Source organism: Micromonospora purpureochromogenes, assembly GCF_900091515.1.
GTDB classification, from domain to species: Bacteria; Actinomycetota; Actinomycetes; order Mycobacteriales; family Micromonosporaceae; genus Micromonospora; species Micromonospora purpureochromogenes.
The window spans coordinates 6,222,939-6,280,609 of record NZ_LT607410.1 but is presented as its reverse complement, the minus strand read 5'-3'; the positions used below and the strand labels follow the sequence as shown (position 1 = coordinate 6,280,609).

Annotated in this window: 49 protein-coding genes and 1 tRNA gene (2 of these 50 cut by a window edge); 29 read left to right on the top strand and 21 right to left on the bottom strand. The window is 73.9% G+C overall.

Going from position 1 to position 57,671, the window contains the following annotated elements; genetic code table 11:
- The 3 genes from GA0074696_RS28595 to GA0074696_RS28585 all read right to left on the bottom strand — a co-directional run.
- Window positions 1-429: the beginning of a S8 family serine peptidase gene (locus GA0074696_RS28595; RefSeq protein ID WP_088963956.1), read on the bottom strand. Its footprint begins 2,889 nt before the window's first position; only the first 429 of its 3,318 coding nucleotides appear in the window; the start codon lies at window positions 427-429; the stop codon falls past the left edge of the window.
- Between the two features lie 338 nt (window positions 430-767).
- On the bottom strand, window positions 768-4,010 hold the full coding sequence (locus GA0074696_RS28590) for a S8 family serine peptidase (protein WP_197700791.1): 3,243 nt from the start codon (window positions 4,008-4,010) through the stop codon (window positions 768-770).
- A gap of 407 nt (window positions 4,011-4,417) precedes the next feature.
- Window positions 4,418-5,581, bottom strand: coding sequence for a DNA recombination protein RmuC (locus GA0074696_RS28585; protein WP_088963955.1), 1,164 nt, complete (start codon window positions 5,579-5,581; stop codon window positions 4,418-4,420).
- A gap of 98 nt (window positions 5,582-5,679) precedes the next feature.
- On the opposite strand from GA0074696_RS28585, the gene GA0074696_RS28580 reads away from it, so the two are divergent.
- Both GA0074696_RS28580 and GA0074696_RS28575 read left to right on the top strand, forming a co-directional pair.
- Complete coding sequence (locus tag GA0074696_RS28580) at window positions 5,680-6,912, top strand: RNA-guided endonuclease InsQ/TnpB family protein (RefSeq protein ID WP_088963954.1); 1,233 nt, start codon at window positions 5,680-5,682, stop codon at window positions 6,910-6,912.
- Between the two features lie 68 nt (window positions 6,913-6,980).
- The gene (locus tag GA0074696_RS28575) at window positions 6,981-7,835 is read left to right on the top strand and encodes a hypothetical protein (RefSeq protein WP_088963953.1); all 855 of its coding nucleotides are present in this window, start codon (window positions 6,981-6,983) and stop codon (window positions 7,833-7,835) included.
- 65 nt (window positions 7,836-7,900) lie between these two features.
- Here GA0074696_RS28575 and ppc read toward each other — a convergent pair whose 3' ends face one another.
- Both ppc and GA0074696_RS28565 read right to left on the bottom strand, forming a co-directional pair.
- Entirely contained in the window at window positions 7,901-10,687 is a 2,787-nt protein-coding gene (ppc, locus tag GA0074696_RS28570) for a phosphoenolpyruvate carboxylase (RefSeq protein ID WP_088964867.1), read from the bottom strand.
- 120 nt (window positions 10,688-10,807) lie between these two features.
- On the bottom strand, window positions 10,808-11,845 hold the full coding sequence (locus GA0074696_RS28565; protein WP_088963952.1) for a hypothetical protein: 1,038 nt from the start codon (window positions 11,843-11,845) through the stop codon (window positions 10,808-10,810).
- Between the two features lie 130 nt (window positions 11,846-11,975).
- Between GA0074696_RS28565 and GA0074696_RS28560 the strand changes: the two genes are divergently transcribed.
- Complete coding sequence (locus tag GA0074696_RS28560; RefSeq protein ID WP_088963951.1) at window positions 11,976-13,016, top strand: S66 family peptidase; 1,041 nt, start codon at window positions 11,976-11,978, stop codon at window positions 13,014-13,016.
- Window positions 13,017-13,092: 76 nt separating this feature from the next.
- Here GA0074696_RS28560 and GA0074696_RS28555 read toward each other — a convergent pair whose 3' ends face one another.
- Entirely contained in the window at window positions 13,093-14,004 is a 912-nt protein-coding gene (locus GA0074696_RS28555) for a cyclase family protein (RefSeq protein WP_088963950.1), read from the bottom strand.
- A gap of 382 nt (window positions 14,005-14,386) precedes the next feature.
- A complete protein-coding gene (locus tag GA0074696_RS31545; protein WP_197700790.1) occupies window positions 14,387-15,289 on the bottom strand; it encodes a helix-turn-helix domain-containing protein in 903 nt (300 codons plus the stop codon).
- 163 nt (window positions 15,290-15,452) lie between these two features.
- Between GA0074696_RS31545 and mfd the strand changes: the two genes are divergently transcribed.
- From mfd to GA0074696_RS28530, 4 genes are all read left to right on the top strand, one after another.
- A complete protein-coding gene (mfd, locus tag GA0074696_RS28545; protein ID WP_088963949.1) occupies window positions 15,453-19,097 on the top strand; it encodes a transcription-repair coupling factor in 3,645 nt (1,214 codons plus the stop codon).
- Window positions 19,098-19,158: 61 nt separating this feature from the next.
- Entirely contained in the window at window positions 19,159-19,944 is a 786-nt protein-coding gene (locus tag GA0074696_RS28540) for a DUF4179 domain-containing protein (RefSeq protein ID WP_088964865.1), read from the top strand.
- A gap of 2 nt (window positions 19,945-19,946) precedes the next feature.
- Window positions 19,947-20,927, top strand: a complete 981-nt coding sequence (locus tag GA0074696_RS28535) for a nucleoside triphosphate pyrophosphohydrolase (RefSeq protein WP_088963948.1) — start codon at window positions 19,947-19,949, stop codon at window positions 20,925-20,927.
- Between the two features lie 124 nt (window positions 20,928-21,051).
- Window positions 21,052-22,671, top strand: coding sequence for a DUF885 domain-containing protein (locus tag GA0074696_RS28530; RefSeq protein WP_088963947.1), 1,620 nt, complete (start codon window positions 21,052-21,054; stop codon window positions 22,669-22,671).
- A 6-nt stretch (window positions 22,672-22,677) separates the two neighbouring features.
- Here the strand turns inward: GA0074696_RS28530 and nudC are convergent, their stop codons facing one another.
- Both nudC and GA0074696_RS28520 read right to left on the bottom strand, forming a co-directional pair.
- Complete coding sequence (gene nudC, locus GA0074696_RS28525; protein ID WP_231925182.1) at window positions 22,678-23,616, bottom strand: NAD(+) diphosphatase; 939 nt, start codon at window positions 23,614-23,616, stop codon at window positions 22,678-22,680.
- Complete coding sequence (locus tag GA0074696_RS28520; RefSeq protein ID WP_088963945.1) at window positions 23,613-24,305, bottom strand: hypothetical protein; 693 nt, start codon at window positions 24,303-24,305, stop codon at window positions 23,613-23,615. Before GA0074696_RS28520 ends, nudC begins: the two co-directional genes overlap by 4 nt.
- Window positions 24,306-24,538: 233 nt before the next feature.
- Here GA0074696_RS28520 and eno point away from each other — a divergent pair, with 233 nt between their 5' ends.
- The 5 genes from eno to GA0074696_RS28495 all read left to right on the top strand — a co-directional run bounded on the left by eno (window position 24,539) and on the right by GA0074696_RS28495 (window position 28,709).
- A complete protein-coding gene (gene eno, locus GA0074696_RS28515; protein WP_088963944.1) occupies window positions 24,539-25,822 on the top strand; it encodes a phosphopyruvate hydratase in 1,284 nt (427 codons plus the stop codon).
- Between the two features lie 30 nt (window positions 25,823-25,852).
- Window positions 25,853-26,476 carry an FtsB family cell division protein gene (locus GA0074696_RS28510; RefSeq protein WP_088964864.1) on the top strand — a complete coding sequence of 208 codons (624 nt, stop codon included), beginning with the start codon at window positions 25,853-25,855 and terminating at the stop codon, window positions 26,474-26,476.
- A gap of 34 nt (window positions 26,477-26,510) precedes the next feature.
- Complete coding sequence (locus GA0074696_RS28505; protein ID WP_088964863.1) at window positions 26,511-27,065, top strand: DUF501 domain-containing protein; 555 nt, start codon at window positions 26,511-26,513, stop codon at window positions 27,063-27,065.
- Between the two features lies 1 nt (window position 27,066).
- A complete protein-coding gene (locus tag GA0074696_RS28500) occupies window positions 27,067-27,579 on the top strand; it encodes an amino-acid N-acetyltransferase (RefSeq protein WP_088963943.1) in 513 nt (170 codons plus the stop codon).
- A 182-nt stretch (window positions 27,580-27,761) separates the two neighbouring features.
- Window positions 27,762-28,709 (top strand): Ppx/GppA phosphatase family protein, encoded by a 948-nt coding sequence (locus tag GA0074696_RS28495; RefSeq protein WP_088963942.1) that lies wholly within the window; start codon window positions 27,762-27,764, stop codon window positions 28,707-28,709.
- A gap of 1 nt (window position 28,710) precedes the next feature.
- Here GA0074696_RS28495 and GA0074696_RS28490 read toward each other — a convergent pair whose 3' ends face one another.
- Window positions 28,711-29,364, bottom strand: coding sequence for a hypothetical protein (locus tag GA0074696_RS28490; RefSeq protein WP_088963941.1), 654 nt, complete (start codon window positions 29,362-29,364; stop codon window positions 28,711-28,713).
- A 120-nt stretch (window positions 29,365-29,484) separates the two neighbouring features.
- On the opposite strand from GA0074696_RS28490, the gene GA0074696_RS28485 reads away from it, so the two are divergent.
- From GA0074696_RS28485 to GA0074696_RS28435, 11 genes are all read left to right on the top strand, one after another.
- Complete coding sequence (locus GA0074696_RS28485; RefSeq protein WP_088963940.1) at window positions 29,485-29,817, top strand: PadR family transcriptional regulator; 333 nt, start codon at window positions 29,485-29,487, stop codon at window positions 29,815-29,817.
- Window positions 29,814-30,857 (top strand): HAAS signaling domain-containing protein, encoded by a 1,044-nt coding sequence (locus GA0074696_RS28480; RefSeq protein WP_088963939.1) that lies wholly within the window; start codon window positions 29,814-29,816, stop codon window positions 30,855-30,857. Before GA0074696_RS28485 ends, GA0074696_RS28480 begins: the two co-directional genes overlap by 4 nt.
- A gap of 108 nt (window positions 30,858-30,965) precedes the next feature.
- Complete coding sequence (locus GA0074696_RS28475; RefSeq protein ID WP_088963938.1) at window positions 30,966-31,493, top strand: LppU/SCO3897 family protein; 528 nt, start codon at window positions 30,966-30,968, stop codon at window positions 31,491-31,493.
- A gap of 225 nt (window positions 31,494-31,718) precedes the next feature.
- Window positions 31,719-32,405 carry a dienelactone hydrolase family protein gene (locus GA0074696_RS28470; protein WP_088963937.1) on the top strand — a complete coding sequence of 229 codons (687 nt, stop codon included), beginning with the start codon at window positions 31,719-31,721 and terminating at the stop codon, window positions 32,403-32,405.
- A gap of 19 nt (window positions 32,406-32,424) precedes the next feature.
- Window positions 32,425-33,138 carry a uracil-DNA glycosylase gene (locus tag GA0074696_RS28465; protein WP_088964862.1) on the top strand — a complete coding sequence of 238 codons (714 nt, stop codon included), beginning with the start codon at window positions 32,425-32,427 and terminating at the stop codon, window positions 33,136-33,138.
- Between the two features lie 20 nt (window positions 33,139-33,158).
- The gene (locus GA0074696_RS28460) at window positions 33,159-33,902 is read left to right on the top strand and encodes a DUF4129 domain-containing protein (protein ID WP_088963936.1); all 744 of its coding nucleotides are present in this window, start codon (window positions 33,159-33,161) and stop codon (window positions 33,900-33,902) included.
- A 34-nt stretch (window positions 33,903-33,936) separates the two neighbouring features.
- Window positions 33,937-34,524: a hypothetical protein gene (locus tag GA0074696_RS28455; protein ID WP_088963935.1), complete on the top strand. Its 588-nt coding sequence runs from the start codon at window positions 33,937-33,939 to the stop codon at window positions 34,522-34,524.
- A complete protein-coding gene (locus tag GA0074696_RS28450) occupies window positions 34,524-35,531 on the top strand; it encodes an AAA family ATPase (protein ID WP_088963934.1) in 1,008 nt (335 codons plus the stop codon). Before GA0074696_RS28455 ends, GA0074696_RS28450 begins: the two co-directional genes overlap by 1 nt.
- Complete coding sequence (locus tag GA0074696_RS28445; protein ID WP_088963933.1) at window positions 35,528-36,907, top strand: DUF58 domain-containing protein; 1,380 nt, start codon at window positions 35,528-35,530, stop codon at window positions 36,905-36,907. Before GA0074696_RS28450 ends, GA0074696_RS28445 begins: the two co-directional genes overlap by 4 nt.
- A gap of 115 nt (window positions 36,908-37,022) precedes the next feature.
- Entirely contained in the window at window positions 37,023-37,583 is a 561-nt protein-coding gene (locus tag GA0074696_RS28440) for a hypothetical protein (RefSeq protein WP_088963932.1), read from the top strand.
- Between the two features lie 103 nt (window positions 37,584-37,686).
- Window positions 37,687-39,021, top strand: coding sequence for an NAD(P)/FAD-dependent oxidoreductase (locus tag GA0074696_RS28435; protein WP_088963931.1), 1,335 nt, complete (start codon window positions 37,687-37,689; stop codon window positions 39,019-39,021).
- A 65-nt stretch (window positions 39,022-39,086) separates the two neighbouring features.
- On the opposite strand, the gene GA0074696_RS28430 is transcribed toward GA0074696_RS28435, so the two are convergent.
- On the bottom strand, window positions 39,087-40,922 hold the full coding sequence (locus tag GA0074696_RS28430) for a hypothetical protein (RefSeq protein ID WP_088963930.1): 1,836 nt from the start codon (window positions 40,920-40,922) through the stop codon (window positions 39,087-39,089).
- A 101-nt stretch (window positions 40,923-41,023) separates the two neighbouring features.
- On the opposite strand from GA0074696_RS28430, the gene GA0074696_RS28425 reads away from it, so the two are divergent.
- From GA0074696_RS28425 to GA0074696_RS28410, 4 genes are all read left to right on the top strand, one after another.
- Window positions 41,024-41,104: transfer RNA gene (locus tag GA0074696_RS28425), tRNA-Leu, on the top strand.
- A gap of 108 nt (window positions 41,105-41,212) precedes the next feature.
- A complete protein-coding gene (locus tag GA0074696_RS28420) occupies window positions 41,213-42,034 on the top strand; it encodes a Bax inhibitor-1/YccA family protein (RefSeq protein ID WP_088963929.1) in 822 nt (273 codons plus the stop codon).
- 162 nt (window positions 42,035-42,196) lie between these two features.
- Window positions 42,197-42,952: a Bax inhibitor-1/YccA family protein gene (locus tag GA0074696_RS28415; RefSeq protein ID WP_088963928.1), complete on the top strand. Its 756-nt coding sequence runs from the start codon at window positions 42,197-42,199 to the stop codon at window positions 42,950-42,952.
- Between the two features lie 37 nt (window positions 42,953-42,989).
- On the top strand, window positions 42,990-43,310 hold the full coding sequence (locus GA0074696_RS28410; RefSeq protein WP_088963927.1) for a hypothetical protein: 321 nt from the start codon (window positions 42,990-42,992) through the stop codon (window positions 43,308-43,310).
- 4 nt (window positions 43,311-43,314) lie between these two features.
- Here GA0074696_RS28410 and GA0074696_RS28405 read toward each other — a convergent pair whose 3' ends face one another.
- The 4 genes from GA0074696_RS28405 to GA0074696_RS28390 form a co-directional block, all read right to left on the bottom strand.
- Entirely contained in the window at window positions 43,315-44,796 is a 1,482-nt protein-coding gene (locus GA0074696_RS28405) for a CYTH and CHAD domain-containing protein (protein ID WP_088963926.1), read from the bottom strand.
- A gap of 40 nt (window positions 44,797-44,836) precedes the next feature.
- Window positions 44,837-46,099, bottom strand: a complete 1,263-nt coding sequence (locus GA0074696_RS28400; RefSeq protein ID WP_088963925.1) for an acetyl-CoA C-acetyltransferase — start codon at window positions 46,097-46,099, stop codon at window positions 44,837-44,839.
- Window positions 46,100-46,194: 95 nt separating this feature from the next.
- Window positions 46,195-46,998 (bottom strand): SGNH/GDSL hydrolase family protein, encoded by an 804-nt coding sequence (locus GA0074696_RS28395; RefSeq protein WP_088963924.1) that lies wholly within the window; start codon window positions 46,996-46,998, stop codon window positions 46,195-46,197.
- Between the two features lie 97 nt (window positions 46,999-47,095).
- Window positions 47,096-48,145, bottom strand: a complete 1,050-nt coding sequence (locus tag GA0074696_RS28390; RefSeq protein WP_157746135.1) for an SGNH/GDSL hydrolase family protein — start codon at window positions 48,143-48,145, stop codon at window positions 47,096-47,098.
- Between the two features lie 183 nt (window positions 48,146-48,328).
- Between GA0074696_RS28390 and GA0074696_RS28385 the strand changes: the two genes are divergently transcribed.
- Window positions 48,329-48,685, top strand: coding sequence for a YkvA family protein (locus GA0074696_RS28385; protein WP_088964861.1), 357 nt, complete (start codon window positions 48,329-48,331; stop codon window positions 48,683-48,685).
- 76 nt (window positions 48,686-48,761) lie between these two features.
- Window positions 48,762-50,132: a cystathionine beta-synthase gene (locus tag GA0074696_RS28380; protein WP_088963923.1), complete on the top strand. Its 1,371-nt coding sequence runs from the start codon at window positions 48,762-48,764 to the stop codon at window positions 50,130-50,132.
- Between the two features lie 82 nt (window positions 50,133-50,214).
- Here GA0074696_RS28380 and GA0074696_RS28375 read toward each other — a convergent pair whose 3' ends face one another.
- From GA0074696_RS28375 to GA0074696_RS28350, 6 genes are all read right to left on the bottom strand, one after another.
- The gene (locus GA0074696_RS28375; RefSeq protein ID WP_088963922.1) at window positions 50,215-51,165 is read right to left on the bottom strand and encodes a S1C family serine protease; all 951 of its coding nucleotides are present in this window, start codon (window positions 51,163-51,165) and stop codon (window positions 50,215-50,217) included.
- Window positions 51,166-51,228: 63 nt separating this feature from the next.
- Complete coding sequence (locus tag GA0074696_RS28370; RefSeq protein ID WP_088963921.1) at window positions 51,229-51,738, bottom strand: GNAT family N-acetyltransferase; 510 nt, start codon at window positions 51,736-51,738, stop codon at window positions 51,229-51,231.
- Window positions 51,735-52,664 carry a ribonuclease Z gene (locus tag GA0074696_RS28365; protein WP_088963920.1) on the bottom strand — a complete coding sequence of 310 codons (930 nt, stop codon included), beginning with the start codon at window positions 52,662-52,664 and terminating at the stop codon, window positions 51,735-51,737. The genes GA0074696_RS28370 and GA0074696_RS28365 overlap by 4 nt, the downstream gene beginning before the upstream one ends.
- Before the next feature lie 380 nt (window positions 52,665-53,044).
- Complete coding sequence (locus GA0074696_RS28360) at window positions 53,045-54,229, bottom strand: osmoprotectant NAGGN system M42 family peptidase (RefSeq protein WP_088963919.1); 1,185 nt, start codon at window positions 54,227-54,229, stop codon at window positions 53,045-53,047.
- Window positions 54,226-56,043 carry an N-acetylglutaminylglutamine synthetase gene (ngg, locus tag GA0074696_RS28355; protein WP_088963918.1) on the bottom strand — a complete coding sequence of 606 codons (1,818 nt, stop codon included), beginning with the start codon at window positions 56,041-56,043 and terminating at the stop codon, window positions 54,226-54,228. The genes GA0074696_RS28360 and ngg overlap by 4 nt, the downstream gene beginning before the upstream one ends.
- A gap of 2 nt (window positions 56,044-56,045) precedes the next feature.
- On the bottom strand, window positions 56,046-57,671 hold the 3' portion of the coding sequence (locus tag GA0074696_RS28350) for an N-acetylglutaminylglutamine amidotransferase (protein ID WP_088963917.1). It continues 159 nt past the right edge of the window; the window shows 1,626 of its 1,785 coding nt (coding positions 160-1,785); the start codon falls outside the window, past its right edge; the stop codon is at window positions 56,046-56,048.

Sequence of the window (57,671 nt, the reverse complement as noted above, 5' to 3'; positions counted from 1 at the left end):
CGCGGACTCCGGGGTCGGGTCCGGGAGCTGGATGGTCTCGTCGAGGTCGACCGCGGCGACGCCCGGCAGCGTGGCGGCCGTCAGCACCTTTGCGGTGGGCACTGTGGCCAGCACGTAGCCGATCGAGTCGAAGCGCTGGCTGACCGTGCCGCCGAGGTCCTTCACCGCGTCGGCGACGTCCTTCGCCTCACCCTTGTCGGTGGCGACGATCAGCGTGACGGTCGGCGCGTGCTTCGCCTCGGCCTCGGCGAGCAGCTTGGCGTCGTGCGAGCCGAGCGCCTCGACGGCATTGGCCGGGGCGTCCGGGGTGGTGGCGGGCGCGGCGCTCGCGGTGGCGGCGCCGCCCGCGCCGGCCATGGCGCCGGCGGCCATGACCGAGGCGAAGAGCCCGGCGGAGGTACGCCGGCTCAGGTTGCGGGGTTTGCTCACGTTCTCTTTCCTCCAGAGAACAGGGCCCTGAGATGACAGGGCGCGCGTGAGCGAATCCTTTGTGCTGCGTTGTCGCGGTGTCACTACCGAACGCTGCCTTGTGACCTCTTCGTGACATGCACAGGTGCGTACTGTCACATCCAGGACGCTAGCTGAACCGGTCCAGGGTGGACGGGCCGTCCAACAGCTCTGGGGCCTGCCCTGGACGTCGGCGCCCTGGTGACCACCTGCCAGCAGAGCATCCCGTTCGTGGTGGAGAGCGCGCGGCGGGCCTGACCCCGCAACGGGAGGAGCCCGCCCCCGGGACCGGGGACGGGCTCCTGGCTGGTGCGGATCTGTCAGTTGACGTTCTCCACGACCACGTCGCCGCTACCGATCAGGATGTTCGTGTCGGTACGGGCCTGGACGTTGCCGAAGAGCACCCGGCCGCTGTCCGGCGCGACCTTCGCCGTCACCGTGCCGGGCACCGTCCACGACGCGCCGCCGGGCCGCGCGGCGTTGGCGTCGGTCACCGCGACCGTCCCGAAGGCGGCGTTGGTGAAGACGTCGATGTAGTTGTAGGTGGTCGAGCCGTTCGGCACCGCGTACCCGTCGATGCGGACCTTCCAGGCGCCCGGCGCCGGGTTGGCCAGGGTCACCGACTCCTCCGAGTCACCGTCGGCGCTCTTACCAGCCTCCACGCAGGTCCCGGACGTGCAGTTGAGGACAAACAGGTCGAGGTCGGCGGCGGGGTCGGAGGTGCCGCCGATGGTGGCCCGGAGCTGGGTCGAGCCCGGGAGCACCGTCAGGTCGTACTCCTTGACCTCGTGGTTGCCGATGGTGAACTGCCCGCGCCGGGCGCTGCCCAGCGTGGTGCCGACCGCCCGGCCGGTGAACGAGCCGAGGGTGCTGGTCAGCGTGTACGACCGGGCCAGCGGCGTGCCGGCGGTCGCCGAGGCGATCACGTCCGGGTTCGGGCTGACCGTCGCGCCGAGCACCGAAGCGGTCAGCGTGAACGGCGTCCACGCCGCGTCGGAGGTACGCCGACCGTCCACCGTGACCTCCCAGACCCCAGCGAGCGGGTTCGAGGTGGTGCGGCTGTTCGGCGAGCCGGTCGCGCAGGGCACGGCGGGCGGGTTGACCGGCACGGCCGGGACATAGCAGGAGTTCGACGCGTTGCTGTCGATCGCCACGCCGTACGGGTGGTAGCGCAGGAACCGGGCCTGGCCGGTACCCGCCGTGCCGTCCGGACCGGTGAAGTCGACCTTGAGGGCCGGGGTGCCGGCCGGGACGCGGAAGAAGTAGTGCAGGGACTGGTTGCGACCGACCTTGTCGCTGACCTGCACCTGGTAGTTGGCGGCCGGCTCGAAGGTGTACGGCGCGATCACCGTGTTCATCGTCTGCTTGTCGACGCCGGTGGTGGCCGGGTCGTCGAGCTGCAGCACCGCCGAGTGCGCGCCCGGGGTCGCCGGGTCGACCGTCACCGCGACGGTGACCGGCTTGCTCAGCGGCAGCGCCACCGACGACGCGGTCGCGAAGGTGCCGTCGTTGCCCACCCAGGACAGCTGGTAGGTGACCGTCTTCGACCCACCGCTGGTCCGGGTGAACGTGTAGGTCCGGGTGTACTTCTTCCCGACCGTGACACCCTCCCGGTCGTAGATGCCGACGCCGAGGCCCGGCTTCGCGAGGAACCCGGAGAGCACGGTGTTCACCGCCACCGAGGAGGTGATGTCGACCGTCTTGATGTTCGTCCGCAGCAGCTCGTAAGCCGCCTTCACGTCGATCAGGCCGGCGCCCTGCTCGTAGGTGCCGGTGTTGTCGATGAACCGGGCGGAGGACATCATGGCCTGCCGGAGTTGGGCCGGCTGGTGCTGGAAGCCCTGCGCCTTGGCCGCGCCGACGAGCAGCGCGCCGGCACCCGCCGCCTGCGGCGAGGCCATCGAGGTGCCGTTGAACATCGCGTACCCCGGCGGCAGCACGTACGTGCCGGGGACCGGCCCACCCGGCTGCCAGGTCGGGATGGTGGAGATGGCCGAGCCCGGCGCGATCACGTTGGGCTTGAACCCGCCGTCCTCACGCGGGCCGCGAGAGCTGTAGTAGTGCAGGCTCTCGGCGTACGGCGAGCTGGAGCCGTAGTTGGACCGCCAGGTGGCGTCGGTGACGTACGACCCGATGCTCATGACCTTCTCGGCCACCGACGGGTCGCCGACGGTGTTGGCGCCCGGTCCGCTGTTGCCGGCGGAGATGAACATCTGCACGTCGTACTGGTCGATGAGTCGGTTGTAGAGCACCGCGCGGGTGTTGTTGCCGTCGTTGAGCGAGGGCAGGCCGCCGATCGACATGTTGATCACGTCGACGTTCGCCTGCTTGGCGGCGTAGATCATGCCCTCGATCAGGGCGCTGGAGGTGCAGCCGGCGACGAAGAGGCAGACCCGGACGGAGACCAGCTTGGCGCCCGGGGCGGCACCGGTCATCGCGCCGCCGAAGAGGCCGTTGCCGGCGGTGATGCCCGCGACGTGGGAGCCGTGGGCGCCGGAGACGATGCCGATGTTGACGAACTTGCCCTTGCCGTCGACCTGGACGACGAACGGCATCGACTCGTTGATGGCGGTCGCCGGGTCGTCGGTCCCGAAGGTGCCCACGTCGTTGCGGACCTTGTAGTCCGTCATCGCGGCCTGGTCGGCGAAGGAGCCGTCCTGGTCGGTGTCGACCCAGGCGGTGCTGCCGCCGTCCCAGAGCACGCCGAAGAGGCCGCTGCTGCCGGCCGGGTTGCCGTCCCGGTTGACGTCGTTGCCGAGCTCGCCGCCGAGGTTCACGTCGCGCTCGTTGAAGACGCCGAACCGGTAGGAGGCCGAGCCCGGGGCCGTCCAGGTGCGGCCGTCCACGGTGAAGCTCGGACCGGAGACGTTCTTCGTCATGCTGACCCAGGTCGGGTCTGCGTCGTCAGTCGGGTGGGTGGCGGTCACCCAGTCGACGATCTTGCGCTCGCCGGTGGTGGTCTTCTGTAGCGCCGGGTGCGACAGGTCGATGCCGGTGTCGAGGATGCCGACAGTGACGCCGCGTCCGTCGAGCGTCGGGTTGGCCGCGGTGAACTGGGCCGCGCCCATGTCGCCGATCGGCAGGTACGGGTTGTTCGCCGGGGTGGCGGCCCCCGGCGCCGGCTGCGCGGCCACCGACTCGGCCGCGTCGGGGCGCGGGTCGGGCAGCGGCACCGACGCGTCGATCTCCACCGTCTGGACGCCGGCCGATCGGGCGATGCGCTCGGCCCGCTCGGTGGCCACGTCGGCCCGCAGGTAGCCGAGGTCGTCGTCGCGGTAGAGCACCGTGGCGCCGAGCTGGGTGAGGCTGTCGGCGGCCGTGGCGACCTGTCCGTCCCGGGCGGCGACCAGCACCGTGACGGTCCTCTGGCCCTTGGCCCGGGCCTCGGCCAGTCGTTCCTGGTCCGTCGGGGTCCAGCCGGTGGAGCTGCTCTTGAGAACGTCGGTGGTCTGCTCCGCGTTGGCGGGCGCGCCGGCGAACGCCAACGTCAGCGCGCCGGCGGTCACCACCGACGTCAGGAGCGCGGCCGAGGCACGGCCACGCCGGATGGGGGGTTTGCTCACGTCTCTTCCTCCGAGGGGAGAGCGAGGGCCCTGAGGGGTGCAGGGCTGGGGGTAAGACCGACGGGTCTGCTGACGCGGGGTCGCCGTCACTCTCTCAGCGACAGATGTGACATCCGCGTTACTCGGACGACCGTCGTGGTAACGGTGACGCGGGTGGTTGCCCGATGACGACGAAAAACGGGCAGGTCATGGCCCCGAACGTCCAATGCGGAACCACCGCCCGGGCGACGGGGCGGCCGGTCGCACCGGCCGGATGACCGGTGCCGTTCCGCCGAAGGGACGGAGAACGACGGCGTCCTGACCGGCCGCCCGGCCCCGGGATGCGGCCCGTGCGCCGCCGTGTTACACCCCGCACCGGACCGGAGCCCGCCCCCGGCGCCGGGGACGGTGACCTGCCCGGTCGGCGCTCAGCTCACGCGATCCGCGGTGGACGGCTCGTCGAGCAGTTCCGGAGCCTGCGGCTGCCGCGGGGCCACCTCCACCTGCGCCGGCGTGGCCAGTTCCTGGTCGGAGACGCCCAGCTCGGCCAGCTTGCGGGCGCTGACCAGCACCCGCGCCTCCAGCGAGCCCACCGCCCGGTTGTACGCGGTGACCGCCCCACCGAGTGAGGTGCCGAGCTTGCCGACGTGGTCGCCCAGGGTGGACAGTCGCCCGTAGAGCTCGCGGGCCAGCGAGTGGACGGCGACCGCGTTGCGGGCCAGCGCCTCCTGCCGCCAGGAGTAGGCGACCGTGCGCAGCAGGGCCACCAGGGTGGCCGGGGTCGCCAGCACCACGTCGCGGGCGAAGGCGTGCTCCAGCAGCGTCGGGTCGCGCTGCAACGCCACGTCCAGGAACGGGTCGGCCGGCACGAAGAGCACCACGAACTCCGGTGTCGAGTCGAACGCCGCCCAGTACGACTTCGCGGCCAGCGCGTCGACGTGCGCCCGCAGGTGCCGCGCGTGGGCGTCGAGGTGGGTGTCCCGCCCCCGCTCGTCGCGCGCCTCCATCGCCGTCAGGTACGCGTCGAAGGGCGCCTTGGCGTCCACCACCACCGTCCGGCCGCCGTGCAGCCGGACCACCAGGTCGGGGCGGACCCCCTGGTGGTCGGTGGCGGCGGTGACCTGCTCGTTGAAGTCGCAGTGCTCCAGCATGCCGGCGGCCTCGACGATTCGGCGCAGCTGGTGCTCGCCCCAGCGGCCCCGCACCTGCGGCGCCCGCAGCGCCGCCACCAACTGCTTGGTCTCGGTGCGCAGCTCGCCGGAGACCGTGCTCATGGCCCGGACCTGCTCGCGCAGCTCGGCGTAGGCGTCGACCCGGTCGCGCTCCAGCTCACCGACCCGCTGCTCGTAGCGGCGCAGGGTGTCGTGCAGCGGGGCGACCGCCCGGGCCACCGCCTCCTGCGACTGGGCGGTGGCCTCGTAGCTCAGCGCCCGCATCGACTGTTCCAGCCGCCCCTCGCCCTCGCGGGTGGCCGCCAGGGTGGCCTCCAGGCGGGCGATCTCGGTGGCCGACCGGACCCGGGCGGCGTACCAGCCCGCCGCGCCGCCCCCGGCCAGGCAGACGACCACCACGGCCAGCGTCGAGAAGTCCATCACCGAACTGCCGCCAGGATGCCCCGTCCTTCAGGGCGGGGAGGAATGGCGGCCATGATTGCCTCAGCCATGATCGGCCTTTCTGTAAGGTTGGTCCTGTGAGGACGGCGTACAAGTGTCGGGCGTACCCGACACCGGAGCAGGCCAGCGTGCTGAACCGCACGTTCGGCTGTGTCCGCGTGGTCTGGAACCGCACCCTCGCCGCCCGCCACGCCCGCTACCACGCGGAGGGCAAGTCGACCTCGTACGCGGAGACGGACCGGGCGCTGACCGAGATGAAGCGGCTGCCGGAGTTGACGTTCCTCAACGAAGTCAGCTCCGTGCCGTTGCAGCAGACGTTGCGGCACCAGCACACCGCCGTGACCGCGTTCTTCGCCAAGCGCGCCCGCTACCCCCGGTACAAGTCGCGGCACGGCCGCCAGTCCGCCTCGTACACCCGCTCGGCCTTCCGGATGCGTGACGGGCAACTGTCCCTCGGCAAAACCCCGGGAACGCTGCGGGTGGTGTGGTCGTGGCCGGATGTGGACGTGACCGCGCTGGACCCGTCGACGGTGACCGTGTCGCGTGATCCGGACGGCCGCTGGTACGTCACCTTCGCCGTCGCCGTCGCCGCCCCGGACGGCCCCGAACCGGCCGGTCAGGTTGTCGGCGTCGACCTCGGCCTCACGGACTTCGCGGTACTGTCCCAGCCGGTGCCGGGCCTGAGCGACGATGAGGGCAGGATCGCTCACCCGAAGCACATGGAGCGCCGCGAACGCCGGTTGAAGCGGTACCAGCGGATGATGGCCCGCAAGCGGAAAGGTTCCGCGAACCGGGCCAAGGCCAAGCAGAAGGTCGCCCGCGTGCACTCCCGGGTGCGGGATCCCCGCCGCGACTTCCTCCACAAGACCAGCACAGCCTTGGTGCGCCGGTTCGACGCCATCGCGGTTGAGGATCTGGCGGTGGCGAACATGGTCCGTAACCGCAGCCTCGCCAAGGCGATCTCCCGCACCGGCTGGGCCGAGTTCCGGACCCTGCTGGCCTACAAGGCGCACCGCGACGGCCGGCACCTCGCCGTCGTTGACCGCTGGTATCCGTCCAGCAAGACCTGCTCGGCGTGCGGACATCTGCTCGCCACACTCTCGCTCGGCACACGTCACTGGACGTGTCCGAGTTGCGGCACCCGGCATGACCGGGACGTCAACGCCGCCAAGAATCTCGTTGTCGCCGCCGGGCTGGCGGAGACGAAAAACGCCTGCGGAGCGGACGTCAGACACGAAGGGCAACCTTCCGTGCAGTCTGCGATGAACCAGGAACCCTCCCGGGTGACCGGGGGAATCCCCCGCCTTTAGGCGGGGGAGGATGTCAACAGAGCTTGCCAAACGGGTACGACCCGACGTCTGCGGGTACGTTCAGCGGCATGGAACTTCTGCTCGTGGCGATTCTCGTGGCCCTCCTGGTCGGCGGGTTCGTCTGGTGGCGGCGGGAACAGGCCGCCCGCGAGGCGCGCAGCCTCGCCGACGTGCGCGCCGACGCCCAGCGCTGGTACGAACGCCTCGGCGGCCAGGTGATGAACCTGCACGGCGACGCCCCGGCCGTCCGCCAGGCCCTGGTCGACGCCGCGGAGCGCTACAACGCCGCCGGCAGCCAGCTGGAGCAGGCCGGGACGGTCCAGCAGTACCGGCTGGCCCGGGAGACCGCGCTGGAGGGGCTGGCGTACGCCCGGGCGGCGCGGTTGGCGCTCGGCCTGGACCCGGGGCCGGAGCTGCCCCCGCTGGCCGCCGCGCAGGGCGCCGGCGAGTTGACCAAGGAACGCCAGGTGCAGGTGCAGGGGCAGACGTTCAAGGCCGGCCCGCAGCCGGGCCAGGACACCCCGTACTACTACCCGGGTGGGCGCTACCAGGGGCGGCCGGTGCCGGCCGGCTGGTACTCCACCCCCTGGTGGAAGACCGCGCTGGGCGCGGGCGCCGGGGTGCTCGGCGGGCTGCTGATCGCCGACGCGCTCTTCTCGCCGGCCTTCGCCGACCCGGGTTACGGCTACGAGGCCGGCTACCAGGAGGGCTTCGGCGACGGCGCCGACTACGGCGACCAGGGCGACGCCGGGGACCAGGGCGCGGGGGGCCAGGGCGCGGACTACGGCGACCAGGGCGACTTCGGCGGCGCCGACCAGGCAGCCGACTTCGGCGGCGGCGACTTCGGCGGCGGCGATTTCGGCGGCGGGGACTTCGGGGGCGGCGATTTCGGGGGCGGCGATTTCGGCGGCGGCGACTGGTGACCGCCGGTTGAACGGCACGCGAGAAGGCCCCGGTCGGCGTGACCGGGGCCTTCTCGTCGCGTCCGTCAGCCGGTGTTGCGCATCCCGGCGGCGATGCCGTTGACCGTGGTGAGCAGCGCCCGCTCCAACGCCGTACCGTCGCTCGGTGCACGACGGCCGCCCGGCGCGGTCGCCATCGCCCGCCCGGCGGCCCCCGAGTCCCGGTACTGCCGCAGCAGCGCCACCTGGAGGTGGTGCAGCGGCTCCAGGTAGGTGTCGCGGACCGCGAGGGTGCGCTGGAGCACCGGCGAGTTCTCCAGCAGGGCCGGTGCGGCGGTCACCGCCAGCACCTCCTGCTTGGTCAGCTCGTACTCCTGCTCGATCTTGTCGAAGATCGGGTGCAGCTTCTTCGGGACCAGGGTCTCCACGTAGCGGCGGGCGATGCTCAGGTCGGTCTTGGTGAGCATCATCTCGACGTTCGACAGGAACGTGCGGAAGAAGTGCCAGTTGCGGTTCATCTCGGCGAGCACGTCCTCCAGGCCGGCCGCCCGCGCCGCCGCCAGCCCGGAGCCGACCCCGAACCAGCCCGGCACGATCTGCCGGGTCTGCGTCCAGCCGAACACCCACGGGATGGCTCGCAGCCCGCCCAGCCCGGCCCCGGTGTTCGGCCGCTTCGCCGGCCGGGAGCCGATGTTGAGCGCGCCGAGCAGCTCGGTGGGGGTGGAGGCCCAGAAGTACGCCGGCAGGTCCGGGTCCTCGACCAGACCCCGGTAGGAGCGGAAGGCCGACTCGGAGACCACGTCCATCGCCGCGTCCCAGCGCTCCAGCATCTCGGCGGGCTGGCGGGGCGCGGTGTGCAGCAGCGTCGCCTGCAGCACCGCCGCCACGGTCAGCTCGAGGTTCTCCCGGGCCAGCGCCGGCAGCGTGTACTTGTCGGAGATGACCTCGCCCTGCTCGGTCACCTTGATCGCGCCGTCCAGGGTGCCGTACGGCTGGGCCAGGACCGCCTCGTGCGTCGGCCCGCCGCCGCGCCCGACCGTGCCGCCCCGGCCGTGGAAGAGCCGCAGGTGCACGCCGTGCCGGGCGGCCACGTCCCGCAGCGCCCGCTGCGCCCGGTGGATCGACCACTGGCTGGTGGTGATGCCGGCCTCCTTGTTGGAGTCGGAGTAGCCCAGCATCACCTCCTGCACGTCGCCGCGGGCCGCGACCAGCGCCCGGTACGCGGGCAGCGACAGCAGCTCGTCGAGCAGCTCGCCGCCGGCGTTCAGCTCCGCCGGGGTCTCCAGCAGCGGCACGAAGCCGATCCGGGCCCGGCCGCTGTGCACGTCGATCAGCCCGGCCTCGCGCCCCAGCACCACGGCGGCGAGCACGTCGTCGATGCCGAGGGTCATCGAGATGATGTACGACTCGATCACCTCGGCGCCGAACCGGTCCTGCGCCTCGCGGATCGCGCCGAACACGTCGAACGTCTTCTGCGCGTTCTCGGTCAGCGGGGTGTCCAGCGTCGACAGCGGCCGGCGGCCGGCCAGCTCGTCGGCGAGGAGCTTGGTCCGCTCCAGCCGGGTCAGCGACGGGTAGTCCGACACCTCGCCGACCGCCGCGTAGAGCTGGGCCAGCACCGCGTGGTGCGCCTCGGCGTGCTCGCGCACGTCCATGGTGGCCAGGTGCAGCCCGAACGCGGAGACCGTACGAATGGTGGAGGCGAGCCGGCCGACGGCGGTGAGCTGCCCGGAGTTGCGGGCCAGCGAGGCGCGCAGCAGCTCCAGGTCGGCGATCAGCTCGGCCGAGCCGCGGTAGTCCCGCCCCGGCACGTGCGGGGTGCCCCGGCGCAGCCGCTCCCGGGTGTTGGCCAGCTTGGCCTTCACGCACCGCGCCTTGAGCCGGTACGGCTCCTCCGCGTTGACCCGCCGGAACCGGGGTGCCACCTCGGGCAGCGCGTCCAGGTCGGCGGCGAGGCTGGCGGAGAGGTCCAGCGACACCGCCCGTAGTCGCCGGGAGACCGAGACCTCGTTGATGAGCTGGTCCATCGCCTTCTCGGTGGCGCTGATGCCGTGCTCGTGCTGGATGTGGAGCACCTCGCGGGTGACCGTCGGGGTGACGAACGGGTTGCCGTCCCGGTCGCCGCCGATCCAGGTGCCGAAGGTCAGCGGCCGGGCCGTCGGCGAGGTCTCCACGCCGAGGGTGCGCAGGGTGTCGGCGAGGTCGTCGAGCACCTGCGGGGCGGCCTCGGCGTACAGGTCGCGCAGGTAGTAGATGGCGTTGCGGGCCTCGTCGGTCGGGTCCGGCCGGTCCAGCCGCAGCTCGTCGGTCTGCCACATCAGGTCCAGCAGCTCGGCCAGGCGCCGGTTGGCCGGTCCCTCGTCGCTGGCGCCGTAGAGGATGGCGTTGGCGGTCTCGGTGTCCAGTTCGTCGGCGATGGCGCGCAGCTTGGACAGGATCGAGCGGCGGGCCGCCTCGGTGGGGTGGGCGGTGAAGACCGGGCGTACCGCGAGCCGGCGGGCCGCCGCGGCGATCTCCTCGGCCGGCACGCCGCGCTCGGCGATCATCTTGGCCGCCTGGTCCAGCCAGCCGCCGTGCGCCGCCCGGCGTCGGCGCAGGTCCCGGGCGCGGTGCACCTGCTCGGTGATGTTGGCCAGGTGGAAGTAGGTGGAGAAGGCGCGGGCCAGCTTGGTGCCGGTGGTGACGTCCAGCCCGCCGAGCCGCTGCGCGGCGGCGGGAGCGTCGGAGCGGACCTGGGCGCGGATCTCCTCGACCAGGTCGAGCAGGGGGCGGCCCTCCTGGCGGGCCAGGGTCTGGCCGAGCAGAGTGCCGAGGCGGCGGATGTCGGCTCGCAGGGCGGCGTCGGGGCCGTCGTGGTCGTGCTGGTCGGTCACCATGCGCTCCTTACGTGAGTACGAAGGACAGCGCTGTCCGACTCCGTCGATCGTATCCGTGGGGACCCGTCGGTAAGGAGGGGGCCCGCGATGTCACCTTCCCCACGATTTCCGCCGGCTTCACGCGTCCGGCCTGGTTTCCAGCCGCCGCCCCGGCCGTCGGGCGGCCCGGCGGCCCCGCACCAGGGTGGCGGTGAGCAGGCCCAGCAGCCCGAGCGCGACCCAGACCAGCAGGCCGGCCAGCGGCCACCGGGCGGCCCGCAGGTCGAAGTAGACCGCCGACTTGACCAGATCGGTGGCCAGCCCGGGGACGTTCCAGCGGTGCATGCCGCGCAGGAACGCGGGCAGGAACTCCGGGGCGTAGATCCCGCCGGAGCCGGGGTTGCCGAGCACCACCAGCAGCAGGATCACCAGTCCGGTGCCGAGCAGGCCCAGCCAGGCCTGGACGGCGGCGGCGACCATGGCGGCGGCGAAGGCGGCGAGCATGCCGACGGCGGCGAGCGTCGGCAGGTCGTGGTCCCAGACGTCGAGCACCGGCCCGACCAGCAGCGTGGCGATCACCGCCAGCAGCACGGCGTACACCGCCAGCGAGGCGATCCGCAGGCCGGCCCGGCGGAGACTGCGCGGGGCGGTGCCGAGCGAGATGCCCAGCGCGGTCGACGCCAGGTAGCCGCCCAGCACCAGGCCGACCGCCAGGTAGAACGGCACCAGGCCGCGCGGGTCGTCGGCGGAGACCGGCACCTCGTCGGTGACCTCGATCGGGCTCTGGGCCCGCCCGGCGGCGGTGGTCAGCACCCGGGTGACGAGTTCCGTGGCGGCGGGCGCGGACGCGCTGGCGGTGGTCAGCAGGAGCTTTCCCTCGGGCGTCGAGCTGAGCACCGCGTACACCTCGCGGCCGATCAGGCCGTCGTCGGCCGCGGCCCGGTCGTCGTACTCGATGGGTTTGATCGTGTCGGTCTGGCCGCGCACCCCGGCGAGCACGGCCTGGGCGCGCTGGTCGCCGACGACCACGCCGACCGGGACGTCGCGCGGGGTCGGCTGGTGCAGCGCCCCCACGTAGGCCGCGATGAACGCCGTGGCCAGGGCCAGGGTGCCGACCAGCAGGGCCGCCGTGCGCGGCAGCCACTCGCGGGTCCGCAGCTCCGGCTCCTCGTCCACGTCGCCAGCCTAGGGCCCCACTTGCCCGTGTTCGGGGCGTTTCGCCCGCCCTGCCCGGCGGGGCCCGCCACCGGCTCGGGTCGGGCGGACGACCGGAAAACCCGTTGGCCGCGCTCGGTAGCGTCCGGACATGACCTTCCCGACCTACCCGCGCAAGCCCCGCCCCGGCGACCGGGTCGCGGTCGTCTCACCCTCCGCCGGCCTGCCGGGTCTCTTCCCCCACGTGTACGAGCTGGGCCTGCGCCGGCTGCGCGAGGAGTTCGGCCTGGAGCCGGTGGAGTATCCGACGACCCGGACGATGGGCGCCGACCCGAGGGACCGGGCCCGGGACCTCACCGCCGCCTTCGCCGACCCGACGATCACCGCCGTGCTGGCCACCGTGGGTGGCGACGACCTGATCACGGTCACCCCGCACCTGGACGACGCGGTGCTGCGGGCCAACCCGAAGCCGTACTTCGGCTACTCCGACAACACCAACGTCCTCAACCACCTGTACCGGCTGGGCATCGTGGCGTACCACGGCGGGTCGGTGCTGGTGCACCTCGGCCGGTCCGGCAGGCCGCACCCGCTCACCTTCGACTCGCTGCGCGCCGCCCTGTTCACCTCCGGCTGGTACGACCTCACGCCCGCCCCGGAGTGGGGCGACGAACCGCGCGACTGGCGCGACCCGGCCACCCTGACGCAGGAGCCGGTGATGTTCCCCGGCACCGGCTGGCACTGGCAGGGCCCGGCGACCGTGGTCCAGGGGCGCACCTGGGGCGGCAACCTGGAGATCCTGCACTGGCTGATGGCCGCCGACCGGGTCCCCGCCGCCGCGGAACTGGCCGGCTCGGTGCTGGTGCTCGAAACCTCGGAGGAGCTCCCGAGCGCCCAGGAGGTGTTCCGGATCGTGCGGAACATGGGCGAGCGCGGACTGCTCGCGACCTTCCCCGCCGTCGTCGTCGGCCGCCCCAAGGCGTGGGACTTCGACAACCCCCGGCCGGTCGCGGACCGGCTGGCGTGGGCCCAGGCGCAGCGGGAGGCGGTCAGCCGGGCGCTGGCCCCGTACCGCCCCGACGCGGTGGCGGTCTTCGACGTCGACCTCGGCCACACCGACCCGCAGCTGATCATCCCGTACGGCGGGGAGATCCGGGTGGACGCCGTCGAGCGGCGGATCTCGGTGCGCTACTGAGCAGCGGTGCCGGCTGTCCTGGCCCTGTTTCCGGTTCCACCGGTGCCCGCGTCCGGCCGGCCGCCGGGGAGTCGGGTCAGCCGACGACGGCGAAGGCGCGGACCGGGAAGGTGCCCATGCCGGCCACCATGGGTGGGGCGGCGGTGAACCGGAACCTGTCCGGGGGCAGGGCGTCCAGGCCGGTCAGGTGCTCCACGATCGGGATGCCGGCGGCCAGCAGCGCGCTGTGCGCCGGGCGCTCACCCCCGGACGCCGGGCTCATGTCGTCGATGTTGATCGAGTCGACGCCGACCAGCGCGGCGCCCGCCTCGACTAGGGCGCGGGCCCCGTCGCCGGTGAGGTACGGGGCGTCCGGCGCGCCGTACCGGTCGGTGCCGAAGTGCGCGGACCAGCCGGTGTGCAGCAGCACCGCGCGCCCGGCGACGTCGTACGGCGCCAGCAGCAGCCGGTCCACCGCGCGGGTGCCGGCCGGCACCCGGACCACCAGGCCGGGCAGGTCGGCGAGCCGGTCCAGCGGGACGCCGGTGAGGTCGACGCCCTCGGCCCAGCGGTGCGCGGGAGTGTCCAGGTACGTCCCGGTGTTGGCGATCATGTCGATCCGGCCCACCTGGAACTCGGTGCCCGGGGCGTAGTTCGCCCGGGAGGCCTCGCGGGTCAGCCACTCGCTGATCCGGGGGCCCGGCCAGCCGGGCAGGGTGGTCATGCCGTCGGTGATCACGTGACTCAGCTCGACCAGGCGTCGGCCCTGGTCACCCGGGTCGGCGCTGACGCCCCGGCCGCCCTTGTGCGGCTCCTCGATGATCGTCCGGCCGGTGATCCGTACGTCGGCGACCATCAGCAGCCCGAGGTGCCGGACGAAGAGCGCGGCCAGCGCCTCGTCGTCGATCTCCCGCCCCGGGATGTCCAGCCGGAACCCCTCGGTCCGCAGCCCGCCCCCGTTGGCGAACGTGACCTCCGCGTCGAACTGCGCCCGGTACTGCTCTCCCATCCACCCACCCGACCACGCCCACCCACCCCAGTCAAGATCCACCCGCCCGCCCCCCGTGCAGGATCCGCGCACTTTCGGAGAATTCGTGGCCTCCGGCGCGGAAATAGCCCCGCTTTCCGTGAATCTGCGCGCATGGAGCGGGGCGTGGGTGGGGTGGGGGAGGGGGAGGTGCCGCGCCTGGGGGGTCGCGGCACCTCCGTGTCGGGCGGGGCCCTGCGGGGCCTGCCGGTCCCGGCGGGGGCTGCGGGCCTCCCCGAACAGGTCCGCGCACCCCCGCCGGCCGCCTCGTCGTGCGGCTCGGTCCGGGTCGACGTGGTCCATCCTGGGGGCGGGGCAGCTTCGGGGTCTTGAAGATTCTTGCTCGAATGGCGGCCGGGGTCGGTCAGGCCGCCTCGGCGGCGGTGAGCAGCCGGCGCAGCCGGGCCGGCGGGTGGCCCACCCGTTCCCGGACCACCCGGGTCAGGTGCGCCTGGTCGGCGAAGCCGTGGTCGGCGGCGACCGTGCCCAGCGGCTGCCCGTCGTCGGCGGCCAGCACGTCGAGCACCGCGCGGACCCGCAGCCGGTTGCGGTACGCGGTGAGGCTCTGCCCGGTGACCCGCTGGAACACCCGGCTCAGGTGGTGCGGCGAGCAGCCCACCTGCTCGGCCACCTCGGTCAGCCCCAGCCGGAAGTCGGAGCCGGCGAGCACCTGCCGGGCCCGGTCGGCCAGCCGGCGGTGCGCGGCCAGGGTGGCGGGACGCCGGCCGACGGCCCGTTCGATCTCCGCGCCGGGCTCGCCGGCGCCGATCGGGCTGGCGCTGAGCAGCCGGCCGACGAAGCGGTGCATCCGCTCGGTGAACTCGAACCGGTCCACGCCCCGCGCGCAGCGGGCCACCAGCATCCGGTGTTCCAGGTCGAGGCGTTCGTCCACGCTGCCGTCCCAGCCGCGCCGGTCCAGCCACTGCGCGGCGTCCGGCCGGTCGGCCAGCAGCTCCGGTGACAGCTCCAGGCAGGTGTAGACGTCGCCGTCGCCGAGCGGGTGGCTGACGTGCATCTCGTCGCCGGGCCGGCTGAACAGCACCGAGGTGGCGTCGGCGAAGGTGAGCTGCCCGTTGAGCCGGCGCAGCGAGGCCCCGGAGCGGCCGAGGAAGACCCGGTGGCCCAGGTTGGGCAGCGGCCCGTGCCAGCCGGGATCGTCGACGAGGCAGCGCACCTGGTAGAGCAGGGCACCGTCGGTGACGCCCAGCACCCGCCACCGACCCGCGGTGGTCCGTGCCCGGGGATCACCGCCGACCTGGTCCGGCATCGTTCCTCCCGTCGCCGGGGCCGCCGGCGGATCCGGTACCGACCCGACCGCCACGGCTCCACCCCGGATTGTCTCCCGAGCGGGATAGTCTCGACAGGTGCACCCCCCGTCCGGCTGGACGCGGGGCCGTCGCCGTGCGTCGATTTCCTGGAAGTGATCACAGATGCTCACCGGACTCTTCTCCGCCGCCCTGGCCGATCCCGGGCTGGCCCGGGCGCGTGACCTGGCGCGCTCCGGTGCCGCCCAGGTCGACGGCCTCGACCTCACCGCCCCGGCGGCGCTGCGCCCGTTCGCCGTGGCCGCCGTCGCGGCCGATCCGGTCGAGGCCGGTGGTGGCGCGGGCCGCCCCGTGCTCGCCGTGACGGCCACCACCCGCGAGGCCGACGACCTGGCCTCGGCGCTGGGCAGCCTGCTTCCGCCCGAGCAGGTGGCGGTCTTCCCGTCCTGGGAGACGCTGCCGCACGAGCGGCTCTCGCCGCGCTCCGACACCGTCGGCCGCCGGCTGGCCGTGCTGCGCCGGCTGGCGCACCCGCAGTCGGCCGACGCGCACGGTCGTACGGGCCCGCTGCGGGTGGTCGTCGCGCCGGTGCGGTCGCTGCTGCAACCGCAGCTCAAGGGGCTCGGCGATCTCGAACCGGTGCAGCTCACCGCCGGCGACGAGGCCGATCTGGAGGAGGTGGCCCGCCGGCTCACCGACATGGCGTACGCGCGGGTCGACCTGGTCACCAAGCGCGGCGAGTTCGCGGTGCGCGGCGGCATCCTGGACGTCTTCCCGCCCACCGACGAGCACCCCTCCCGGGTCGAGTTCTGGGGCGACGAGGTGGAGGAGATCCGCACCTTCGCCGTCGCCGACCAGCGCACCATCGAGCAGGTCCCGCAGCTGTGGGCGCCGCCCTGCCGGGAGCTGCTGCTCACCCCGTCGGTGCGGGAGCGGGCCGCTGCGCTGGCCGGGGAGCACCCGGAGCTGGCCGAGATCCTCGACAAGCTGGCCGAGGGCATCCCGGTCGAGGGGATGGAGTCGCTGGTCCCGGCGCTGCTCGGCAACGAGAGCCTGGAGCTGCTGCTGGACTGCATGCCGGCCGGCACCCACGTACTGCTCTGCGACCCGGAGCGGATCCGCACCCGGGCGCACGACCTGGTCCGTACCTCGGAGGAGTTCCTCCAGGCCAGCTGGGCCGCGGCCGCCGTCGGCGGCCAGGCCCCGGTCGACCTCGGCGCCGCCGCCTTCCGGACCCTGGCCGAGGTACGCGCGGCGGCCCGCACGCGGCGCCAGCCCTGGTGGACCCTCGCCCCGTTCGGCCTGGTCGAGGCGGACGCCACCGCCGGAGTCCGGCAGCCCTGGGAGGACGAGCCCGCCGAGGTCGACGTCACGCCCGACGACGCGATCGCGGTGAGCCTGGCGGCGCAGCCCGCCCCGCTCTACCACGGCGAGACTTCCCGGGTGGTCGACGACCTCAAGCGCTGGGCCGGCGAGGGCTGGTCGATCGCGCTGGTCTTCGAGGGGCACGGCCCCGCCGAGCGGGCGGTCGAGGTGCTCCGCGACGCCGGTCTGGGCGCCCGCCTGGTCGAGGAGGTGCCGGCCGCGCCCGCTCCCGGCGAGGTGCTGGTGAGCTGTGGCTGCCTGACCGCCGGCTTCGTCGACGAGGCGTCCCGGTTCGTGCTGCTCACCGGCAACGACGTCACCGGCGGCCGGGGCACCTCCACCCGCGACATGCGGAAGATGCCGAGCCGGCGGCGCAACACCATCGACCCGCTGGAGCTCAAGGCCGGCGACCACGTGGTGCACGAGCAGCACGGCATCGGCCGGTACGTCGAGCTGGTGCAGCGCACCGTCAACGGCGCCTCCCGGGAATACCTGGTCATCGAGTACGCGCCGAGCAAGCGCGGCCAGCCCGGCGACCGGCTCTTCGTCCCCACCGACCAGCTCGACCAGCTCAGCCGCTACGTCGGCGGCGAGCAGCCCACCCTGCACAAGATGGGCGGCTCGGACTGGCAGAAGTCCAAGGCCCGCGCCCGCAAGGCGGTCAAGGAGATCGCCGCGCAGCTGATCCAGCTCTACGCCGCCCGCAAGGCGTCCAAGGGGCACTCGTTCGGCCCCGACACCCCGTGGCAGCGGGAGCTGGAGGACGCCTTCCCCTGGCAGGAGACGCCGGACCAGCTCGCCGCGATCGAAGAGGTCAAGCGGGACATGGAGCAGACCGTCCCGATGGACCGGCTGATCTGCGGCGACGTCGGCTACGGCAAGACCGAGATCGCCGTACGGGCCGCCTTCAAGGCGGTGCAGGACGGCAAGCAGGTGGCCGTGCTGGTGCCCACCACGCTGCTGGTGCAGCAGCACTACAACACCTTCGCCGAGCGGATGGGCCAGTTCCCGGTGACCATCCGGCAGCTGTCCCGCTTCCAGACGCCGAAGGAGTCCGAGCGGACCTTGGAGATGATCGCCGACGGCACCGTGGACATCGTCATCGGCACCCACCGGCTGCTCCAGACGGCGACCCGGTTCAAGCAGCTCGGCATGGTGATCATCGACGAGGAGCAGCGGTTCGGCGTCGAGCACAAGGAGCACCTGAAGACGCTGCGCGCCTCGGTGGACGTGCTGAGCATGTCGGCCACCCCGATCCCGCGGACGCTGGAGATGGCGATCACCGGCATCCGGGAGATGTCCACCATCGCGACCCCGCCGGAGGAGCGGCACCCGGTGCTCACCTTCGTCGGGGCGTACGACGACCGGCAGGTGGCCGCCTCCATCCACCGCGAGCTGCTCCGCGACGGGCAGGTCTTCTACCTGCACAACCGGGTCGAGTCGATCGACAAGGCGGCCCGGCGGCTCCGCGAGCTGGTGCCCGAGGCGCGGGTCGCGGTGGCGCACGGCCAGATGGGCGAGGACGCGCTGGAGAAGGTGATGGTCGGCTTCTGGGAGAAGGAGTTCGACGTCCTGGTCTGCACCACGATCGTCGAGTCCGGCATCGACATCCCGAACGCCAACACCCTGATCGTGGAGCGGGCCGACCTGCTCGGCCTGGCCCAGCTGCACCAGATCCGGGGCCGGGTCGGCCGCGGTCGGGAGCGGGCGTACGCGTACTTCCTCTACCCGCCGGAGAAGCCGCTGACCGAGCACGCCCACGAGCGGCTGGCCACCATCGCCCAGCACACCGAGCTGGGCGCCGGCATGTACGTGGCGATGAAGGACCTGGAGATCCGGGGCGCCGGCAACCTGCTCGGCGGCGAGCAGTCCGGCCACATCGAGGGCGTCGGCTTCGACCTGTACGTCCGGATGGTCGGCGAGGCGGTGTCGGCGTTCAAGGGCGAGCGCCAGGAGGAGGAGGCCGACGTCAAGATCGACCTTCCGATCGACGCGCACCTGCCGCACGACTACGTCGGGGTGGAGCGGCTGCGGCTGGAGATGTACCGCAAGCTGGCCGAGGCCCGCGACGACGAGCGGCTGCGCGAGGTGGTCGCCGAGATGACCGACCGGTACGGCGAGCCGCCCGCCCCGGTGCAGAACCTGGTCGCGGTGGCCCGGTTCCGCCTGCTGGCCCGCCGGTACGGCCTGACCGACGTGTCGATGCAGGGCAAGCACCTCCGGTTCGGCCCCCTGCCGCTGCCGGACTCCAAGCAGCTGCGGCTCAAGCGCTACCACCCGGACTCGGTCTACAAGCAGGCCACCGACCAGGTCAGCGTGCCGCGGCCGAGCACCCGCCGGGTCGGCGGCGAACCGCTGCGCGACCAGGCGCTGCTGGAGTGGTGCGCGCAGCTCCTCTCCGACGTGCTGGGCGAGCCGGCGGCGCTGGCCGGGGCGTCGGCGTGAGGCGGCCCGCCCGTGGTGGGCGGCGTCACAGCGCCGTACCGGGCATGAGAGAGTGACCGGCATGCGTGCACGCCGTCTCATCGCCGCCGCCAGCGTCGCGGCTCTCGGTGTCCTCTCCCTCGCCGCCTGCGGGAAGTCCTCGCCCGACGTGGCCGCGTACGTCGGTGACCGGACCTACTCCGTCGACCGGGTGGACGCGATCTACGACGACGCCCAGGCGAAGTACGCGGAGGCGATCCGCCAGAGCGCGACGCAGACCGGCGTCACCCCGCAGGCGGAGCAGCTCCGCTCCCGGGTGACCCGGCAGGACGTGGTGAACCTGCTGGTCAGCGTCGACCTGGGCAAGCGGGTCGTGGCGGAGCAGGGCGTCCAGGTGCCGGACCAGGTCACCCCGGAGCAGCTCGCTCAGCAGCTCCAGATGCCGCCGCAGGCGGAGTTCGCCAAGCTCTGGGGCGAGTGGGCCGACATCTCCATGGTGCTCAGCCAGAAGCTGCCGCCGGCCGACCTCAGCGACGCCTCGGTGATGGCCGTCTACCACGCGATCGAGGAGACCGGCGGGATCCAGTCCGGGCTCTCGGTGGGCGAGGTGCGGCAGCTCTTCGGCGAGGGCGGCTTCGTCCGTACCGCGTCGGCGCTCAGCGCGGCGCTGGAGGAGCAGGCCGACAAGGTGGACCTGTCGGTCAACCCGCGCTTCCGGCCGCTGGGCGTCCCGTCCTGGGTCAACAAGGGCCAGGAGCTGGTCTTCTACGCCCTGCCGTACGTCGACGCCAGCGGCCCGGTGACCGACATCTCGACCCCCGAGCCGGTCGCCACCCCGGCGGAGCCGGCCGGGTCGGTGGCCCCCTGAGCATGTCCGCACGGATCGTCCTGCTGGTCACCTCGCCCCGGCTGCCGGCCGGCCTGCTAACCGCGGCCGCCTGGGACGTCGTCCGCTCCGCGCCGGTGCTGGCCGGCGGGGAGAGCGCGCTGACCACGGCGGTGCGGGCGGCGGGCGCCGAGGTCACGGTGGTCGAGGCCGGCGCGACGCAGGCGCTGCTCGACGCGGTGGCGGCGCACGGGACGGCGGTCTGGCTGGCCGGTCCCGCCGGTGACGAGGCGCTCGCCCGGGAGCTGGGCCTGCGGCTGGCCCGCCAGCCGGGGCTGGCCGAGCTGGAGCTGATGTACGGCTCGTGGGACCCGCCCGGGGCGCGGCTGCTGGACGCGGTCGAGGTGATGGACCGGCTCGCCTCGCCCGGCGGCGACCCGTGGAAGCGCTCGCAGACCCACCGCAGCCTCGCCGGCTTCCTGTTGGAGGAGTGCTACGAGGCGTACGACGCGATCAGCGCCGACGACACCGACGCGCTCCGCGAGGAGCTGGGCGACGTGCTGCTCCAGGTGCTGCTGCACGCCCGGCTGGCCGAGGAACTGCCCGAGGGCGAACGGTGGAGCGTCGACGACGTGGCGGGCGGCCTGGTGGACAAGATGGTCCGCCGCAACCCGCACGTCTTCGCCGGCGCGGAGACGGGCACGCTGGAGGAGATCGAGGCGAGCTGGGAGCGGATCAAGCAGGCCGAGAAGGCCCGCGCCTCGGTGCTGGACGGCATCGCGCTGAGCCAGCCCGCGCTGGCCCTGGCCGCCAAGATCCTGGACCGCGCCGGCCGGATCGGCCTCGCCGTCCCGCCGCCGCTGGCCGACACCCAGGTCGACCCGGAGGCGCGACTCGGTGCCAGCCTGCTGGCCACCGTCGCCGCCGCCCGGCAGGCCGGCATCGACCCCGAGGCCGCCCTGCGCCGCACCACCCTCGCCTACGCCGAGGCGGTCCGCAGCGCCGAACAACCCCCCAGCCCCTGACCACCCGCCCGTCCCGTCGATCACGAGGTCGACGGGACGGACTCCGACATCCGCCCCGGCAACCTCATGATCGACGGAGGTCGGTGGGCGGGTGCCGGGACGGCGCGGTCGGTAGGGTCGGGGAATGGAAGAGTTCGTGCCGCTGGCGGAGCGGATCGTCGAGGCGTTGCTGGAGAGCCGCCCCGGGCTGGCCACCTCCGCCGGTGACCACCGGTACGACGACCGGCTGCCCGATCTCTCCCCGGAGGCCGTCAAGGCCGACCAGGCGATGCTGCGGGAGGCCGCCGATGCGCTCTCCGAACTCGACCCCGACGCGCTCGACGTGGAGGAGCAGGTCGACCACGCGCTGCTCAGCGCCCTGGTCGACCGGGAGCTGTTCGAGCTCGGCGAGATCCGCGGGTACGAGTGGGACCCGCTGCGGCACAACCCCGGCCCACTGCTGCACGCGGTGCTCGCCCGCCCGTACGCGCCGGTCGAGGAGCGCCTGACCCACCTGGCCGGGCGGCTGTCGGCCGTACCCGATGCCCTGGCGACCGCGCGCGCGACGCTGCGCGACATGCCCCGGATCCACGCCGAGACGGCGGTGGGGCAGTTCACCGGCACGGCGGCGCTGATCCGCGACGAGGTGCCGCTGCTGCTGGCCCAGGCGCCCGCGCTGTTCGACCGGGTGGAGCCGGCCGCCACCGCGGCGATCGCGGCGCTGGAGGAGTTCGTGGCGTGGCTGCGCATCGGTCTCGCGGCCGACGCCGGGCCGGGGCGCGACCCCCGGCTGGGGCGGCGGCGCTGGGAGGCGCGGCTGTGGCACACCCTCGACACCGAGCTGGGCGCCGCCGAGGTGCAGCGCCGCGCCTGGGCCAACCTGGACCGGGTCACCGAGGAGATCCGCGCCGCGGCCGTCGAGCTGGTCGGCGGTCCGGCCGACGACGAGACGGTACGCCGGGCGCTGAACCTGCTCGCCGCCGAGCACCCCGACGACCACTCCATCGTGAACCTCGCCTCGACCACCCTGGACGAGGCGGTCGACTTCGTCCGGGACCGTGACCTGGTCACCCTGGTCGACGACCCGTGCGTGATCCAGGAGATGCCCGAGTTCGCCCGGGGCGTGGCCGTCGCCTACTGCGACTCGCCCGGCCCGCTGGAGACGGCGGCGCTGCCCACCTTCTACTGCATCTCGCCCACCCCGGCGGACTGGCCCGCGCACCGGGTCGAGTCGTTCTACCGCGAGTACAACGACCACATGATCCGCAACCTGACCGTGCACGAGGCGATGCCCGGCCACTTCCTCCAGCTCGCGCACGCCCGCCGGTACGCCGGCCCGACCCGGGTCCGCCCGCTGACCGAGTCCGGGGTGTTCATCGAGGGCTGGGCGGTCTACACCGAGGAGCTGATGGCCGGCCTCGGCTTCGGTGGCCTGCCGGTGCGGTTGCAGCAGCTCAAGATGCAGCTGCGGATGACCATCAACGCGCTGCTGGACCAGCTGGTGCACTGCGAGGACCTGCCCGAGTCCGAGGCGATGGCGCTGATGACGGGGCGCGGCTTCCAGGAGGAGGGCGAGGCGGCCGGCAAGTGGCGGCGTGCGCTGCTCACCTCCACCCAGCTCTCCACGTACTTCGTGGGCTACAGCGAGATGGCGGACATCGCCGCGGCGCGCCCCGACGGGGTGTCGGTGCGCGAGTGGCACGACGCGATGCTCGCGCACGACTGCCCGCCGCCGCGCCACCTGCGCACCCTGCTCGGCGTCTGATCCGGCTCAGCGCCGCCCGGCGGTCACCGCCGCATCGATCAGCCAGCGCGAGATGGAGTACGCCGGCGGCAGCTCCGCCGGCAGCGCGTCCAGCGGGAACCAGCGCGCCTCGGTCAGCTCCCGCCCGTCCACCACCGGCTCGGCGGACGGGTCGGCGGCGGTGGCGGTGAACCCGGTCAGCAGCGTCCCCGGCCCGGACATCGCCCACGGCTGGCTGCCGAAGTAGGCCACCCGGTCGACGGTCAGCCCGACCTCCTCGCCGACCTCCCGGCGTACCGCCGCCTCCAGCGTCTCGCCGGCCTCGACGAACCCGGCGACCAGCGCCCACAGCTCTGTCGGCCCGTACGCGTGCCGCACCAGCAGCAGCTCGTCGGGGCCGCCGGCCGGGCCGGGGCGGGTGATCGCGGTGAGCACGGCGGCGGAGAGCCGCATCGGGACGTACAGGTCGCAGCCGGGGCACCGGCGGGCGGTCTCGCCGGGCACGTCGGCCAGTTCGGCCCGGCACGCCCCGCACCACCGGTGGGTACGCCGCCAGGTGACCACGGCCAGCGCCCGCCCGGCCGCCGTGGCGAACGGCTCCGGCAGCTCGGCGGCGAGCGACCGCCAGCTGCGCCAGCGCCCCCACGACTCGGCGGCCTCGACGATGTCGGCCGCCCAGGCCGGTACGCCGTCCAGCGTGCCGACCGGTACCCATTCGGTGTCGGCGGGCAGCTCGCCGACGCGGAGGAACCGGCCGTCGGCGCGGGTCAGCACCCGGCGAGCCGAGACCGGCAGGGCCAGGTCGTCCGGCGCCGGCGCGGCGGTGCGGTCCGCCCCGGGAAGGAAGCCGTCACCGGTGGGCGTCGCCGGCCCGGACGCCACCGCCCCAGGGGCGGCTGGGGTCGGCGGCTGCTCGGCGGTGGGCGGCCGGTGGCCGGCGGGAAGGTCCGGGGAGGAGGGGGTCACGAGGTGGCCGGTCGGTGGTCCACCACGCCCGCGCCCGGTGGCACGTCGAAGGCGGCCGGGTCGACCGTATCGGTGTAGCGGGTCAACGCCACCTCGGTCGACGTGCCGTCGAGGGTGCCGGTGAAGCTGCCCAGCAACCCCTCGGTGGTGACGCAGGTGGTGAAGTCGCCGGCGGAGCGCCGCACGTCGACGCAGGTGGCGTGGTGGCCGGCGACGGTGGTGTCGCTCTGGGTGACCTCGGCGTCCGGGTCGAGAGCGGCCTCGGTGAGCAGCGCCATCACGGCCGGCGGGGTGACCAGGCCCCGCTTGTCCGCCTCGGTGTAGACGACCACCGCCGGCTTGCCGGCGGTCAGCTCCGGCGGCAGCACGGTGCAGGCGGTCCGGCCGCCGGTGTTCTCGCACCGGGTGACCGCCTCCTGGGTCACCGTGATCTTGCCGTCCGGCCAGGTGTAGGCGGAGCGCAGCGGCTCCTGCGTCTGCGCGATGGAGGCCGTCCGTCCGCCGGCGAACCGGTAGTCGGCGGCCCAGGTGCCGGTCAGTGCGCCGTCCATCCGGGCGGCCAGGTCGTTGACCAGGTCGGCCCGGCCCAGCGCCCGGCCGGCGTCGTCCAGGGTCTGGCATCCGGTCACCGTGAGCGACGCGGCGACCGACACGGCCAGCACGCGGAGGGTGGTCGATACGGCGGGCATGGCGACCAGCGTGGTCGATCGGGTCCACCCGACGCAAACCCGTTGCCGGTTGAGGCCCGAGAATCCGGGAATGTCCGTCTCACCCCGCGCGCCGGTGCGGATCCGGGGCGCGGTACGAACGGCGGGCGACGACGTGCGGCCGGCCGTCGCCCGATACGCTGCGTTCAACACCTGCCCCAGCCGCACCGTCGCGGCCCATACCGGATTCGCACACACGAACGAGGAGCGACTCAGTGGCAACCATCGAGGGAATCGTCGCCCGGGAGATTCTCGACTCGCGGGGCAACCCGACGGTCGAGGTCGAGGTCGGGCTCGACGACGGCACGATCGCCCGCGCCGCGGTGCCCTCCGGCGCCTCCACCGGCGCCTTCGAGGCGATCGAGCTGCGCGACGGTGACTCCGACCGTTACCAGGGCAAGGGCGTCGAGAACGCGGTTGCCAACATCGAGGACAAGATCGTCGACCAGCTCATCGGCTACGAGGCGAGCGAGCAGCGGCTGATCGACCAGAAGATGCTCGACCTCGACGGCACGGACAACAAGGCCGAGCTGGGCGCCAACGCCATCCTGGGCGTCTCCCTGGCGGTGGCGAAGGCCGCCGCCGGCAGCGCCGAGCTGAGCCTCTTCCGCTACCTGGGCGGCCCGAACGCGCACCTGCTGCCGGTGCCGATGATGAACATCCTCAACGGTGGGGCGCACGCCGACTCCAACGTCGACATCCAGGAGTTCATGATCGCGCCGATCGGCGCGCCCAGCTTCCGCGAGGCGCTGCGCTCCGGCGCCGAGGTCTACCACGCGCTGAAGTCGGTGCTGAAGAAGAAGGACCTGTCCACCGGCCTCGGCGACGAGGGCGGCTTCGCCCCGAACCTGCCGACCAACGCCGCCGCGCTGGACCTGATCGCCGAGGCGGTGGAGAAGGCCGGCTACCGGCTCGGCACCGACATCGTGTTCGCGCTCGACGTGGCCGCCACCGAGTTCTTCGACAACGGCACCTACACCTTCGAGGGCAGCGCGAAGTCCGCCGAGGAGATGAGCAACTACTACACCAAGCTCATCGGCGACTACCCGATCGTCTCCATCGAGGACCCGCTGTCGGAGGACGACTGGAGTGGCTGGGCCACCCTCACCGCGGCGGTCGGCGACCGGATCCAGATCGTCGGCGACGACCTCTTCGTGACCAACCCGCAGCGCATCGCCCGGGGCATCGCCGAGAACGCCGCCAACGCGGTGCTGGTCAAGGTCAACCAGATCGGTTCGCTGACCGAGACCCTCGACGCGGTGGACCTGGCGCACCGGGCCGGCTTCAAGTGCATGATGAGCCACCGGTCCGGCGAGACCGAGGACACCACCATCGCCGACCTGGCCGTCGCCACCGGCTGCGGCCAGATCAAGACCGGCGCCCCGGCCCGCTCCGACCGGGTGGCCAAGTACAACCAGCTCCTGCGGATCGAGGAGGAGCTGGCCGACGCGGCGCGGTACGCCGGCGCGGGCGCATTCCCGCGTTACCGTTCGGCCTGACGCGCCAAGCCTCGGGGGAGGGGTGTGACGATGCAGCAGCGCCGCACACCGGGCGGTCAGCGCCCCGCCCGTCGACCGACCGGTCGGCCGGGCGGGGCCCGTGGCGCCCGGCCGACCGTGCGCGACGGCGGGATCCGCGCCGAGCCGCGGGCGGCCGCCGGCCGGACGCGGGGCGCCGAGGGCGTACGCTCCGCGAGCCGTCCCGCCGCCGCCCGTCGTACGGCGGCCGGCGGCACCATCAAGCGGCTCACCGCACCCCACCCCCGACGCCTCACCGGGCGGGCCACCGTGCTCTTCGCGGTGCTGATCGCGCTCGCCCTGGCCTACACCTATCCGGTCCGGGTCTTCCTCGACCAGCAGGTGGACATCGAGCGGATGGAGGCGTCGCAGGCCGCGCAGCGGCAGCGCATCTCCGACCTGTCCGCCGAGGCGGCGAAGTGGCAGGACAAGGAGTACATCAAGATCCAGGCCCGGGAGCGGTTCTACATGGTCCCGCCGGGGGAGGTCCCGGTGATCGTGCTGAACGACCCGGAGGGCGCGGCCCGGGACGCCAACGCCGGCAAGCCGCCGGTCCCGCCGAAGACCCCCGACCCCTGGTACGACACGCTCTGGTCCAGCGTGCGGGCGGCGAACGGCGAGCGCCCCGAGAAGTGAGCACCACCCGAGCACCGAACGAGAGATGGGCACCGTGACTGTCGTACCACCGCAGGAGCCGGCGGCGGATTCCGTACCCCTGCCGCAGCGGGAACCGGCCACCGAGGCCGACCTGGCCGCGGTGGCCGCGCAGCTCGGACGCCCGCCACGCGGTACCCGGGCGGTGGCCCACCGGTGCCCGTGCGGACTGCCCGACGTGGTGGAGACGACGCCGCGGCTGGCCGACGGCACGCCCTTCCCGACGCTGTTCTACCTGACCTGCCCCCGTGCGACCGCGGCGTGCAGCCGGCTGGAGTCGGCCGGGCTGATGAAGGAGATGGCCGACCGGCTCGCCGAGGACCCGGAGCTGGCCGCCCGCTACCGCGCGGCGCACGAGGACTACCTCGCCCGGCGGGAGGCGATCGGCCAGGTGCCGGAGATCGCCGGCATCTCCGCCGGTGGCATGCCGGGCCGGGTGAAGTGCCTGCACGTGCACCTGGGGCACGCGCTCGGCGCCGGGCCGGGGGTCAACCCGTTCGGCGACGAGACGCTGGCGCTGGTGGAGAAGTGGTGGGCGGCCGGGCCGTGCGTGGACGTGCCGGCGGAGTGAGATGAGCGCCGCCGACGAGATCGTCGTACGCCGGGCGCGCACCGGTGACGTGCGGGGCATCCGGCGACTGGTCGACACGTACACCGACGACCGGCGGCTGTTGAGCAAGGCCACCGTCACCCTCTACGAGGACGTGCAGGAGTTCCGGGTCGCGGTGACCGGCGACGGCACCGTGGTCGGCTGCGGCGCGCTGCACGTGATGTGGGAGGACCTGGCCGAGATCCGGACGGTGGCGGTGGACCCGGTGTGCCGGGGCCGCAAGATCGGTCACCGGATCGTGGGCGAGCTGATCGACGCCGCCCGGGAGCTGGGCGTCGCGCGGATCTTCGTGCTCACCTTCGAGACCCGGTTCTTCGGCGCGTTCGGCTTCACCGAGATCGACGGGGCGCCCGTGCCGCATCCGGTCTACGAGCAGCTGCTGCGCTCGTACGACGAGGGTGTCGCGGAGTTCCTGGACCTGGAGCGGGTCAAGCCGAACACGCTCGGCAACACCCGGATGCTGCTCCGGCTGTAGCCGGTACGCCCTCGGCGTGCTGCCCGGTCACGCCCTCCGGATGCGGCCACGCCAGCGAGCGTGATACCTCAGAGGCATCAAGATGACTCTCAGGTATCACCCTCGACGAGGTGATGCCGCCGGCGGCGACCGACAGGTTGGGGCGGCGGGGCTGCCGTAGGGTTGCTGCCGTGACGACGCGTGTGGCCGCCATCGACTGCGGGACCAACTCCATCCGCCTGCTGGTCGCCGACCTGCCCGACCCGTCCGCCGGCGCGCAGGCGCCGCTGGTCGACCTGACCCGCCGGATGGAGATCGTCCGGCTCGGCCAGGGCGTCGACCGGACCGGCCGGCTCGCCCCGGAGGCGATCGAGCGGACCCGGGTGGCGCTGGCCGACTACGCCGCCGAGATCGAGAAGCTGGGCGCCGAGCGGGTGCGGATGTGCGCCACCTCCGCCTCCCGGGACGCCGCCAACGCCGGGGACTTCCGGGCCATGGTCGAACAGACCCTCGGTGCCGCGCCCGAGGTGGTCACCGGCGACGAGGAGGCCCGGCTCTCCTTCACCGGCGCGGTCCGGGGGCTGCCCGCCGACGCGGAGCCGCCGTACCTGGTGGTGGACATCGGTGGCGGCTCGACGGAGTTCGTCGTCGGCACCCGGGAGGGCGGGGTGCAGGCGGCCATCTCGATGGACATCGGCTGCGTCCGGATGACCGAGCGGCACCTGCACGGCGACCCGCCCACGCTGGACGAGATCGCCGCCGCGCAGGCCGACATCGCGGTCGCGGTGGACCGCGCGCTCGAGGCGGTCCCCGGCCGCCAGGCCGCCACGCTGGTCGGCCTCGCCGGGTCGGTCACCACCGTCGTCGCCATCGCCCAGGGCCTCACCGAGTACGACCCGGAGCGCATCCACCACGCCCGGGTGTCGTACGACCGGGTGGCCGACGTGACGGCCGACCTGCTGGCGAAGACCCGCGAGCAGCGGTTGGCCGTCCCGGTCATGCATCCCGGCCGGGCCGACGTGATCGGCGCGGGCGCGCTGGTGCTCCGCGTGATCATGGAGCGGGCCGGCATGCCGTCGGTGGTCGCCTCCGAACACGACATCCTCGACGGCATCGCCTGGAGCCTCGCCCCGCAGGACCGGCGTCAGTAGTTCACCGCGACGGCTGGCGCGTCCAGTCCGACCACTGCCCGCGCCCGTCCCCGGAGCCGCCCGACAGCGTGCCGGCCCAGTCCGCACCGCCGGTCCGAACCGGCGCCGGCTCCGGCGTCGGCTGTGGCGTGCCCAGGCCGAGACCGTCCACGCCCAGTGGGCGGTCCCGTCCCGCCGCGGGCGAGATGATCTCGTCCGGTACCAGCGCCGCGGGCGCGTCCGCGGCGGGCTGCGGCCAGCGCTGCCAGCGGCGGACGCTCACGACCCCGACGAGCAACAGCGAGCCCACCAGCAGTGTGGTCCCGGTCCGTACGGGGGCCGCCAGGTCGACCTGGTGGCCGCTCAAGGTCAGTTTGTGGTCGAGCAGTCTCATCACCGAGGCCGGGCGGACCAGTAGGCCCAGGTAACTGGCCGAGTAGACCAGCCCGGTCAGCGCCGCGCCCAGCGGGGAGATCCGGAGCGTGGCGATGAGCCCGAGCAGGATCCCGGCAGCCGCCAGCACCAGGGCGGGTCGAACGAAATCACTGCTGTCCAGCGTGCCGCCATCCTGTGCATTGGCGAACGCCTGTGCTGACCGGTCCTGGCCGAGGGCGAACAGGATCCAGGCCAGCGGACCCACGACGGCTGCGGTGATCACGGTTCGGATGTGTCGCATCCGGGCAAGGTACCGATCTTGCCCGTGGATCAGCAGGCCAGCTAAGCGAAACTTAATTCGAAGAATCGAACCGCGGCGAGGCGTTGACGGTACTACGCAATACGCACTACTCTCGAATCCGTGGATACCACGCAGCTCCTGAAGGGCGTGCTCGACCTGGCCGTCCTCGCCGTGCTCAAGGACGAGGACGGCTACGGTTACGACATCCTGCGCCGGCTCCGCGAGGCCGGTCTCGACGAGGTCGGCGACGCCTCGGTCTACGGCACGCTGCGCCGGCTCTTCGGCGCCGGCCTGCTCACCACGTACGTGGTGCCCAGCGAGTCCGGGCCGCACCGCAAGTACTACGCGCTGAACGCCGCCGGCCGGGAACAGCTCACCCGCTCCGGCAAGACCTGGCGCTCGTTCGCCACCACCATGGACAGGCTGCTCGACGATCGGGGGATGGCGGCATGACCGTCACTGGGCAGGAGATCACGGACTACGTGGAGCGGGTGCGGGCCGCACTGGCCGACCTGCCGCCGGCGGTCCGCGAGGAACTGACCGAGGACCTGCCGGAGCATCTCGCCGAGGTCGCCGCCGAGGACGGCGGCTCGCTGGTCGAGCGGCTGGGCGAGCCGGAGGCGTACGCGGCCGAGTTGCGCGCCGCGGCCGGCGCGGGCGAGCGGTCGGCCGGCCGGCCCGGCCTGGAGCAGCGGTTCGGCGCCGTCGCGGGCCGGGTCCGCGTCCGGCTCGCCGGCCTGGACACCCGACTGGGCCCCCTGCTCGGGTACGCCTCGGCGAGCGAGTTCCTGCGCCTGCTCCGCCCGGCGTGGTGGGTGCTGCGCGGCTACCTGGCGGCGTCGCTGCTGGGCGCGATGACCGGGGCGCCGCTGGCCGTGGTGCCCCGGGTGGGCAGCAGCGCGACGGCCGGGCTGGTGCTGCTGGTCGGCTGCGTGCTGGCGTCGATCTGGCTGGGCCGCCGGGCCGGCGAGCTGCGCCGCTGGCCGCGCCTCCTGCTGCGCGCCGGCACCCTGGTGCTCGTCGTGTTCGCCCTGGCCGCGCTGGTGCAGGTGGACGAGCGGGCCCGCTGGCACGGCGACTACGGCTACGACCCGATCTCGGTGCGCAACCCGTACGACGAGGTGCAGGACGTCTACGTCTACGACCGTGAGGGGCGGCTGGTGGAGAACGCCCGGCTCTTCGACCAGAACGGCACCCCGATCCGGCTCGGCTGGCCCTCCTGCACCGACCCGGCCCTGCCCGACGTCAGCCCGGTGCAGCGTGGCTACCCGTACTGCCCGGAGCAGGCTCCGTTCCGGCCCCGCCCGCCGGCCCAGGCGCCGGTCCCGCCGGGCACCGCCCCGACGACCGCCGCACCCTCCGCCACCGCGACGCCGACCGGTGCCGCGCCGACGCCGACCGTGAGCGCACCGGCGCCGACCGGGGGCGCACCCGGCCCGACGGTGACCGCGCCGGCCGGTCCGACCGCTCCGGCGGCCGTCCCGACGAGCTGAGGATCGACTGGAGGGAAATAGCTGAACGGATGAGGGGAACGGGACAGCGCATCTCGATCTTGATGGCTACGGTGTCGTCTGCTCGTCCACCCCTCGGAAGGATCCTCAGTGTCAGAGCAGGTAGCACCGCCCTCCGCGCCGCAGCCCGCGCAGGCCGCGCAGCCCGAGCAGCTCGCGCAGCCCGACCCGGCCCCGCAGGCCGACGCGACCGCGCCGGCGGCGTCCCCGGTCGAGCCGGCGGCGAAGGGAACCGGCGGCCGCAAGGCGCTGGGCATCATCGGCGCGGTGGTCGTGTTCCTGGTCGTCGCCGGCCTCAAGTTCGGCCTCGGCACGGCCATCGGGAGCTTCCTGAACTCCGACGAGACCGCCGAGGCCAAGGCCGGTGACTGCATCGCCGAACTGCCCGCGGTCACCGGCACCGAGGAGCGCTCGGTCAGCAGCGCCGAGGTCGTGAAGTGCACCTCGACCGAGGCGGTCTACACCGTGGTCGGCCGGGTGGAGGACCAGACCGAGGCGCAGGCCAAGAGCGGCCAGGCGTGCGAGCAGTACATCAAGCCCGGCGAGGACGGCTACGTCTTCTACAACATCGCCCCGGGCGGCAAGGGCTACCTGCTCTGCCTCACCAAGAAGGCCTGACCGGCCGGGACCACGAAGGCCGGACCGGCCTCGGCACGACCGTCGGACGGCGGCGCGGGAAGTCCCCGCGCCGCCGTCGTCGTACGCCGGTTCACCATGCGGTGAACGGGAGGTATATGCCACTGTTCTCGCGTCTTCCCGGCGCGCTCACGGCGTGGCAGGCTACCGGCACGTAGGACCACTGGGCGACCAGCCAACGATGACTGACCGCTAGGAGGACGGCCGATGGGCGAGATGGTGAGCTACGCCAGCAACGGTGGGACGGGCGAGGGGTATCTCGCGATACCCCCCGGCGGTGCGGCCAGCCCCGCGGTCATCGTCATCCAGGACTGGTGGGGTCTGGTGCCCCACATCCGGTCGGTCGCGGACCGCTTCGCCGAGGCGGGCTTCGTCGCCCTCGCCCCGGACTTCCGGCACGGTCAGCCGGCCAGCAAGCCGAGTGAGCCCCGGCAGATGCTGAACAGCGCGCAGATGGACGAGGCGGCGGCGGACATCGCGGTCGCTGCCGACTACCTCGCCGGACGGCCCGAGGTCACCGGCAAGGTCGGCTGCGCGGGCTTCTGCGCCGGAGCCAGCCTGGCCCTCTGGGCGGCCACCCGCTCCGAGCGGATCGTCGCCACCGCCGCCTTCTACCCCCGGCTGCCGTGGGAGGCGATGCGCTCCGAGTGGACCGACTACGCCGGCAAGGCGGCGGTCATCCACTGCTCCGAAGCGGACGGTCTCTCCGCCGCGGACGGCGTACAGACCGTCCGCCGGGCCATCGAGACGGCCGGCGGCACCTGCCAGACCTACGACTACCCGGGCACCGCGCACGCGTTCTTCAACGAGGACCGGCCGGAGAACTTCGACCAGCGGGCCGCCGCCACCGCCTGGGCACGCACCCTGGAACTCTTCCGGGCCAAGCTTGGCTGAGCCCCGTACCCCCGTGGAGGTGGTCGCCCGCGCCGCGCGGGCGACCGACCTGGCCGACCTCGACGGCGCCGTCAGCAACTGCTTCGCCTGCCCACGCCTGGTCTCCTGGCGGGAGGAGGTCGCCCGGACGAAGCGGGCGGCCTTCCGCGAACAGCACTACTGGGGTCGCCCGGTGCCCGGCTTCGGCACGTCGGACGCCCGGATCGGCATCCTCGGGCTGGCCCCGGCCGCGCACGGCGGAAACCGCACCGGTCGGATCTTCACCGGCGACCGGTCCGGCGACGTGCTCTTCGCCGCCCTGCACCGCGCCGGGCTGGCCAACCAGCCGACCAGCGTGGCCGCCGACGACGGGCTCACGCTGCGGGACACCCGGATCTTCGCCGCGGTGCGGTGCGCGCCGCCGGACAACAAGCCCACCCCGGCCGAGCGGGACACCTGCGCGCCGTGGCTGCACCGCGAGGTCGGGCTGATCCGGCCCACCCTGCGCGTCGTGGTCGCGCTGGGCGCCTTCGCCTGGGCCGCGTGGTGGCCGGTGCTGCGCGACGTGTACGGCGTCCGCCCGCCCAGCCCGCGACCGGTCTTCGGGCATGGGGCACACTGGTCCGGGACGGCCGCCCCCGAGCTGCTCGGTTGCTACCACGTCAGCCAGCAGAACACCTTCACGGGACGGCTGACACCATTGATGCTGGACGACGTGTTCGCCCGGGCGAAACAACTCGCCGGGGTGGACTGAGGCTGCGTGGGGCGGTGGCGATGGACCTCGGCGTGCTGCGCAGGTGGTGGCCCGTCCTCGCGGTGACCCTCCTGCTGGCCGCCGCGGCGCTCGCCGCCGGGCACTCCTCGATCGGCGCGAGCCGCATCCCGCCCGCCGCCAGGCAACTCCCGTACGTCCCGGACTACCCCTCCGCCGCGCCGGCCCGCTCCATCCCGATCGAGCCGCGCGCCGGCGCCGAACGGACCCAGGCCGACATCCCGCAGTGGATCGCGACGGTGGCGATCGTCCTGCTGGGCCTGGCCATCCTGCTGGCCCTCGGCTACCTGGCCTGGACCCTGATCCGGGGCGCCCTGCGCCGCACCACCCGGGCCGTCCCGGCCGCCCGCACCCGGCGCACCGCCGAGGGCACCGCCCGCGAGGTGGTCGCCGCCCTAGACGCCGGACTGGTCGAACTGGACGACGCCGACACCGACCCACGGACCGCCGTGATCGCCTGCTGGGTACGCCTGGAGGAGGCCGCCACCGAGGCGGGCGCGCCCCGGCGTACCGGGGACACCCCGACCGACCTGGTCACCCGGCTGCTGCGGGGCGACCCGGCCGCCGGGGTGCCCGCCATCGCCAGCGCCGACGTGCTGGACGGGTTCGCCCACGTCTACCGCGAGGCCCGGTACGCCACCCACACGGTGGACGCCCGGATGCGCGACCAGGCCCGGGCGGCGCTGCGCCGGCTGCGCGGCGAACTGACGGCCCTCGCCACCGCCGCCGAGGAGGTGCCGGCGTGAACGTGCGACCCGTCGAGCCCCGGGCGGTGCGGTCGTGACCGAGCGCACCGGCCTCGACGACCTGCTCACCTTCGAGGAGGAGCCGCCGCCGCGCGCCGGCCGGCAGCGCGGCGGGCGGGCCCGGGCGGTGCTGCGTACCCTCGCCGTCGCCGCCGCGGCCACCGCGGTGGTCCTCGCCGTGCTGCGCGCGGTCGGCCTCCAGGTCTCGATCTGGATCGTGGTGGCCGGCGTGCTGGCGGTGCTCGCCGTCCGCCGGGTCACCGCCGCGCTCTCCCCGCCGCCCCCGCCCCGGGCCGGCGGCCGGGCGCCGGCCGGCGAGGAGCCCGGCTCGTACAACTGGGGTGCCCGGGACGCGCTGCGGAGCGCCATCAACGGCTGGGAACGGCCGCTGGACTGGTGCTCCGGGCGGCCGGAGCGGTTCGCCGAGCGGGTCCTGCCGCGGCTGGCCGAGCTGGCCGACGAGCGGCTGCGCCAGCGCCACGGCCTGACCCGCGAGTCCGACCCGGCCCGCGCCCGCACCCTGCTCGGGGAGCCGTTGTGGACGTTCCTCAGCACCCCCTCCCGCCGCTCCCCGTCGCCGCGCGACCTCGCGGCGATCGTCGCCGAACTGGAGAAGATTTGATGAACGACGTGGACCGCAGCATCCCCGCCTCGGAGGTGGGCCACCTGGCCCGGGCGGTGCTGGACGCGGTCGGTCAGGTCGTGGTCGGCAAGCGGGAGTCCCTGGAGCTGGTCCTCGCCGGCATCCTGGCCGGTGGGCACGTGCTGCTGGAGGACCTGCCCGGCCTGGGCAAGACGCTGACCGCGCGGTCCTTCGCGCAGGCCCTCGGCTTGGACTTCCGCCGCCTCCAGTTCACCCCGGACCTGCTGCCGGCCGACGTCACCGGCTCCTTCCTCTACGACCAGCGCAGCGGTGACTTCTCCTTCCGCGCCGGCCCGCTCTTCACCAACCTGCTGCTCGCCGACGAGATCAACCGGACGCCGCCGAAGACCCAGTCGGCGCTGCTGGAGGCGATGCAGGAGAAGCAGGTCTCTGTCGAGGGCGTGACCTACCGGCTGGACGAGCCGTTCCACGTGCTCGCCACCGCCAACCCGATCGAGTACGAGGGGACGTATCCGCTGCCCGAGGCGCAGCTGGACCGGTTCCTGCTGCGGGTGTCGTTCGGCTACCCGCAACGCGAGGAGGAGTGGGACGTGCTGCGCCGGCGGATGGCCCGCCGCCGCGAGGAGTCCGAGATCAAACCGGTGGTGGACGCCGCCACGCTGCGCGCCATGCAGGCCGCGCTGGAGGACGTGGTGGTGGAGGACTCCGTCGGCCGGTACATCGTCGACCTGACCGCGGCCACCCGCGAGCACCCGTCGGTGCTGGTTGGCGCCTCCCCGCGCGGCTCGCTGGCGCTGCTGCTGCTGGCCCGCGTCCGGGCGGTCTTCGCCGGCCGCGACTACGTGGTGCCGGAGGACGTCAAGGAGGTGGCCGCCCCGGCGCTCGCGCACCGGATCACGCTGCGCCCGGAGATGTGGCTGCGCCGGGTCGATCCGTCCTTCGTGGTCGGTGAGGTGCTGGAGCAGACACCCGCCCCGGCCAGCGGCGCGCTGCCCAGCTACGCGGCCGGTCGGGCGGGGCGCTGACGACCGTGTCCACCGAGGAAGCGGCGGAACCGGCGGCGGGCTGGGCGCCCACCTGGGCGCTGGGCCGGGCGGTGCTGCTCACCGGGGTGCTGCTGATCGCCGCCGTGCTGCTCGGCCGGGTCGACCTGGTCGTGCTCGCCGCGCCGTTCGCGCTCGGCACCGCGTACGCGCTGCGCCGCCGGCCCACCGCCGCGCCGCAGCTGGAGATCCTCACCGCCGACGCTCACCTGGTCGAGGGCGGCGCGATGGCCGGCACGGTCAGCGTCGGCAACCCGGACACCGTGGCGTACGACGTGGCGGTGGTGCGGGCCCGCGTCTCGCCGTGGCTGCGCGTCGAGCGGGTCGGCTTCGGCGGAGCCGGCGTGGACGTGCGCCGCTCCGGCGGCGCGGACCGCCCCTTCGTCACCTCGATCCCCACCGGCCGGGCCGTCGACCTGGAGCTGTCCGGCACCGCGCTGCGCTGGGGGCGGCACCCGATCGGCCCGGCCGGCGCGCGGGTCGCCGCCGCCGACGGGCTGCTCGTCTCCCGGGCGGTGATCACCGAGCCGGTGCGGATGCGGGTCTATCCGGAGACCGAGCAGTTCGAGGCGGTGGAGGCGATGCCCCGGGCGGCCGGACTGGTCGGCGCGCACCACTCACGCCGCCCGGGCGAGGGCGGCGAGCTGGCCGGCGTCCGGGTCTTCGGGCCCGGCGACCGGCTGCGCCGCATCGACTGGCGGGTCTCCCTGCGGGCCCGTCAGCTGCACGTGGCGGCCACCCTGTCGGACCGGGACGCCGAGGTGGTGGTCCTGCTCGACGTGCTCGCCGAGGCGGGCCGCTCCGGCGGGGTGAAGGGCACCGCGTCCGTGTTGGACACCACTGTCCGGGCCGCTGCCGCGATCGCCGAGCACTACCTGCACCGGGGTGACCGGGTGGCGATGCTGGAGTACGGGCCGGCGGCCCGCCGGTTGCGCCCGGCCACCGGCCGCCGGCAGTACCTGACGGTGCTGGAGTGGCTGCTCGACGTGCGCGCCGAGGCTTCCCCGCACGAGCCGTACGACCAGGTCTTCGGGCCGCAGGTGCTCTCCGCCGACGCGCTGGTGGTGGTGCTCACCCCGCTGCTGGACGAGCGGTCCGCGCAGATGCTGGCCCGGCTGGCGCGGGGCGGCCGGTTCGTGGTCGCGGTGGACACGCTCCCCACCGACCTCGCCCCGCCCGGCGAGCGGGGCTGGGCGCCGGTGGCGTTCCGGCTGTGGCGGCTGGACCGGGACACGATGATCGCCCAGCTGCGCGAGCACGGCGTGCCGGTGGTGCGCTGGGCCGGCACGGGCAGCCTGGACCAGGTGCTACGGGACGTCGCCCGCCTGGCCACCGCCCCGCGGGTGGGGGCCCGGTGAGCGCGAGGAACGCAGCGCAGCGGAGTCCCGCAGTCGCGAAACGAAGGTGGGCACCGGTGAGCGCGAGGAACGCAGCGCAGCGGAGTCCCGCAGTCGCGAACGAAAGCTGGCGCAGATGAACGCGGTCACCGAACGGGTGCGGGCGCTGCGGGCGGCGGTGAACCGGGTGAGCCTGGCGCCGCTGCTGGTGCGCGCCGGCATCTTCCTCACCGTGCTGGTCGGCCTGCTGCTGGCGTACCCGGTCGAGATGTTCTCCGCGCGGGCGCTGCTCGCCCTGACGGTGGTGGCGGTGCTGCCGGGGGTGGCCCCGCGCCGGGGGTGGCCGACCTTCGCCGCCCTGGTCACCGTGGGCGGCTGGGTGATCGCCTCCGCCGGGTACGACCGGCCGATCGCGCTCTGGCGGCTGCTCGCCGTGGCCGCCGCCCTCTACCTGGCGCACACCCTCTGCGCGCTCGCCGCGGTGCTGCCCTACGACGCCGTGGTCGACCCGGATCTGGTGCTGCGCTGGCTGAGCCGGGCCGGCACGGTGATCCTCGCCACGGCCGTGGTCGGGGTGATCCTGGCCTGGCTGGGCGAGATCGGCGGGGGTGCCGGGTTTCAGGCGGCGACGGTGGCCGGACTGCTGGTGGCGGTGGGGTTGAGCGGGCTGCTGGGCTGGCTGCTGCGTCGCGAGTAGCGGGACGGCTCCGGGACGTTGCGCAGGTCACAGCGGTTGTGCTCCGTCACAGAAGGGGGTCTCGGACGGGATTACCCGAGCCGCCCGGGGAAAGATAGATGACGTGAATCCGAAGCGGATCCTTGTCGTGGGTGCCGGGCACGTCGGCCTGTACGCCGCTCTGCGCCTGTCCAAGAAGCTGAGCTCCCGTGAGGCCGAGGTCGTCGTCGTCGACCCGCAGCCGCACATGACCTACCAGCCGTTCCTTCCCGAGGCGGCGGCCGGCAACATCTCCCCCCGGCACTCCGTGGTGCCGCTGCGGCGGGAGTTGCGCCGGTGCAAGGTCGTGGCGGGTGCGGTGACGCGGATCGACCACGACCGGAAGACCGCGGTGGTGCAGCCGATCAGCGGCCCCACCCGGGAGATCCAGTACGACCACGTCGTGCTGGCCCCCGGCTCGGTCTCCCGGACGCTGCCGATCCCGGGCCTGCACGAGCACGGCATCGGGTTCAAGACCATCGGCGAGGCCATCTACCTGCGCAACCACGTGCTGGACCGGCTCGACGTGGCGGCCGCCACGCCGGACCCGGCGGTCCGCCGCTCGGCGCTGACCTTCACCTTCGTCGGCGGTGGTTACGCCGGTATCGAGGCGCTCGCCGAGATGGAGGACATGGCCCGGGACGCGCTGCGGTACTACCCGGAGCTCAAGCCCGAGGACATGCGCTGGGTGCTGGTCGAGGCGACCCAGCGGGTGCTGCCCGAGGTCGACCGGGACATGGGTGCCTACACCGTCCAGCAGCTGCTCAAGCGCAACATGGACATCCGGCTGGACACCCGGCTGGAGTCCTGCGTCGACGGCGTGGTCAAGCTCTCCGACGGCGACACCTTCCGCTCCGACACGATCGTGTGGACGGCCGGCGTGAAGCCCTCGCCGATGCTCGACGCGACGGACTTCCCGCGTGACGAGCGCCGGCGGGTCACCTGCCTGCCGACGCTGCAGATCGTCGACGGCGACCGGGTCGTCGAGGGCGCCTGGAGCGCCGGCGACTGCGCCGCCGTGCCGGACCTGACCAAGGAGCCGGGCAACTACTGCTCGCCGAGCGCCCAGCACGCGGTGCGTCAGGCCGCCCGGTTGGCCGACAACATCGCGAACGTGATCCGCGGTCGCGAGCCGGTCAACTACAAGCACAAGCACGCGGGCAGCGTGGCCAGCCTCGGCCTGCACAAGGGCGTCGCCCAGGTGTACGGCGTGAAGATGACCGGCTGGCCGGCCTGGTTCATGCACCGGACGTACCACATGAGCCGGATCCCGTCGTTCAACCGCAAGGTCCGGGTCGTGGTCGACTGGTCGCTGGCGTTCTTCCTCAAGCGTGAGGTGGTGGCCCTCGGCCAGCTGCACGACCCGCGCGAGGAGTTCGCCGAGGCCTCCCAGCCGGTCGGCGCCGGCCGCCGGGTCTGATCCCGTTCGCGAACGAAGGCCCCCTCCCGGCGCGGGAGGGGGCCTTCGTCGTGTCGGGGGCGGGGTCAGACCCGCCAGGTCCAGGCGTCGGCGATCCGGGTGCCCGGACCGTAGAGCTGCACCAGGGTGCGGCGCAGGCTCTCCGCGTGCGGGGCGTCGTCGGTGACCGCCACGCAGGAGGCGCCCCAGAAGTCGGCGTCGGCCCGGGCCTGCCGGCGCTGCTCGTCGCCGATCACCGGCTCGTCGCCCCGCCGGGCCACGTCGGCCAGCAGCGCCGAGGTGGGCTGCTTGTAGGTGCCCATCGCGGCGGTCCCGTCCCGGCCGTACGGGCCGATGAAGAAGCCCTCCGGGATGCCGAACGCTCCGTGGGCCGCCGCCGCCCAGCGCATCGGCCAGGGCTCCCTGGGGGTGGCGGCCGGCACCGGCACCAGCACCCCGCCGGGGGGTACGCACTCGCGCCAGTGGCCGCCGGTGATGAACTCGGGCAGCGGTGGCCGGTCGGTCGTCGGCAGGGGAGCGGGGAAGACGCTGAGCAGGGCGGCTCCCACCGCGGCGGGGACCAGCCGCCGGTCCCGGCCGGGTCGCCGCAGCGCGCGGTCCACCGCGAGCACCAGCAGCGTCGCGGCCAGCGGCAGCAGGGTCAGCCCGAACCGCATCGGCAGCGCGCCGTCGATCACCGGCAGGCCGGCGAGCAGCGCGTACGGCCCGGGCACCGCGGTGCGGGTGCCGTCGTTCACCACCTCGGGGCCGAGCGCCAGCGCGCCCATCGCCAGCGCGCCGGCGACGCAGGCGACCACCAGCGGCCGGCGCCCCAGCCAGAGCGCGCAGCCGGCGGTGACCAGCAGCAGCGGCAGGCCGAGGAAGGTGTTGTACTCGGACGGGCCGGTGGTCAGCCGGGCCGACGAGTCGCTGCCCACCACCGACAGCGGGGAGATGGTCCACCAGCTGCTCAGGTCGGCGGAGAAGTAGTCCGGGCTGAACATCCCGTCGGCCACGCCCTGCGGCCCGGCGAACTGGAACCACAGCGGGTAGCCGAGGACGAGCAGGGCCAGCCCGGCGGCGAGCATCAGGCCGCCGGCGAAGCCGGGCAGCGCCCGGCGCAGCAACTCGCGGTCGGTCAGCGCGTACGCCACCGCCATCACCAGCAGGGTGACCGCGGTGAGGAAGAGCACCTCCTCGCCGATGAAGACCTGCGCGGTGACCGCGGCGGCCAGGCCCAGCGCCGAGGTGACCAGCCGCCGGCGGTCCGGCCCGCCCAGCGACGCCGGGCCGGGGTCGGCCGCGCGGAGCATCCGTACGACCAGCCAGACGATCACCGGCACCAGCCACTGGGCGGTCATGTGCAGGTGGCTGTTGGACTGGGACACCATGCCCGGGCCGAAGCCGCACAGCCCGGCGCCGAGCGCCGCGGCGAGCCGGTGGGCGCGCAGCGTACGGGTGAAGAGCAGGTGCCAGGCGACGGCGGTGCCGGCGAGGTTCACCCCGGCCAGCAGGGCGAAGGTGACCGGCGCGCCGAAGAGCAGGGTGACCGGGGCGAGGAGCACGCCGAGCGCGATGACCGTGGTGTTGGTCATCAGGTTCACCCCGTCCGGGCTGTTGAGCCGGTCGGTGAGCAGGCCGAAGTCGCCGAGCACGGCTCGCGAGTCGACCGCCAGGAACCACTCGTAGAGGGTCTGGTCCGCCGGGTTGAGCGCCAGCACCCGGCCGGTCGGGTCGGGCCAGAGGCCCTGGGTGAGCCAGCCGGCGAGCAGCACGAACGCGAGGCCGACGAGCAGGTCGGTGCGGTGTCGGGCGACGGACGCCCGCCAGCGGGTGGCGCGGGATCCGGGCGCGGCCGGCTCGGCGAGGCCGACAGCCAGGTCGGGGTCGGCGTCGGACGCCGTACGGGCTGCGCTGGTCACGGGCTCGACCCTAGTGCGGCACCGGTGACGGGGTACGCCGGGTCGCCGGTGAACGGTTACGGTGACACTGCACCGCGCGTGTCGGCGCGCCGGTGCCGCCCGCCCGGGTGGTGGAACGGCAGACACGGCCGCCTTAAAAGCGGCTGCCGAAAGGCGTGCGGGTTCGACCCCCGCCCCGGGCACACTCTCAGCTTTCCCTCAGCCGGCTCACGGGCGCGCGGGTCGCCGTCTCCGTTTACCCTTGTAGGGCACGTCGTGCGTGCGATGACCCCCTGAGGGAGGCCTGAGAAGTGAAGACCTCGAACCCGGTGCTGGCCCGGCTCGGCCAGGCGGCCGAGCGGGAGCGTTCCGCCGGGTACGCCCCGCCCGGGCAGTACGGCTACGGCCAGCCCGGCATTCCCCAGCAGTACCCGGGCCAGCCCGGCTCCCCGGTGGCCCCGGCCGCGGGCACCATGACCATCGACGACGTGGTCGTCAAGACCGTCGCGCTCCTCGGCATCCTCGGCGTCTCCGCCGCGGCAGCCTGGGTGCTGGTGCCGGACAGCCTGGTCTACACGGCCTGGATCGGCGCCGCGATCGTCGGCGTGGTCCTCGGCCTGATCATCTCCTTCTCCCGGATCGCGAACCCGGCGCTGGTCGTCGCGTACGCGGTGGTCGAGGGTGCCTTCGTCGGTCTGGTCAGCAAGGCGTACGAGACCGCCTACGAGGGCATCGTGCTCCAGGCCGTGGTGGCCACCTTCGGTGTCTTCTTCGTGATGGCCATGCTCTACAAGGCGAAGGTCATCCGGGCGACCCCGAAGTTCGTCAAGGGCATGATCGCCGTGATGGCCGGCCTCTTCGCCGTCATGCTGATCAACTTCGTGCTGGCGGTCTTCTTCGACGTCAACACCGGCCTGCGCGACGGCAGCCCGCTGGCCATCGGCTTCAGCCTGGTCTGCATCGTGGTCGCGTCGCTGAGCTTCGTGCTCAGCTTCAAGGAGGTCGAGGACGGCGTCCGGATGGGGCTGCCCCAGCGCTACTCCTGGACGGCCGCGTTCGGCATCGTGGTCAGCCTGGTCTGGCTCTACCTGGAGCTGCTCCGGCTGATCAGCTACTTCCAGGGCGACGACTGACCGTCGCAGCCCCCGGCGCCCGCCCCCGCGGCCCGCGGCGGCGGGCGCCGTCGTCTGTGGGCCGGTCGGCCGCCGCACCCCGGCCCGGCCGTTTCCCCGCCGCCGCCGGCCCGTCCGGGGGAGAGTGGCAGCAGGGGTACTGGCCCGGCGAGGAGGTGGCGGGTGCGCAGCGCCAACCCGGTCCTGGACCGGCTGGACGACAGCAGCCGGGAGCACCGGCTGCCCGGTGCGGGCGGCGCGGAGGCGGTGACCGTCGACGACGTGGTGGTCCGTACCGTCGGGCTGCTGCTGCTCACCGGCGCCACCGCGGCGGTGGCCTGGGTGGTCGTGCCGCAGGCGGTGTGGGTCCCGGCGGCGTTGGCCGGCACCGCCCTGGCGGGCATCGCGCTGCTCCTGGTGATCTCGCTGCGCGGCATCACCCACCCGGCCCCGATCATCGGGTACGCCCTGCTCCAGGGGGTGCTGCTCGGCGTGGCCAGCCGGGCGTTCGAGCTGGTCTATCCGGGCATCGTCGCGCAGGCGGTGGTGGGCACCTTCGGGGTGTTCCTCGGGATGGCGGTGCTTTACCGGGCCCGGCTGGTCCGGGCCACGCCGCGGCTGGCCCGCCTGGTGATCGGCACGCTGATCGGGCTGCTCGCGGTCAGCCTGGTCAACCTGGTCTTCCGGCTGTTCACCGGCCGGCAGGGCGTGGAGGTCTACAGCATCTCCGGCCGGGTCGGCTGGCTGCCGTACGCCTTCTCGGCGGTGGCGATCATCGCCGGGGCGCTCAGCTTCATCCTCGACTTCGACCAGGTGGAGCGGTCGGTCCGCACCGGCCTGCCCCGCCGGTACGCCTGGCTCTGCGCGTTCGGGCTGCTGGTCGGGCTGATCTTCCTCTACTGGCAGATCCTGCGGCTGCTGAGCTATCTGCGCCGCTGAGCGGGCGCGGGCCGGTCCGGCCGTAGACTCGGCGGCGATGAGCGCAGCGGAGTTGGACCGGGCGGTGGAGCTGCTGGTCCGTCAGGTGGGGCACTGGCAGCAGCCGCGGTGGGCGGCGATCGCCGAGGGGGGCAACGTGTCCCGTGCCGACCTGGTGCACCGGCTGGTGCAGGAGCTGGCCAACCTCGGTGCGGACGCCGAGGGAGAGCCGCGTCGGAACGTACCCCGGTTGGACAACGACCTGGCCCTGGTCGACCAGCTCCGCGTGGTGGCGGCCGATCTGGTCACGGCCGGGGCGCCGGACGCGACGCTGGCCCGCGCCGCCGCCGAGGTGGCGGCGACCCGCTCGGCGCTCTGACGCCTCACTTCCTCAGCCAGCGTCGGACCTTCCGCCGGCGGGCCCGGTCCCGGGCGGCGGGGATCGCCCGCAGGTCCCGATCGGCCGCCGCGGCCTGCCGGGCGTGCAGCAGCCCGTAGGTGAAGGTGTTCTCCCCGTCGGCGTACGCGCGCAGCGCCTGGCGTCGCAGCACCTCCCGGGTGACCACCGAGTCGTGCTCCGTGCCGAGCAGGTCCTGGAGGTCCCTGAGTTGTTCCACCAGGGCGGCGGCGGGCTGCCCCGCGTCCGGCTCGCGCACCTCGACGGCGTACCGGGCGGTCTTGTACGCCTTCCGTGCCTCGTGCAGCGCGACGTCCCCCTCCTGCGTCCGTTCCCCGTCGAGGGCCCGGTCCAGCCGGTCGTCGGCGCGGGTGACCGCCCGGCGGACCCGGCGGGCGACCCACCGCGCGTCGACGGCACGGGCGGGCGGTGCCTCCAGCAGCCGGTCGAGCCCGGCCAGCAGCTCGGTGTAGCGGTCGGAGTCCAGCGTCCGGACCAGCTCGTCGAGGGCGGTGGCGAGGTCGGCCGCGAACCGCTCCGAGATGCGCGCCGCGACCGGGCCGAGGACCAGGTCGGCGGGCTCGGCACGGACGGCGTCGGTGAGCCGGGCGGCCATCACCTGCGCGTCGCGGACCGCCCCGAGCTGGCCGCCCAGCCAGCGGAGCTCGGCGCGCAGGGCCGCGCTGCGCGGACGGTCCCAGCGGCCGCGGAAGGTGCGCAGCGTGGCCCGCAGCCGGCGGACGGCGACCCGCATGTCGTGCACCGCGTCCTCGTCACCGTGCCGGGCCCCGGGATGGTTCGCGATCAGCACGTCGCGCTGGGTGAGGGCGTAGTGGGCGACCGGGTCCGTCGGGGCCGCGTCGGTGACGGCGGCGAGCCGGCCGGCGAGGGCCCGGTGGGACTTGGAGACGGGAACCGGGCGGGCGCCCGCCTCGCGCAGCCGCGACTGCACCGCGTCGAGCAGCCGGTCGTCGCCGTCGGCCAGCTCGACCTCGATCTCCCGCCACGCCTGCCGCTCGCCGGTGACCAGGTCCCGCCCGTCGACGGTGTCCTCGGCGACCTCCGCCAGCACCCGGCCCGCCGCGTCCAGCAGCCGTCGTTCCACCCGGTGGGTGGTGATCCGGGCCGCCGGTTCGACCGCCTGCCCGCGGGAGGCGGCCCGGAACAGCCCGACCAGCTCCGCCGGCGGGTCGAGGTCGTCCGCGCCGGCCGGGAACTGGTACTCGGTCCGGGCGCCGCCGGCCGCGCCGACCTTCAGGTGCCAGCCGGCGTCGTGGCCGCCCGTCCGCCGGCGCAGCGCGAAGCCGCTGCGCGCCAGCCGCAGGTCCGGGGTGTCCAGGTAGACCGCGTCCAGGTCGAAGGCGGTGGCGTCCGACATCGTCGCGACGCCACCGCACCCCGTCAGGTCCGGCAGCCGGAAGCCCTCGTCGGCGGAGTACTTGCGTTCCCGCTCCACCACCGTCGCCATGCGGATCCGGTACCCGCGCGGACGACCGGCGAACCGGGGTTCAGCTGAGCCGCTCCAGCACCATCGCCATGCCCTGGCCGCCACCGACGCACATGGTCTCCAGGCCGATGGTCTTGTCGTGCCACTCCAGGGAGTTGAGCAGCGTGCCGGTGATCCGGGCGCCGGTCATGCCGAACGGGTGGCCGACGGCGATCGCGCCGCCCATCACGTTGACCTTCTCCTCCGGGATGCCGAGCTGCCGGTAGGAGGGGATCACCTGCGCGGCGAACGCCTCGTTGATCTCGACCAGGTCGACGTCGTCGACGGTCATGCCGGCCCGCTTGAGGGCCTGCCGGGACGCCTCTACCGGGCCGAGGCCCATGATCTCCGGCGACAGGGCGGTCACGCCGGTGGAGACGATCCGGGCCAGCGGGGTGAGCCCGAGGTCCTTCGCGCGCTGGGCGCTCATCACCACCACGGCGGCGGCGCCGTCGTTGAGCGGGCAGCAGTTGCCGGCGGTGATCCGGCCGTCGGGGCGGAAGACCGGCTTCAGGCCGGCGACGGCCTCCAGGGTGACCCCGGCGCGCGGGCCGTCGTCGGTGCTGACCACGGTGCCGTCCGGCGTGGTGACGGGGGTGATCTCGCGGGCCCAGAAGCCGTCGGCGATCGCCTTCTCGGCGAGGTTCTGGCTGCGCACACCGAAGGCGTCCATGTCCTCGCGGGTGACGTCGTACACCTGGGCGAGGTTCTCGGCGGTCTGCCCCATCGTCAGGTAGATGTCGGGGAGCTGGCCGGCCTCGCGCGGGTCGGTCCACACCTCGGCACCACCGGCCGCGCGGGTCTTGGAGCGCTCCTGCGCCTCGGCGAAGCGCGGGTTCTCCCAGCCGCCGCCGACCAGCGCCTGCGCCTCCGGCGGGAGGGTGTCGGAGTTGCCCCGGGCGTACCGGGAGACCGTCTCCACGCCGGCGGAGATGAAGACGTCGCCCTCACCGGCGCGGATGGCGTGCATCGCCATCCGGGTGGTCTGCAGCGACGAGGCGCAGTAGCGGGTGAGGGTGGCGCCGGGCAGGCCGTCCAGGCCCAGCAGCGTGGCGACCACCCGGGCCATGTTGAAGCCCTGCTCGCCGCCGGGCAGGCCGCACCCGAGGTAGAGGTCCTCGACCTGGGTCGGGTCGAGCCCGGGGACCTTGTCCAGTGCGGCCTGGACGATGGTCGCGGCGAGGTCGTCGGGGCGGACCTCGCGCAGCGAGCCCTTGAACGCGCGACCGATGGGGGAGCGGGCGGTGGCGACGATGACGGCGTCGCGGGACGACTCAATCGGCATAGCTCACGTTAACTCGCCGGTAACTTGACGGGGAAGCTGCCGGGGCGGCGGGAAATGTCACCCTGCGGCGGGCTCCCGCCCGTTCGCCGCCCCGCCTAGTGGCGGGAGGCGCTGGTGGCCGCGGCGGCCACCGCCGGCAGCAGGGCGTGCGCCCAGACCCGGTAGCCGTCGGCGGAGGGGTGGAAGCCGTCGGGGCAGAAGGTCCCGGCGTCGGCGCGGAACACCGGCCCGGTCTCGGTGCCCAGGTCGACCACGCTGCCGCCGGCGTCGAGCACGGCCGCGGTCTGCGCCCGGGCCATCCGCCGCCCCGACCAGCCGAGCACCTGCCGCAGCGGCTGCGCGACGGCGCGCACCGCGCCCAGGTCCGGACAGGTGCCGACCACCACCTCCACCCGCGCGTCGCGCAGCCGGCGCACCGCCGCGCCGAGGTACGCCGCGGCCTCGCCCGGCCGGCGCATCGCGGTGGCGTCGTTGGCGCCGATCAGGATCACCGCCACGTCGGGGCGCTCGCCGAGCAGCGCCCGGGCCACCTGGGTGGCCAGGTCGGTGGAGCGGGAGCCGGAGACCCCCACGCTGGACAGGTGCACCTGCCGCCCGGTCGGTCCCTCGGCCAGCAGGTGGGCCAGTTGCCCGCCCACGGTCTCGTCGAAGCGTTCGACTCCCACGCCGAGCGCCGAGGAGTCGCCCAGCAGCACCAGCCGCAGCGGCGGGGCGCCGGCCCGGCCGACGGTGGCGCGTAGCGCCAGGCCCAGCTCCGGCTGGGCGTAGCTGCGGTTGCGGGCGGCGACGGCCTGCCCGGCGAGCACCGCCGCGCCGCCGATGGTGCCGGCGACCAGGGAGAAGGCCGCCGCCTTGCCGAGCCGGAGCGCCAGCTCCGCACCGATGCCGCGTTCGGTCATGACGACACCTCCCCCTGCGGGACGTCGCGCCGGCAGGCGCGCTCCTGGCGGCGGTCGGCACGGGGCTCCGCCGCGCGGGGCCCGGTGGTTCGCTCGCTCATGCCGATCCCTCCAGTGTGGGTGAGTCGGTGGCGGGACCGGGTTGCGGCACCGCGCCGACGCCGAAGAAGGCCCGCCGGCGCAGGTGGGCCCAACGGCCGGCCGGTCCGCGGTCGCGACCCCGGACCTGGGTGCCGCTGACCTCCGTCCCGGCGTGCCGGGCCGCCTCCTGGGCGGCCTCCGGCAGCGACCGTACCCCCTCGCCCCGGCCCGGTACCGGCCTGCGTTCCGCGCCGGCGCCCAGCGCCGAGATCACGGTGGGCAGCAGCGCGGCGGCGGCCACCGCGTACCCCTCCGCGGACGGGTGGAACCGGTCCCAGGCGAACATCCGGGTGGGTTCGGCGACGAACCGGGGACCGAGCATGTCGCCGAGGGAGACCGTCCAGCCGCCCGCCTCGACCACCGCCACCGTCTGCGCGGCGGCCAGCTGCCGGCTCCACCGCCGGGCCAGCCAGCGCAGCGGCGGCTGGATCGGCTGGATCGCGCCGAGGTCGGGGCAGGTGCCGACGACCACCTCGCAACCGGCGGCCCGCAGCGCGCGGACCGCCTCGACCAGGTAGCGCACCGCCAGCCCGGGCGGGGTGCGGTTGGTGACGTCGTTGCCGCCGATCAGGATCACCGCGACGTCCGGGTCGCACTCCAGCGCCGACTCGACCTGCGGCCGGAGCCCGGCGGAGAGCGATCCCACCACGGCGAGGCGGTGCACCCGCACCGGCCGGTGCAGCCGTCGGGACAGCCCGGTGGCGAGCAGCGCCCCCAGGGTCTCCCGGCGCCGGTGCACGCCGTAGCTGGCCGCCGACGAGTCGCCGAGCACCACCATGGTCAGCGGCGGGCCGGGGCACTTCGCGCCGTAGACACCGTCGCAGCGGGGCGGGGGCGCCTCGGCCATCGGGATGGTGCGCCGGGCCTGGCGGGCCTGACCGAGCAGCACGCCGCCGGTCGCGACGAACGCCGCCGCGCTGGCGCCCGTGCCGATCGCCGCCATCCGCGCGATCTGCCGGGCGCGGTGCCAGCGCGAACCCGGTACGACGGAACCAGCCACCCCCATACCGCCACGTTATCGCGCCGGCCCGACACGCCGCTCTCCTCGTGCCGGCCGGGTTCGTGCCTGGGAAGGGCCGCTTCTGGGTACCTGTCCGGTGACGGCGACGGGCGACGGGCGCCGGAGGAGCAGGTCGCGGCGGGCTTGCGCTCCCGCGTCACGCTGGTCGGGCGGAGAGGGGTCGACGAGATGAGCAGGACGTTGAAGCGGAGCGCGGCGTTCACCGCATTGTTCCGGGCACTGGCGGCGGGCGCCCGGGGCGGGCCCTCGCTGGGCGCCCGGTTGGCGGCGCTGCCCCGGATGATCAGGGCGACCGCCCGGGGCGAGTACGACGGCGGCCTCCGGCTGGCCATGATGACGGCGGCGACGGCGTACGTGCTCTCGCCGGTGGACGTGGTGCCGGAGCTGTTCCTGACCATCTTCGGCCTGGTGGACGACGCGCTCATGGTCACCTGGCTGGCCGGCAGCGTGCTGGCGGAGACCGAGCGCTTCCTGGAGTGGGAGGCGCGTCGCAGCTCCGTCATCCCCGGGCAGATGATCCCCTGACGGCACGTACCCTGGGCGACGAACGAAACGTCTGCCCGGCCGCCGGCGCCGGCGCCGCAACGAAGGGCACAACGAGGTGCAGTACTACGACAACGTCGTCGAGTTGATCGGCAACACCCCGCTGGTACGGCTGCGCAACGTCACCGAGGGCATCCGGGCCACCGTGCTGGCGAAGGTGGAGTACCTCAACCCGGGCGGTTCGGTGAAGGACCGGATCGCGCTGCGGATGGTGGAGGACGCCGAGGTCGCGGGCATCCTCAAGCCGGGCGGCACCATCGTCGAGCCGACCAGCGGCAACACCGGCGTCGGGCTGGCCCTGGTAGCCCAGCTCAAGGGCTACAAGTGCGTCTTCGTCTGCCCGGACAAGGTCAGCCAGGACAAGCAGGACGTGCTGCGCGCGTACGGCGCCGAGGTGGTGGTCTGCCCGACCGCCGTCGCGCCGGAGGACCCGCGCTCCTACTACAACGTCTCCGACCGGCTGGCCCGGGAGATCCCCGGCGCCTGGAAGCCCAACCAGTACAGCAACCCGGCCAACCCGCGCTCGCACTACGAGACGACCGGCCCGGAGCTGTGGAAGCAGACCGAGGGCGGGCTCACCCACTTCGTGGCCGGCGTCGGCACCGGCGGCACCATCTCCGGCATCGGGCGCTACCTGAAGGAGGCCTCCGAGGGCCGGGTCAAGGTCATCGGGGCGGACCCGGAGGGTTCGGTCTACTCCGGCGGCACCGGCCGGCCGTACCTGGTCGAGGGCGTCGGTGAGGACTTCTGGCCGGAGACGTACGACCGGGGCATCGCCGACGAGATCATCGAGGTCTCGGACAAGGCCTCGTTCGAGATGACCCGGCGGCTGGCCCGCGAGGAGGGGATGCTGGTCGGCGGCTCCTGCGGGATGGCCGTGGTGGCCGCCCTGGAGGTGGCCCGCAAGGCCGGTCCGGACGACGTCGTCGTCGTGCTGCTGCCGGACAGCGGCAAGGGCTACCTGTCGAAGATCTTCAACGACAACTGGATGGCCCGGTACGGCTTCCTGGACAACTCGGGCACCGAGCCGACCGTGGCCGACGCGCTCGCCAGCAAGCCGGGCGGCCTGCCCGAGCTGGTGCACGTGCACCCCACCGAGACGGTCCGCGACGCGATCGACTACATGCGCGAGTACGGCGTCTCGCAGCTGCCGGTGCTCAAGGCCGAGCCGCCGGTGGTGACCGGCGAGGTGGCCGGCTCGATCGCCGAGAGGGACCTGCTCGACGCGCTCTTCACCGGGCAGGCGCACCTGCACGACACCATCGAGCGGCACATGGCCGAGCCGCTGCCGATGATCGGCGGCGGGCAGCCGGTGAGCGAGGCGGTCGGCCTGCTGGAGAAGTCCGACGCGGCGCTGGTGCTGGTCGACGGCAAGCCCAAGGGCGTGCTCACCCGGCAGGACCTGCTCGCCCACCTCGGCGCGCGCTGACCCGACGACGTACCGCGGGGCCTCCTCCTGTCCGGGGGAGGCCCCGCGTCGTCGTACTCCGACCGGGACGGGATCTGACGGCTCAGCGGGTCAGCTCGGTCGGCACCGCGACCACGTCGACGAGGGCACCCCGGCGCAGCACGGTCACCGGCAGCCGGGTGCCGATCGCCGGGCCGAGCATGAGCCGTTGCAGGCCCTGGCCGTCCCGGACCGGCCGGCCGCCGGCGGAGAGGATCACGTCACCGAGGTAGATCCCGGCCAGTCCGGCGGGGCTGCCCGGCACCACCTCGATCACCCGCAGGCCACGGCGCTGGCCGGTGCGCTCGGCGACCTCGGGCGGCAGCGGCACCGGGATGCCGGCCACCCCCAGCCAGGCCCGGCGCACCCGCCCGCCGGCGATGAGGTCGTCGATGATCTGCCGGGTGGTGGCGTTGATCGGCACGGCCAGCCCGAGGCCGTAGCCGGCGACGGCGGTGTTCACCCCGATCACCCGGCCGGCCGAGTCGGCCAGCGCACCGCCGGAGTTGCCGGGGTTGAGCGCGGCGTCGGTCTGGATGACGTCTTCGATGAGTCGGGTGACCCGGCCGTCCCGGGCCGGCAGCGACCGGCCCAGCCCGGACACCACCCCGGCGGTGACCGAGCCGGCCAGCCCCATCGGGTTGCCGACCGCGACCACCAGCTGGCCGATCCGCAGGGTGTCCGCGTCGCCCAGCTCCACCGGCGGCACGGTCGCCTCGTCCACCCGCAGCACCGCCAGGTCGGAGAGCGGATCCGCCCCGAGGACCCGGAACCGCGCCTCGGTGCCGTCGCCGAAGGCGGCCGAGCCGTCCCGGGCGCCCTGCACCACGTGGGCGCTGGTCAGCAGCAGGCCGTCCGTGCCCACGGTGATCGCGGAGCCGGCGCCGGCCCCGCGCGCGGTCCGCACCGACAGGGCGGCCACGCTGGGCAGCACCCGGGCCGCCACGCCGGTGACCACCCGGGAGTACGCGTCGAGCGCGGCGTCCTCCGCCCGCTCGGTGTGATCGGTGTCCATGAACCCGGCAACGCGGCCGGATCGACGGGCATGCCCCGATCAGCTCAGAGCGAACGGGGCGGGTCAGAGCGGTCGGGCGTACCGGACCTGCGGGACGACGATCGGGCCGAAGTGCTCGTCGCGCCGGGTGCCCTCCGGCGTCCAGCCGCCGCGCTCGTAGAAGCGACGTGCGGCGTGGTTCTGCGCCAGCACCCAGAGCACCGCCCGGGACCAGCCGCGCGACCGCATGGCGTCCAGCGCGTCGACCATCAGCTCGCGGCCGGTGCCCCGGCCCCGCTCGTCTGGGTCGAGGTGGATGGCGTTGAGCAGGCCGGTGGCCGGATCGCCCTCGTCGTCCGGGCCCAGGTAGCTGAAGCCGACCAGCCGGCCGTCCCGCTCGGCCAGGGTCATCCGGTGGTCGTCCCGCTCCCAGCCGAACCGCTCGACCCAGTACCGGCCCATCGCCTCGGCCGACGGGTCGGCCAGCGCCTCCGCCGGCAGGAACGAGGAGTACGCGGCCACCCGCGACCGCCGGTGCAGGGCCCCTACCGCCATCAGGTCGTCGACGGTGGCGGGGCGCAGCGTGATGGTCATCCGGCCGAGGCTACCCGGCGCGGCGGGACCGGCACGGTGGTCAGGTCCTCGGCGATGACCAGGTCACCGGCGAAGTGCCGGCGGGCCTCGTCGGCGAACCGGCGCAGGTCGCTGTACCGCTGGGAGAAGTGGGTGAGCACCAGCTTGCGTACCCCCGACTCGGTCGCCACCCGCGCTGCCTGAGCCGCGGTCAGGTGGCCGGCCTCGGCGGCCAGGGCGGTCTCCGACTCCAGGAAGGTCGACTCGATGACCAGCAGGTCGGCGTGTTCGGCGAGGGCGTACACCGCGTCACAGAGCGCGGTGTCCATCACGAAGGCGAACCGCTGGCCCGGTCGGGTCACGCTCACCTCGTCCCGGGTGACGCGACGCCCGGCCAGGTCGAGGTGGCCGACGCGGAGCAGCTCCCCGACCGCCGGCCCGGCGATCCCGTACGCGGACAGCCGCTCCGGGAGCATCCGGCAGCCGTCCGGCTCCACCAGCCGGTAGCCGTACGTCTCGATGGAGTGCCGCAGCCGGCGGGCCTCCAGCGTGCCACCGCGCAGGGTGATCCGCTGCCCGTCCGCCTCGATCGGCTCGACGGCCAACTCGGCGGTCTCGTGGAAGGAGGTGGCGTGCCGCAGTCGGGCGAAGTACTCGGCGCCGCCGGCCGGGAAGTGCACCGCCACCGGGTGCGGCACCCGGTCCAGGGAGAGCCGCTGGATGATGCCGGGCAGGCCGAGGCAGTGGTCGCCGTGGAAGTGGGTGACGCAGATCCGGGTCAGGTCGGTGGCGGTGACCCCGGTGTGCAGCAGCTGCCGCTGGGTGCCCTCGCCCGGGTCGAAGAGGATCACCTCGTCGTCCCAGCGCAGCACGTACCCGTTGTGGTTGCGCTGCCGGGTGGGGGCCTGGCTGGCCGTCCCGAGCACCACCAGCTCGCGCATGGACAAGGCGGCCTCCCCGCTGAGCTGACCGGTCCGGCCGGGCCGGACATGAAGCGACCCCCGGGGCTTCCGCGCTCGCGCGCGGGCCGGCTGGACTGGGCCGGCACCCCGGGGGTCGGGTGGCTGTCGTGGTTTCGCCGCACCGCTGCCACACGGTCTCGACGATGGTGCAGATGCCCGCCTCGCGGCGGACGGGTTTCACTGTCGAGGACAGCGGCTAGCGGACAGCCACCTCACGAGTCCGATTGCTATACAAGTCTGGACCACCTCCTTTCCCGTGTACGGCCACGCTATCCAGTCCCGCCGGGCACCGGCAACGGATTTCGATCACAGCCCGGACGGAAATAGGCCGGCCCGCCCCGCCCCCGTCGTGGAGGCGGGGCGGATCAGGAGGCGTCGACGATGCCGATCGGGCCCTCGCGGGGGCCCTCCTCGCTGGCCGGCTGCACCGCCAGCGACGGGAAGTCGGCCAGGTCGCCCTCGGGCTCGGCGTCCCACTCCGGGAAGACCAGGTCGCTCTGCAGGTAGAGGCAGAGCAGGTGGGTGAGATGGCGCAGCCCGTCCAGGTGGGTGCGCTCGTGGCCGTGGGTGGCGTCCACGCCGAAGCCGAGCAGGGCCACCCGGGCGTGCGCGCCGGCCTCGACCGCCGCCGCCACGTCCGAGCGGTAGTAGTCGAAGACGTCCCGGACCAGGTCGACGCCGTGCTCGCGGGCGATCGAGGCGAGGTTGCGGGTCAGGTGGTAGTCGAACGGGCCCACCCCGTCGCCCATCGCCAGGGTGGCCGCGTCCTCCCGGGACTGCTGGCCGGGGGCGACCACCGCCGCGTCCACCGAGACGATCTCGGCGACGTCCGGGTCGAGGCCGTGGCTGGCCCCGTGACCGATCTCCTCGGTGACGGTGACCAGCAGGTGCGCGGTGACCGCCGGGGTGATTCCGGCGTCGACCATCGCCTTGAACGCGGTGAGCACGGCGGCCACGCCGGCCTTGTCGTCCAGGTGCCGCGACTTGACGTACCCGCTCGGCGTGATCGTCGGGTTGGGCAGGAACGCCACGAAATCGCCCGCGTCGATGCCCAGCGCGCGCAGGCCGGCGATGTCGTCGACCCGCTCGTCGAGCCGTACCTCGACGTGCTCCCAGCCGACGCCCTGCAGGTCGACGTCGTCGTTGTAGCGGTGCCCGCTGGCCTTCAGCGGCAGCACCTGACCGGTGATCACCCGGTCCAGGTCGTCGGTGAAGACCCGGACGTGCGCGCCCTCGGCGAACCGGGCGCTGTGCGTACCGATGGTCTTCAGCTCCAGCCGGCCGTTCTCCTTGAGCCGCTTCACCATGCCGCCGATGGTGTCGGTGTGCACCACGATCGCCCGGTCGGCACCGGTCTGGCGGGGGCCGGGCAGGCAGGCGCTCAGCGCCCCGCGCCGGGTCAGCGTGGAGGCGATGCCCAGCGCCGAGAGCCGCTCGCCGACGTACTGCTGCACGTGGTCGGTGCGCCCCGACGGGCTGGGGATCTCCAACAGCTCCAGCAGCACCTGGCGCAGGTAGTCCAGGTCGATCTCCAGTGGCTTCGGGCTCACGCGGCGGCTCCCGGGCCGGCCGGGCTCCAGAGCCGCTGCGGGGCGCGGGTGCCGGGGAAGAGCAGGTCGACGAAGCGCTCGGCGGTCGGCTGCGGCTCGTGGTTTGCCAGGCCGGGCCGCTCGTTGGCCTCGATGAAGACGTGCTCCGGCCGGTCCGGCGCCGGCACCAGCAGGTCCAGCCCGGTGACCGGGATGTCCAGCGCCCGGCTCGCCGCCACGCAGGCCTCGGCGATCGCCGGGTGCAGCTCGGCGGTCACGTCGTGGATGGTGCCGCCGGTGTGCAGGTTGGCGGTCCGGCGTACGGCCAGCACCTCGCCCTCGGGCAGCACGTCGTCCATCCGGTACCCGGCCGCCGCGACCACCTCGCGGGTCATCTCGTCGACCGGGATGCGGGACTCGCCCCCGGTGGCGGCGGCCCGGCGGCGGCTCTGCCGGTCGATCAGCGCGGCGATGTCGTGCACCCCGTCGCCGGTGACCTGGGCCGGCCGGCGGACGGCCGCGGCCACCACCTCGTGGTCGATCACGATCACCCGCAGGTCCTCGCCGTCGCGCAGCTCCTCGATCAGCACGTCCGGGCAGAACCGCCGGGCCAGCTCGACCGCCGCGGTCAGCGCCTCGGCGGTGCGCACGCCGACGGTGATGCCGTTGCCCTGCTCGCCCCGCGCCGGCTTGACCACCACCGGCCCGACGTCGGCGAGGAAGGCCAGGTCGTCCGGCCCGCCGGTGGCGGTCCGGCCGCGCGGCACCGACAGCCCCGCCTCGGTGAGGATCCGCCGGGTGACCCGCTTGTCGTCGCAGCGGCTCATCGCCACCGCCGAGGTCAGCTCGGACAGCGACTCCCGGGTGTGGATCGTCCGGCCGCCGCTGGTCAGCCGCAGTTCCCCCCAGCGCGGGTCGGTGACCTCCACCCGGATGCCGCGCCGCATCGCCTCATCGGCGACGATCTTCGCGTACGGGTTGAGGTCGTCGTACCCGGCCGGGGTGGCGGGCAGGAAGAGCCGCTCGTTGATCGGGTTCTTCCGCTTCACGCAGAGCGTCGCGGTGCGATGGAAGCCGAGCCGCTCGTAGAGCCGGATCGCGCCGGAGTTCTCGGCGAGCACGGACAGGTCCACGAAGGCCCGCCCCCGCTCGTCGAGCCGGTCGGCCAGCCCGGTCAGCAGCGCCTGGCCGGTGCCGGGCGGCGCGGTGTTGAAGTCGACGGTCAGACACCAGAGGCTGGCGCCGTTCTCCGGGTCGGCGAAGACCGCCACGTGGTCCACGCCGGTGATGGTGCCGACGATCTCGCCGGTGGCGGCCTCGGCGACCAGGTGCAGGAAGCGGTCGGTGCCGGCGTTGTCGACCAGCACGTCGACCGGCGCGGTGACCATGCCGTTGCGGGCGTAGATCCGGTTGACCGCGTCCGCGTCGTCGGCGTCGCGCAGCGGCCGGATCACCAGGCCGGGGACCTCGCCGTCGCCGTCGGTGGCGGCCGGACGCCGCTCGCCCAGCGGCAGCCGATAGGTCAGCGACGGGTCGATGAACAGCTCGTCCGGGAGCCGGGACACCAGCACGTGCGGGTCGCGCAGGTAGATGCAGATGTCCCGGGCGCCGGCCGCCTCGGAGCGCAGCACGTCCGCCACCGCCGCCTGGTCGGTGAAGGTCTGGCCGAAGACCAGCCGCCCCCAGCCGCAGTCCAGCACCACGCCGGAGTCGTCGGTGCTGCGCGGGCGGGGTGCCGGCGGGCCGGGCGCGACCGGGTCGCCGCCGGGGCCGATCCGCTCCCGGTGTCGGCCCGGCACCCGCTCCCGGTCGGTGGTCGTCACCGTGTCGGTCATGGTCAGTCGATCCCGTGGCTCTGGAGCCACATTTCCAGGAGTCCCAGCTGCCACAGCTTGTTTCCGTTCAACGGGGTCAGTTCGGCGTTCGGGTCGGCGAGCAGCGCGTCGACGTAGTCGGCGCGGAACAGGTCGCGGCGGCGGGCGGCCGGCGCGGAGAGCGCGTCGCGTACCCGATCGAGCAGCTTGCCCTCCAGGTGGGTGAGGCCCGGCACCGGGAAGTAGCCCTTGGGCCGGTCGATCACCTCGTGCGGCAGGACCCGGCGGCCGATCTCCTTGAGCACGCCCTTGCCGCCCTGCGCCAGCTTCAGCTCGGGCGGGCAGCTCGCGGCCAGCTCCACGAACTCGTGGTCCAGGAACGGCACCCGGGCCTCCAGCCCGTGCGCCATGGTCATGTTGTCCACCCGCTTCACCGGGTCGTCGGTGAGCATGATCTGGGTGTCGATCCGCAGGCCGGCGTCGACCGCGGTCTGCGCGCCCGGCCGGGCCAGGTGCGCCGTCACGAACTCCCGCGCCGGGTCGCCGTCGGCCAGCCGGTCCGGGTTGAGCACCCGGGCCAGGCCGGCCGCGTCCCGGTCGAAGAACGCCTTCGCGTACGTCTGCAGCGCCTGCTCCCGGTCGACCCCGGCCAGCGGCGGGTACCAGTGGTAGCCGCCCAGGATCTCGTCGGCGCCCTGCCCGGACTGGACCACCTTGACGTGCCGCGACACCTCCTGGCTGAGCAGGTAGAAGGCGACGCAGTCGTGGCTGACCATCGGCTCGCTCATCGCCGCGACGGCCGCCTCCAGCGGCGGCACCAGGTCGCCGGCGGCCACCTTGAGCTGGTGGTGGTCGGTGTCGAAGGTCTTCGCGACCAGGTCGGAGTAGACGAACTCGTCGCCCTCCCGGCCGCCGACGGAGTCGAAACCGATGGAGAAGGTGGACAGCCCGGACTGCCCCTCGCCGGCCAGCAGCGCGACCACCAGGCTGGAGTCCAGCCCACCGGAGAGCAGCACGCCGACCGGCACGTCGGCGACCATCCGGCGGCGCACGGCGGTGGTCAGCGACTCCAGCAGGGCGTCCTGCCAGTCCTGCTCGGACCAGTCGGCCCGCTCGGCGGCCCGGGTGAAGGACGGGTCCCAGTAGACCCGCTCGTGGGTGCGGCCGTCCGGCTCGTAGACCCGGACCGTGGCCGGGGGCAGCTTGGTGACACCGCGCAGGATGGTCCGCGGCGGCGGCACGATGCTGTGGAAGCTCAGGTAGTGGGCGAGCGCCACCGGATCGATGGCGGTGTCCACGCCACCGCCGGCCAGCAGCGCCGGCAGGGTGCTGGCGAAGCGCACCACGCCCGGCGTCTCGGCCAGGTAGAGCGGCTTGATGCCGAGCCGGTCCCGGGCCAGCACCAGCCGGCCGGTGTCCCGCTCGGTGATCGCCACGGCGAACATGCCGATCAGGTGGTCGACGAAGTCGAGTCCCCACTCGGCGTACGCCTTGACGACGACCTCGCTGTCGCCTGAGGAGAAGAAGCGGTGCCCCTTGGCCTGCAACTCCTCGCGCAGCTCGCGGTAGTTGTAGACGCATCCGTTGAAGACTCCGGTGAGCCCCGAGTCGGGGTCGATCAGCGGTTGCCCGCTCGCCGCCGACAAGTC

Bases quoted from the DNA above. Each gene is read 5' to 3' on its own strand.
- GA0074696_RS28400 (WP_088963925.1), bottom strand. From the start codon at position 46,099: ATGCCGATTGAGTCGTCCCGCGACGCCGTCATCGTCGCCACCGCCCGC.
- GA0074696_RS28460 (WP_088963936.1), top strand. From the start codon at position 33,159: ATGGACCTCGGCGTGCTGCGCAGGTGGTGGCCCGTCCTCGCGGTGACC.
- GA0074696_RS28535 (WP_088963948.1), top strand. From the start codon at position 19,947: ATGTCCGCACGGATCGTCCTGCTGGTCACCTCGCCCCGGCTGCCGGCC.
- GA0074696_RS28405 (WP_088963926.1), bottom strand. From the start codon at position 44,796: ATGGCGACGGTGGTGGAGCGGGAACGCAAGTACTCCGCCGACGAGGGC.
- GA0074696_RS28585 (WP_088963955.1), bottom strand. From the start codon at position 5,581: ATGGACTTCTCGACGCTGGCCGTGGTGGTCGTCTGCCTGGCCGGGGGC.
- GA0074696_RS28540 (WP_088964865.1), top strand. From the start codon at position 19,159: ATGCGTGCACGCCGTCTCATCGCCGCCGCCAGCGTCGCGGCTCTCGGT.
- GA0074696_RS28370 (WP_088963921.1), bottom strand. From the start codon at position 51,738: ATGACCATCACGCTGCGCCCCGCCACCGTCGACGACCTGATGGCGGTA.
- ngg (WP_088963918.1), bottom strand. From the start codon at position 56,043: ATGACCGACACGGTGACGACCACCGACCGGGAGCGGGTGCCGGGCCGA.
- GA0074696_RS28490 (WP_088963941.1), bottom strand. From the start codon at position 29,364: ATGCGACACATCCGAACCGTGATCACCGCAGCCGTCGTGGGTCCGCTG.
- GA0074696_RS28410 (WP_088963927.1), top strand. From the start codon at position 42,990: ATGAGCGCAGCGGAGTTGGACCGGGCGGTGGAGCTGCTGGTCCGTCAG.
- GA0074696_RS28480 (WP_088963939.1), top strand. From the start codon at position 29,814: ATGACCGTCACTGGGCAGGAGATCACGGACTACGTGGAGCGGGTGCGG.
- GA0074696_RS31545 (WP_197700790.1), bottom strand. From the start codon at position 15,289: ATGCCGGACCAGGTCGGCGGTGATCCCCGGGCACGGACCACCGCGGGT.
- GA0074696_RS28440 (WP_088963932.1), top strand. From the start codon at position 37,023: ATGAACGCGGTCACCGAACGGGTGCGGGCGCTGCGGGCGGCGGTGAAC.
- GA0074696_RS28520 (WP_088963945.1), bottom strand. From the start codon at position 24,305: ATGCCCGCCGTATCGACCACCCTCCGCGTGCTGGCCGTGTCGGTCGCC.
- GA0074696_RS28530 (WP_088963947.1), top strand. From the start codon at position 21,052: ATGGAAGAGTTCGTGCCGCTGGCGGAGCGGATCGTCGAGGCGTTGCTG.
- GA0074696_RS28470 (WP_088963937.1), top strand. From the start codon at position 31,719: ATGGGCGAGATGGTGAGCTACGCCAGCAACGGTGGGACGGGCGAGGGG.
- GA0074696_RS28500 (WP_088963943.1), top strand. From the start codon at position 27,067: ATGAGCGCCGCCGACGAGATCGTCGTACGCCGGGCGCGCACCGGTGAC.
- GA0074696_RS28555 (WP_088963950.1), bottom strand. From the start codon at position 14,004: ATGGGAGAGCAGTACCGGGCGCAGTTCGACGCGGAGGTCACGTTCGCC.
- GA0074696_RS28390 (WP_157746135.1), bottom strand. From the start codon at position 48,145: ATGGGGGTGGCTGGTTCCGTCGTACCGGGTTCGCGCTGGCACCGCGCC.
- GA0074696_RS28385 (WP_088964861.1), top strand. From the start codon at position 48,329: ATGAGCAGGACGTTGAAGCGGAGCGCGGCGTTCACCGCATTGTTCCGG.
- GA0074696_RS28450 (WP_088963934.1), top strand. From the start codon at position 34,524: ATGAACGACGTGGACCGCAGCATCCCCGCCTCGGAGGTGGGCCACCTG.
- mfd (WP_088963949.1), top strand. From the start codon at position 15,453: ATGCTCACCGGACTCTTCTCCGCCGCCCTGGCCGATCCCGGGCTGGCC.
- GA0074696_RS28560 (WP_088963951.1), top strand. From the start codon at position 11,976: ATGACCTTCCCGACCTACCCGCGCAAGCCCCGCCCCGGCGACCGGGTC.
- GA0074696_RS28575 (WP_088963953.1), top strand. From the start codon at position 6,981: ATGGAACTTCTGCTCGTGGCGATTCTCGTGGCCCTCCTGGTCGGCGGG.
- GA0074696_RS28375 (WP_088963922.1), bottom strand. From the start codon at position 51,165: ATGGACACCGATCACACCGAGCGGGCGGAGGACGCCGCGCTCGACGCG.
- GA0074696_RS28510 (WP_088964864.1), top strand. From the start codon at position 25,853: ATGCAGCAGCGCCGCACACCGGGCGGTCAGCGCCCCGCCCGTCGACCG.
- GA0074696_RS28395 (WP_088963924.1), bottom strand. From the start codon at position 46,998: ATGACCGAACGCGGCATCGGTGCGGAGCTGGCGCTCCGGCTCGGCAAG.